Origin of the sequence: Acinetobacter haemolyticus CIP 64.3 = MTCC 9819, assembly GCF_000369065.1 — a bacterium.
Lineage (GTDB): Bacteria > Pseudomonadota > Gammaproteobacteria > Pseudomonadales > Moraxellaceae > Acinetobacter > Acinetobacter haemolyticus.
Genome location: NZ_KB849800.1, coordinates 303,973 through 361,643, shown reverse-complemented (window position 1 = coordinate 361,643; position 57,671 = coordinate 303,973). Strand labels below are relative to the sequence as shown.

The following is a 57,671-nucleotide window of genomic DNA, read 5'->3' as shown; positions in this document are numbered from 1 at the left end:
CAAATAACATAACATTGCTCAAGAGTGCTCGACATTGTCTAAGTCAAATAAACGTAGACTCAATAAAGACAACCCATAAAAATAAAAAGGATGGTGCACCATCCTCTTGTTCACTGGATATTTACTCTTCCATATGCTCAATAATGGCTCGACCAAACTCTGAGCAGCGTAATAAGGTTGCATTTGGCATTAGACGCTCAAAATCATAAGTTACGGTTTTTGCCGCAATTGCTCCTGAAACACCTTTGATAATTAAATCAGCGGCTTCGGTCCAGCCCATATCTCGTAACATCATTTCAGCAGAAAGAATAATCGAACCCGGATTGACTTTATCTTGTCCAGCATACTTTGGCGCAGTTCCATGTGTTGCTTCATAAACTGCAATCGCGCCACCAATATTTGCACCGGGCGCTATACCTATCCCGCCAACTTCTGCCGCCAGAGCATCAGAAATATAGTCACCATTCAGGTTTAATGTGGCAATGACTGAATAATCCGCTGGACGCATCAGGATTTGTTGTAAGAATGCATCAGCAATCACGTCTTTAATAATAATGTCTTTGCCCGTTTTAGGGTTTTTAATTTTAACCCAAGGACCACCATCCAGCAGTTCACCGCCAAAACGCTCGATTGCAAGCTCATAGCCCCACTCTTTAAACGCACCTTCGGTATACTTCATGATGTTGCCTTTATGCACCAAAGTCACAGAAGGCTTATCATTATCGATCGCAAACTGAATTGCTTTTCGAACCAAGCGTTGCGTCCCCTCTTTTGAGACAGGTTTGATACCAATACCACAACCCTCAGGGAAACGAATTTTGGTCACACCCATTTCTTCTTTGAGAAACTTAATCACTTTCTTCGCTTCAGGAGAGTCGGCTTTCCATTCAATCCCAGCATAAATATCTTCCGAGTTTTCACGGAAAATCACCATATCTGTTAATTCAGGATGCTGTACTGGTGAAGGAACGCCCTCAAACCAGCGTACAGGTCGCACACATACATACAAATCTAGTTCTTGACGCAAGGCAACATTTAAAGAGCGAATGCCACCACCAACAGGTGTCGTTAAAGGACCTTTGATCGAAACAATGAATTCACGTAGTGCATCAAATGTCTCTTCTGGCATATAATTACCGTAAATCTTATCGGCCTTTTCACCACAATAGACTTCCATCCATTCAATCGAACGTTTGCCACCGTACGCTTTTAGAACAGCAGCATCTACAACTGCTTTCATTGCTGGTGTAATATCTACACCAATACCGTCGCCTTCGATGAAAGGAATGATTGGATGATTTGGAACATTCAGTGACAGGTCTGCATTTACGGTAATTTTATCGCCATCTGCAGGAACCACGATCTTCTGATAACCCATTGTATAGGCTCTCCCTCATGTAACTTGCGAGTAAATGTATACCTTCTTATGGCATACTTTATTTTTTATACTGTGAATTAGTTTAATCCAATCCAATATGTTTTTTGATTTATATGAGAAATAACCGCATTTCCCGATAAAATAAAAGCATATATTCACCAAATACCCCATAATCCAAAAGTAGTATTTCTCTATGAAAATAGTTGTCTTCAACAAACCTTATGATGTCTTGTCACAGTTTCGGGAAGATGAAGCACATCTAACGGTTTCAAGTTTTATCAAAGATCCTGAGTTGCGAATTGCAGGTCGTTTAGATTTAGATTCTGAAGGTTTGATGTTTCTGACCGATCATGGAGGTTTAAATCAGTTCATCACTCATCCAAGCAATAAAAAATATAAAACTTATTTAGCCCAAGTTGATGGCGATGTTACCGAAGAAGCTTTGGAGCAACTTCGTAATGGTGTCGAACTTGCGGATGGTATGACCTTACCTGCTAAAGCGATGAAAGTTGATGAACCAGAATGGTTATGGGATCGTGATCCTCCTGTCCGCTATCGCGCAAGCATTCCGACGAGCTGGATAGAACTGCAAATTTGTGAAGGTCGTAATCGTCAAGTTCGCCGTATGACTGCCGCTGTTGGGTTCCCTACCTTACGTCTTATCCGTACTCAAATTGGTTCAATCAATTTGATCCGTCTAGGTTTACAACCGGGCGAACAAACTGAAATCGAGCCGTTGCTTTTCCCTGATTTTAAAGACCTGCCTGAGGACAAGCCTTACCGTTCTCGCTCTTATGTGAAGAAACCAGGCGGGACTGGCGGCAAGCCTATGCATCAAAAGAAAAAAGAAGGCGACAAGAAAGACCCGAATAAGAAAAAATCAGGCACCAAGCGTATTTGGCAAATGGATGAAAGTGAAAAGCCACGTCGCAAGACCAATGGTACAACTCGACCAAATACTAAAGCACCGCGTGGACGTAGTCGTAATAGCCGTTAATCTCTAATTAAGTTAAAGCCCATGAATGTGGGCTTTAAAACATCTAATAAACAACTAAAGATTCATAATACAAAAGAATAAATATCAAAAATGCATTTTATGAAATAACCAAACATAAGTAAGGGAGAACCATAAATTATCAAGTAATCATATTTATATTTATTTACCTGTCTTTCTTGAAAAATTTTATACCAATAAATCAGGATCGAAAAATTTACAGAGAGTGGTTTTGTTGCACAAAGATTTGAAATGCAAAGCGCCCCTAATTGAGCCAAATTTAAGGCGTAACTTGGGTAAGTGGTCGACCTAATTCCGTAAACCTGTTGAGGACTGCTACACGTGCATGAATTTCATTCACCTGACTAGGAAAGCTTCTTGCCATTAATTTATCGCCTAATAATTTAATGCAATGCATCTTGGTTTCCACCAAACTTCGTCGATGATAGCCTGACCATTTTTTCCATAGTCTCCTGCCTAAACGTTTAACTGTTCGAAGTAATTCATTTCGTTCTAGCGAGCTGATCTTTGTATCTTTCCATGGTTTCGCATTTTTTCTAGGTGGAATCACCGCATGCGCTTGCCGATCTGCAATGACCTGACGGCATTGCTTGGTGTCATAAGCTCCATCGGTATAAACAGAGTCAATCTGCTCATCTTGTGGAATCTGATCGAGTAAATCACCAAGCACTTGTGAATCACTGACATTATTTGTAGTGAGTTGAATAGCGCGTATTTGAAGGGTTTCAGCATCTATACCAATATGTAGTTTACGCCATTGGCGACGATATTCAGGTCCATGTTTCTTGCGTTTCCATTCGCCCTCACCTAGAAACTTCATGCCTGTAGAGTCTATGAGTAGATGCAGCCCATCGCTACTTTTTTGGTAGCTGATTGCAATATCAATATGCTTTTGTCTTCTACAAAGCGTACTGTAATCTGGTGCGGTCCAATTTAATCCACAAAGTTTAATCAGACTTTGCACAAAGCCAGTGACCATACGTAAAGATAGACGGAATAAGGATTTAATCATTAAGCAGCATTGGATAGCTGCGTCGGAGTAGGTTTGATTTCGCCCTTGTTTGCCTTTTGATGGAGCATACCATTGCGTAGCAGGATCAAACCAAATGGCAATATTTCCGCGACTCATGAGTGCTCGGTTATATGCGGGCCAATTGGTTGTGCGGTAGATTTTGTGTGTAGGCTTCTTCATTTGAAAATTATATCGCTGAAAAAGCTTTTACAGATAGGTTTGTGCAACAAAGCCTTCCGAAACCATAAAATAGGCTAGATGGAGCAAGAAAAAAGCAGCTATCAAAGCATAGAAATGTGCATCAGCCCGAGTTTGTTCCATCTTTTACTTTAAAACCTAAACAATCTAAAAATTTGATCCATCTTAATAAAAAACCGATACTTTCGTATCGGTTTTTCAACTTCACCAACAAATTTGTCAGTTCTGTAGTCTGTCTTAAACTATTTCAAGCGTAGCATTAAGTGTTGCACTTGGACGCATTACAGCACTTACTTTCGCTGGATCAACTGCATAGTAACCACCGATATCAGCAGCTTTACCCTGCACTTCACTTAATTCAGCAAGAATTTTTTGTTCATTTTCAGCGAGTGCTTTTGCTAGAGGAGCAAACTTCGCTTTTAACTCAGCATCTTCATCTTGAGCAGCTAATGCTTCTGACCAATACAACGCTAAATAGAAATGACTACCACGGTTATCAAGTTCACCTGTACGACGTGATGGAGACTTGTCGTTATCCAACAATTTTCCTGTCGCTTGATCAAGTGTCTTGGCAAGCAATTTTGCACGGTTATTGTCTTCTTTGATACCAAGTTCTTCTAAAGACACAGCCAATGCAAGGAACTCACCAAGGGAATCCCAACGTAAGTGGTTTTCTTCAACTAACTGCTGTACATGTTTCGGTGCTGAACCACCCGCACCTGTTTCATACATGCCACCACCCGCCATTAACGGCACGATAGACAACATTTTCGCAGAAGTACCCAATTCCATGATTGGGAATAAATCAGTTAAGTAATCACGAAGAATATTACCCGTCACAGAAATCGTATCCAAACCACGCGCTACACGCTCAAGCGTATAACGCATTGCACGTACTTGCGACATGATTTGAATATCTAAACCTTCAGTGTCATGATCTTTCAAGTATTTTTCAACTTTCTTGATCAGTTCATTTTCGTGTGGGCGGTATGGGTCAAGCCAGAAAATCGCAGGCATACCAGAGTTACGTGCACGTGTTACTGCAAGTTTCACCCAATCACGAATTGGTGCGTCTTTCACCTGACACATGCGCCAGATATCACCTTCCTCAACATTTTGAGACATCAACACTTCACCTGTTTCAAGATCAGTGATGTTGGCAACACCCGCTTCTGCAATTTCAAACGTTTTATCGTGTGAACCGTATTCTTCTGCCTTTTGCGCCATCAAACCGACGTTTGGCACAGTACCCATCGTACGTGGATCAAAGTTACCATTCCACTTACAGAAATTGATCATTTCTTGGTAGATACGTGCGAACGTTGACTCAGGCATTACTGCTTTACAATCGTACGGTTTACCATCAGCACCCCACATTTTACCGCCACCACGAATCATTGCAGGCATAGATGCATCCACAATCACATCATTTGGTGAATGGAAATTGGTAATACCTTTTGCAGAATCAACCATTGCAAGTGCAGGACGGTGCTCTTGGCAAGCATGTAAGTCTTCGATGATTTCTTCACGCAAAGAAGTCGGCAATGTCTCAATCTTTTCATAAAGACCAGCCATACCGTTATTCACGTTAATGCCTAACTCATCGAATAATTTGCCGTGCTTTTCAAACGCATCTTTGTAGTAAATTTTCACGCAGTGACCAAATACGATTGGGTGTGACACCTTCATCATGGTCGCTTTTACGTGTAAAGAGAACAAAATGCCCGCTTCACGACAATCTTCAAGTTCTTTTTCATAAAAGTCGCAAAGCGCCTTTTTGCTCATGAACATTGAATCAATGATTTCACCATCTTGTAACGCAACTTTTGGCTTAAGCACGATGGTTTCACCACTTTTGGTGATGAGTTCCATTTTTACATTACGTGCACGGTCAAGTGTCATCGACTTTTCACCGTGGTAAAAGTCGCCTTCATCCATATGAGAAACGTGAGTTTGTGACCATTGCTTCCACTCGCTCATTGAGTGCGGGTGTTTTTTCGCATAGTTTTTAACAGCCGCAGGCGCACGACGATCAGAGTTACCTTCGCGTAAAACTGGATTTACCGCTGAACCAAGACATTTACCATAACGCGCCTTGATTTCCTTTTCTTCCTCAGTTGTTGGATTTTCAGGATAATCAGGAATTGCATAGCCCTTAGACTGCAGCTCTTTTATGCATGAGGTTAACTGCGCTACAGAAGCACTGATATTTGGAAGTTTGATAATATTTGTATCAGGATCCTGAGTACGACGACCAAGTTCTGCAAGATTATTCGTTACCTTCTGTTCGTCATTTAGGTAATCCGAAAACTCTGCAAGTACCCGTGCAGCAACAGAGATATCACTTTTAACGATCTCGATGCCTGCAGGCTTAGTAAAAGTCTCAATGATTGGCAGTAGCGAATAGGTCGCCAACAGTGGCGCCTCATCAGTCAGTGTGTAAATGATTGTTGACTTCCCACTAGCCATATATAGCCCCTTGTGTTGGATTGAGTTTTGAGGGTCGAACTTGTGGCCCAACCCCTAAGAACCGATGTGCTTAAATAAAACCCTGAGAGTATCAGCCCTGATCGCATCTCAGTCAACGCAATATCCAGTGATAACGACATTTCGCTACGAAATAGTAGTAGCAAGTTGGAGTTTTATCTCCTGCAAATCGGTTAGCTTAAGTAAAACATGAGAGTATGAACCGTACCGGGTTTGTCGGAGACCAAGCTTTCTGAGAGAATGTCCCGATGAAAAAAGTAAAATATACCCCTGAAATCAGAGAAAGAGCGGTTCAATTATTGATTGAATCCGAGAAAGATTATCCATCGAATTGGGCTGCGATCACCGCTATTGCTCCCAAGATAGGTTGTACTCCTGAAACTCTACGTGTTTGGTATCAAAAATATTTAGATAAACAAAACCCAATTAAAGTACAGCAACTTTCAGATCAAGAACGTATTAAACAACTCGAACGTGAAAATAAAGAACTGCAACGTGCTAACGAAATTCTACGTAAAGCAGCCGCTTTTTTCGCCCAGGCGGAGCTCGACCGCCCACACAAATAATGGTAGATTTCATCCATAACAATAAGGCGTTATATGGTGTTGAGGCGATTTGCAGGATTTTACCGATCGCGGCTTCTACCTATTATCGAACACTAGATTTCGTTGAAAACCCAGAACATCGAGCAAAGCGAGATCTACATGACTTGCATCATGCTGAACAAATTAAACGAATTTGGAAGGAAAGTTCAGGTCGATATGGTGTGCGTAAAGTTTGGCAAAAATTGAAACGTGAAGGCTATGTTATTGCTCGCTGTACAGTTGCTCGATTGATGCAAAAACTAGGTATACAAGGTGTTTGGCGTGGTAAGAATAAACAAACTACCCGTAGCCGAGAGGATCAAAAACGAGCAGATGACTTGGTGAAACGCAATTTTAGTGCTGATCATCCTGACCAGCTATGGGTCGCTGACTTCACGTATATTCAAACAAATTCAGGCTGGGTTTATACTGCATTTATTATTGATGTCTTCTCACGAGCAATTGTTGGATGGAAAGTATCGACACGGATGAATACAGATATGGTGCTCGATGCACTTGAGCAAGCGTTACATGCTCGAGACATGCCAAAGAATGTGATTCACCATAGTGACAGAGGGGTTCAATATCTTTCCATTCGCTATACCAATCGTTTAGAAGCAGCAAATTTACGAGCATCAGTCGGTACGACCGGTGATTCATACGATAATGCTTTGGCTGAAACAGTGAATGGCTTATACAAAACAGAGGTGATTGAATATTTAAAAGCAGATTGGCAAGGTTTAGCGGATGTACAACTTGCGACATTAAATTGGGTAGATTGGTTCAATAAAGAGCGTGTACATAGTGCACTAGGTTATGTGCCACCTTTTGATTTTGAAGCAATGTACTATGATAAAATTAATCCGTTAGGTCAGGTGGCCTAACTTAAATAAAAAGTCTCCGACAAACCCGGTACGGTTCAGTATCAGTACTGATCACTTCTCAGTCAATGCAATATATCGAGATAACGACATTTCAATACGAAATACTACAAAACGAATATTATTTGTTCGGGTTCAAGACTTAGATTGATGAGAGTTTCAGCTCAACATTTTATTTAGAACGACTTCCGATCATAAGTGATCGAAATCAATCTGAATATTCGACTCTAGTTTTATTTACACTTTTTAAACTTATTTTTTACCAAATGATTAAAATTAGTTTTTTTTATTTCAGGATAGATCAAATGATGAAAGTTTTCGTTCCATTAGTCGCTATGACTCTTTCTTCTTTTAGCTTTGCTCAAAATCCACTAAGTGTACATGTGCTCAACTTAGAAAATGGGCTCCCTTCTGCTGGGGTTAAGGTTATTCTGGAAAAACAAGAAAATAATCAATGGAAAGTGCTCAATAACAATATAACTAATCAGCAAGGACGTATTACGGATTTATATCCCAAAGACTCACCACTTCAAAAAGGGATTTATAAAGTCACGTTCAAAACAGGAGAATGGTTTGAACAGCACAAGCAGAGTTCATTTTTTCCAGAAGTGCCAGTCATTTTCTCTATAGATGGAAAACTTGAACATTACCATATTCCACTTTTAATTAGCCCTTATGGTTATTCAACTTATCGTGGTAATTAACCTCATCCTAATCTATATATATTTGCGAAGATTGAATCATAGAAAAGCAGCCTTCAAATTAGACGATGTATCTAACCTGAAGGCTGTAATCTAGATTTTTCCTGAAATAATAGAATTACGAATACTTCATCGGAAGTTGTGTCTACGATCCTTTGATCAAGATGCTAACCAAGTATCAAGTTTGGCTTGGTCTTCAACATTTAAATCAACTGTAGTCAATGGATTTTCCCCACCATTCAACTCAAATGTTAATAGCTCATCTCGGCGGAAAGCATAAACCGTATATGTACCTTGCTGTTTTGCATATTTCGCCAGAAGCTTTTCCGAAGCCTTAACACCATCAATCGCAATAATGACATCATTTGCTGATAAACCAGCTTGAGCTGCCACACCTTCACGACGTACTTGTTGCACAACAACACCTTCAGTTTTATCGAGCAATTTCAAACCAAAAGGCAAGGCTTTTTCGTTTTTAAGCACGTAACTTAAACCAAACTCAGGTAATAATTGGTCTAATGGCAGTTCGTCAGTGGTATTGATCAAGTGATTAATCTGCTCAATCCAATCATCGCCTGTCAGCGCTTTGCACAAATCAAAGATTGTATGCTCATTGACTTGAATACCCTGCTGAGTATTTTCGTACAAACGGCGCATTAACGCATCCAAGCTAGAACCACGTAAACGAAGCCCAAAGTCTAAACACAGCGCAACTAGACTACCTTTATTGTAGTAACTAGTACCTGCATTATTAGAATTTTCATCTTGGCGGTAAAATTTAATCCAAGCATCAAAACTTGACTCAGAAACCGTTTGAATGAAACGTCCTGGATTTTGCAAATAACGATCAATTTGCCCTTTCAATAAATCTAAATACGATTTCTGAGAAATCACACCACTACGTAATAAAATCAAATCATCATAATAAGAAGTGAAACCTTCAAAGATCCACAATAGGCTAGTGTAACCTTCTTTGTGTAAATCATAATTGGCAAAGTTATCTGGTCGAATAAACTTCACTAACCATGAGTGAAAATATTCATGGCTGCATAGACCTAAGAAACGTTGATAGTCCTTTGAAGGTTCTTCAGCTTCGTCAAGCTTAGGCAAATCATCTCGTGGTGTAATCAAACTGGTGCTATTGCAATGTTCCAAACCACCATAGCTATTGCCTGTCGCCATCGTCATAAAGGTATAGTTTTGAAATGGCGCAGAACCAAACATCTCTATTTCAGTTCGACAGATTTTTTCAATATCTGCTTGCATACGCTCTAAATTGGTATTGTGTTTTCCAGAAATCACAAACTCATGTGGAATGCCATGACTTTCAAAACTAAAACGACTTTGTTCTGCTAGCTCAAAAGGACTGTCAATCAATTGATCATAATTATCCGCTTTTAAGGTAAAACGTCCTTTGACTAAACTTTTAGAAGTTAAGCCCGTAGCAATCTGAAAATGCTTCAACTCATCTGGCAAGAACAGCTCAACTTCACATGGGGCTTGCTCCTGATCCTGAAGTCCCAAACAAACACAGGCTGGATTGACATAGAGTCGTGTTTGATCAACATAAGCACCACGTACAGATAGATCATAAGCATAGACATCATATTCAACCGTAATCAACTCATGGTCGGTATTGAATAAACGCCAACGATTCTTCTCTGTTTTTTTAATACTGAGCAAACGTCCGGCTTCATCAGATGCTTTCACAGATTCAATATGCTTAGAGAACTCTCGAATTAAATAACTGCCCGGAATCCACGTCGGTAGCCAAAGCTCTTGATTTGGATTTGCAAGAAAACGAAGCGTGACATGAATAAGGTGTTGGCGATAATCGTCGAATTCAATTTGATAATGCAGCATAGTTCAAACTAAAAAATAAAAAATTTCCCACAGCTTAGCATTTTTTTACAAACTCATGCGTAGATGTCTTAAATGTCAGCAAAAGTTGCTAGATTCTTCTACGAAAAAGTCATAGCATGCTTTTTTCGCATTCCATGCCCATGGATTGGCTGCACAAGGTGTTCTCGTGAAATTTTTCCTATCGCTCTTTACCTTATTAAGTTTATTTTGTGCAAATCTTGCACATGCGACTTTACTTAATATCTCCCCTGAAACTGTCGAAGCTCAAGCATGGTCTATTGTCGATGCACAATCAGGACAAATCATCGCCGAGCATAATAGCCATGTGCAACGTGCTCCAGCATCTTTGACAAAAATGATGGTGGCATATGTGGCATTGAAGGAAATTAAAGCTGGAAAATTACGTAAAGAGGATGTGCTCACAGCAACGCCTGTAGTAAATACAGTAATGTGGGACGAATCACAAATGTATTTAAAAGAAGGTGAACAGATTTCTGTTGATCAACTTTTAGCAGGTTTAATTGTCATGTCTGCCAATGATGCCGCATTGACGCTTGCTGAGAAAATTTCGGGTAGCGTGCCTCAGTTCATCATACGTATGAACCAAGAAGCTCAAGCCTTAGGCATGAAAGATACTCATTTTAGCAATCCTGCGGGTATCACGATGCCAGATCATTACTCAACAGCAGCAGATTTGGGCTTATTAGCACAAGCGATTGTAACCAAAACACCTGAATATCTTTATTATTCAAAAATGCCAAGTTTTAGTTACAACCAACGTTTCCATCGCGCAACGAATCTTGCTCTAAAAATGGACCCAACAGCAGATGGTCTAAAAACAGGTTTTACCAAAGCTGCTGGTTATAACTTGGCTCTAACAGCAGAACGCCCAACCTTAAATCCACATATCGATAAACGCCGCTTAATCGTCATCGTACTTGGCACACCAAATGCCATCAAACGTGCAGAGGTCGCGAACAAGTTAATGAACTTGGCTTATGCTTATACCCGTGACGAAGAAGTGATCCCAAAACATCAACTGATCGCGGAGTTGCCAGTCATTCGTTCAACCCTCAAAATCTTCAAAGTTGAGACACAGCAACCGACAATTGTGACGACTTCACTATATGACCAAGCCACACCAATCGATTTAAATCAGTTTGATGCACTGACCCAACGTCTTCAAGTTGTGGATGAAAATGGTGTAAAAATCATTGAGCCACTCCAAAACACGCATACGCGGGTTAATATTGAACTCAATGAGCAACGCTTAACGGCACCACTCACCCAAGCAATGAATTTAGCGACTGTATCTATTTATCAAAATAATCAATTACTTCGTAGTCTACAGATTGAAAATGAAGTACAGATTGAAGAAGCAAATATTTTCCAGAAAATTATGTTGTGGTTTTCTAACTTATTTTCATTCTTCTCAACAAATGATACAAAAGCTGCCAAACTTTATCCTTTAAATCAAGGGTAAAAAACCAACTATTTTTCTCAAGATTAACCATACAAGATTGAAAAAAGGATGGCATAATCCAACCATCCTTTCACAAAAACAATTAGGTTAATCATGAGCAAAACCTTACATCATATCGTGATTGTGGGTGGTGGCGCAGGTGGTTTAGAACTTGCGACACAACTAGGCGAACGTTTTGGTAAACATAAAAAAGCCAAAATCACCTTAGTCGATCAGAACCTCACCCACATTTGGAAACCTCTCCTACACGAAATTGCCGCAGGCTCACTTAACCCCCACGAAGAACAAACCAATTATTTCGCCCACGCAGAAAAGCATCATTTTGAGTTCGTCCTCGGTACCCTGATTGCTGTCAATAAAGATCAAAAACAAATTACACTTTCTCCTCCACAGCTTTCTAAAGAACACACCCCTGCTATTCAAAGTTTAAACTATGACACATTGGTGATCGCAGTTGGCTCTGTATCAAATGACTTTGGTACAGAAGGTGTACGCGAACATTGTCATTTCCTAGACAGTCGTCAACAAGCTGATATTTTCCAACAAGATTTATTTCATCTTTATATTGAGGCACAAAATCAATCGACTGAACGTGCTTTAAATATCGGGATTGTTGGTGCTGGTGCAACAGGTGTTGAACTTGCAGCAGAGTTGATTGAAACTACCAAGAATTTTTATCGCTATGGGTTAAAGAAAATCAATCCGAAACAAGTCAAAATTACCCTCATTGAAGCTTCTGATCGCATCTTACCAGCACTCAATGAGAAAACAGCAGCACATAGTGCCAAGCAATTGCAAAAAATGGGAATTGAAATTCTAACCCAGCACAAAGTGCAAAAAGTTGATGATTCCAATGTCTATTTTAGTAACGGCAATGTCATCCATTCTGATATTACAGTTTGGGCAGCAGGCGTTAAAGCACCTAAGATATTAGAAGCTTTAAATGATTTTAAACGCGATAAAATCAATCGTTTAATGGTATATGCGACCTTACAAACTTATTCGGATCCGAATGTTTTTGCATTTGGAGATTGCGCCCATTGCCAACTGGATGCACGTCAACCACCTCTCGGACCTCGTGCACAAGTTGCCAGCCAGCAAGCGAGTTTTTTAGTTGATGCGATGGCAGCACGTTTAAACCACTCACCACAACCGATGTTTGTCTTTAATGATAAAGGCTCATTGGTTTCATTAAGCCGAAATCAGGCTGTAGGTGAGTTATTGGGTGACGTGAGTGTGCAAGGTTTTATTGCCAAAACGATGTATGTATCTTTGTATCGACTGCATCAAGCCAACATTCATGGTTATACACAGGCAGGAATGTTAACCATGAAAGATTTGCTTACCCGTCGTGTTCGCCCAAAAATTAAACTGTACTGAGTTGAAAACATAAATTTCGTTCCCATTTATAACGAAATCGTTTCAAAAAGTGGAAAATAGTCAACAAAATCGACTTTTCACTTTATGATGTACACCTGAACTCTTTGAATGGATTAACAACATGACTGCTATTGCAAATAACCACGTGGTTTCATTCCACTACACTTTAACAAACGCTGAGGGTGAAACACTTGATAAATCTCAAGGTGAACCACTTGCATATTTGCACGGCGCAGGGAACATCATTCCTGGTTTAGAAAACGCACTTACAGGTAAAACTGTAGGTGAGAAATTCACTGTAAATGTTCCTGCAGCAGAAGGTTACGGTGAATACAACCCTGAACTTGTTCAAGAAGTTCCAGCTCAAATGTTCCAAGGTGTAGACAACATTCAACCTGGTATGCAATTCCAAGCGCAAACTGATGATGGTGTACAAATCGTAACTGTTAAAGCAATCGAAGGCGACAACGTTGTTGTTGATGCAAACTTCCCACTTGCTGGTCAAGATCTTACTTTTGAAGTAGAAATCGTTGAAATTCGTGATGCTTCTCAAGAAGAGTTAGATCACGGTCACGTACACGGTGCAGGTGGTCACCACCACTAATTCTTTTAGAATTAGCACAACTAAAAAGCAAAGCTTCGGCTTTGCTTTTTCTTCACATTCACTTTTATAAAATAAGAAAGATACCTTACTTCGAATAAATTGAGTGGTTCTTACTTTATGCAAAGCGATTATCAACTGATTTGGTTTCGCCAAGATCTCAGAATCCATGACCATGCCGCCCTTTGGCATGCAACACAAACAGGGCCTACAGTTGCGCTAGTGATCTTGTCACCTGAACAATGGCAACTACATGATGATGCACCCATAAAAATCGACTTCTATCTTCGTCAACTACAACAATTACAAATTGCGTTGCAATCTCTCAATATTCCTTTAATTGTTCAGCATTTACCACTTTGGAAAGATATAACACAGCTCTTTGCAGATTTAATGCAAAATATCCCAATTCAGCAGGTATATGCCAATATTGAACTAGGGGTTAATGAACTAAAACGAGATAACGAGGTACAAAAATTATTAAACCAACAAAACAAAGAACTGGTACTTTTTCATGACCGTACACTTTTTCCAGTAGCGTCGATTCGTAATCAGAGCCATCAGCCCTATCAAGTTTTTAGTGCTTTTAAAAAAGTCTGTTATCAACGCTTGCAACAAAGCTTACCCCAATGCTATCCAGTACCTGAAGGGCAGCAGCCGATCAACATCGATCCGTACCCCTCACTTGAAGATTTCAAAGAGCTACAACTTAAATATACTCAGCAACTTAATCATCTAACACAACAATGGCCAGTAGGCGAATCCTATGCATTAACATTACTCGATCAATTTATCCATGACAGATTGGACGATTATAAAAATGCCCGCGACTTCCCTGCACAAGCAGGCACCAGCCAACTATCTGCTTATTTAAATATTGGCATTCTCTCTATCCGTCAATGTCTACAGGCACTATTCCGTAAACAACATGGCGATTTTGTGATTGAGTCTGAAGGCCAGCAAACATGGCTGGATGAACTACTCTGGCGAGAATTTTATCAGCATATTTTGTTCGACTACCCACGTGTTTCAAAACACTTACCATTTCAGCTTTCAACCCAAAAAATCAACTGGTGTGATGATCCAGTTGCGCTGCAACAATGGCAACAGGGTCATACCGGTATTCCAATCGTCGATGCAGGTATGCGACAACTCCTTGCAACAGGTTGGATGCACAATCGAGTACGTATGATTTGCGCCATGTTTCTGAGTAAAAATCTTTTGATTGATTGGCGAAAAGGGGAACAATGGTTTATGCAGCACCTTATAGATGGTGATCTAGCTGCAAACAATGGTGGCTGGCAATGGTGTGCTTCAACAGGTACCGATGCTGCACCGTATTTCCGTATATTTAATCCAATTAGCCAATCACAAAAATTTGATCCAAATGGCGACTATTTACGACAATGGATTCCCGAACTTGCTCATTTAGATGCTAAATCCATCCATGAGCCTTACGCTTACAAAATGAATTCTAGTCTTAACTATCCAATACCAATCGTTGATTTAAAAAGTAGCCGAGCACGGGCTATCGCCGCTTTTAAAGAATAGATTTGGATTATTTATCAACCGACTCAGTAACATATAGACAACACTACATGTTACTGACTATAAATTACTTGACAAAGTCAACAACATAAAACTATCGCAATCACTATAAAATAGTGCTACTTTTATCACAAAAGACAATATTAAAACGTAAGCATCCGGCTAACACAGCCTTACCAAGCGATCCTATAAGCCTTAATTTAGTTCCCACCTAAAAACAAGTGGGGACTTAATCCATGAACATGGATATATATTCAGCAACACCTCCTGTTGCTAAAAAACGCCGAAAATACAGCAAAGAATTCAAACTCAGTATTGTCAATGCCTGCAAAAATCCTAATACCTCGATCGCTTCGGTCGCACTGCAACATAGTATTAATGCCAACCTTGTCAGTCGTTGGATCAGGATCTTCAGCCATCATGAGGGTGCCGTGCAGGATCCTACTCATGTGAATCCAGCATTTATTGCTTTGCCTTACACTGCTGCAATCAGCCAACCTATTGATGAGAGGATCACGTTGTGTATCACCGTGCCTCATACGAATAATGATATTCAGCTAAAATGGCAGACATCAGAAATACCTGCCTTGGCAGAATTACTCAAGGCACTTGCAACATGATCCGCATTGATGAAATCTGGTTGTCTACTCAGCCCATGGACATGCGTGCAGGTATGGATACGACCATGGCTCAGGTGGTGAGAGCCTTTGGCTACATCAAACCGCATTGTGCTTACCTGTTCTGTAATAAACGTGGCCATCGCATGAAAGTGCTGGTACATGATGGATTGGGCATCTGGCTGTGTGCCCGGCGGCTGGAACAGGGCAAATTTCACTGGGCTCAAGTTCACCAAGGTGAAACCGTGGCCCTCAGCCCGGAACAGTTACATTAAAACTAAAATTACTATGCAAAAAAATCCTGCTCCCGCACTCGTCTTATGGATCATTTCGGCTCATATCTTCATGGGTGTAGTGGCTTATGAATGGCTGCCAGCAACTTATCGAGGCAGTTGGATTTTCTTGCTATTGTTGGTCATCGCAGGTGCATACTTAAATATTGGTATGGCATTAATACTCGGTTTGGTGGCATTTGTCGGTATTGCGTTCTATTTCTTTCTTGATCTCGCCAATCAAACTTATATCGAGCGTCAACTGCTCCTATTATTTGTAGCGCCGCTCGCGCCAGTTTTTCTTAGTGCGATCCGTCACAATATTAAAAATGCCTTGGCCTCTTATCGAGCTATTCAAAGTTATGACAGAAATTATCAACATGATATTTTACCGCTTACTGCACTCAAGCACTTTCAGGACCAGCTAAAAAAACTATTACAGTTGACTCATAAAAATCATTATGAAGTGATCAGTATTCAAATTACCAACACCGTGCTCATTCGAGAAATGCTTGGTGAAGATATTTGGAAAGAAACTCAAAATAAGATTATGACGATCTTATCCACTGAGGGTGATAGTATTATCTATCATTTCATCAATGAAGAGTTGAGTGAAATAAAAAGTATCGTAATTCATGAAAATCAAATGGATGAGCAACACCCTACGTCACATTTCCTACAACAACTACAAGAGCTGAATGTTTTAAAACTTAAAGTCGAACAACATACAGAATACCTGTCACAAGTAGACCGAGAGGTGCACTGATGTCAGTACTTCTTAATATTTGTGGTCTGCTGGTTGCAACCGAACATTACCCAGACATGACTTTACAACAACTTTATCAGCAGTATTATCACTGCTCAATTCAACCAGCAAAATCAGAGTCAAGTCCACATATTCAATCTTCTGAAATGGTTTCAGAGATCTTTTCTCAGCCTGCAACATGGTGGCCCGTTTTTACAGCAGATCAACTCCAATCGAATAGTTTTAAAGAGCTTATTGATAAAGGTGTAAAACCAGGCGTTATTTTACCAGATGAGTATTTTAGTTTTTTAACCTACTATCGGATAAAAAAAGCTGTCAATGACGGCGCAATTCCTATCGCGCTCTTTCACATGGAACATTCGAAGTACTTTTCTGCCAAAGCCACTTTTTCTACCGCAATTGGTCTGAGACCATTAGCGACATTGATTGAAACAGGCTGGGATGAAAACCTCATCTCACAACCTGCGGGTAGCTATATCATTCAATCGGATAATAAACAAAACCTACCAATACCCGCACGTAAGATCCAACATCATCAGCACTTCTTTTATCAAGCCAATCATAACTATGCTCAAAACTCTGGCTATCAAATTTTAATTAATCCTCCAGCACACTTGCCTGTGAACAGCATAGAATATCCCCAATTGGGAATATCATGGCGTTTTGGTCGTGTTGATTACACCAGTACCCCTGACGGAGTTGAAACCAATCTATTTGGTTATTTCTTAATTGCAATCAGTACTGTTGTGATTCCATTTGACTATCTTTTTTCAACCCATTTTCCTAGTTTATTAAGTAGTTTTGGTAGTTCAGTTTCTTGGATTTCGCTGTTGCTTGGTGGGTCATTACTTTTGATTTTAATCATCTCTATCATTCGTAGGAGAAGACTCAATGCCCGCGATTGATATTCTATTTTTGTTTGGTTTTCTTGGTATTTGGATTCCACAAGCTTTTTGGGCGTGGTTAAGTTATCAGGCATGGAAATACTCGAAAAATGCAGCCAAAGAGTTAGAAAATTTGCCTGTGCCCGCTGAGTGGCCAATGCTCAGTGTCTTGATCCCAGCCTATAACGAAGGTGTAGTGATTGAAGATACGCTCCATGCCATTGCGCAACAAGACTACCCTGCACATGCCTATGAAGTGTTATTAATCAATGACGGCTCTAAAGACAATACTCTTGAGATCGCTGAACGCATGGCGGAGATTTATCCGTGCATTAAAATTGTGAATGTCCCGAAAGGTATGGGAGGTAAAGGTAAATCTCGGACCTTAAACAATGGTCTACCTCATGCCAAAGGTGAGTTAATTATTGTCTATGATGCCGATAGTACGCCCGAACCAGACTGCGTTCGACTATTGGCTCAAACCTTATTGGCAGATAAAAAACTGGTTGCCGTCAATGGCAAAGTCCGCACCCGAAATTGGCGCGATAGTATTTTGACTCGCTTTATTGCCATCGAGTTTATTTTCTTTCAATGGATCTTCCAAGGAGGCCGATGGCAACGTTTTGAATTATCGACCTTGATGGGAACCAACTATGTCATATGGCGGGATGCACTAGAAACATTGGGAGGATTTGATGAAAAATCATTGGTTGATGACACTGAAATGAGCTTCAGAATCTTTCTAGGGCAAAAGCGAATCAAATGGGTACCTTATGCCGTAGGTTGGCAACAAGACCCGCCATCACTGAGTGTTTTTGTCAAACAACGATCACGTTGGACTCAAGGTAATTTCTATGTGACCAGTAAATATCTACCGATTGCATTAAGAAAACCTTTTCCAATTGGTATCGAAATTTTCAACAACATAATGTGTTATGTCCTATTCGTACCTGCGCTGATTTGGAGTCATATCACTCTAACACTTGGCTTACTTGGCATAGCGGGGATCACCTTACCCGGACCATTTACAGTGTTATGGGCATTATCATTTTGTTTATATGTCGCACAAATGTGGTTCACCCTATCGCTTGAAAGAGTTAAACCCCAACTTTATTTCTTTTCAGTTTTATCTTACATCACATATTCACAGATCTTTTTATTCATCGTATTTAAAGCAGCCTACGACATGTTGAAAAATAAGATACAAGGGAATTCACTACAGTGGTACAAAACTGAACGTAGCAAAGAGAGAAAATAAATGAAAAAAAATCGACTCAACCATCCTGTTTTCAAAATTCTGTTAGCAAGTGCGACTCTCTCGTAAGCATCCGGCTAACACAGCCTTACCAAGCGATCCTATAAGCCTTAATTTAGTTCCCACCTAAAAACAAGTGGGGACTTAATCCATGAACATGGATATATATTCAGCAACACCTCCTGTTGCTAAAAAACGCCGAAAATACAGCAAAGAATTCAAACTCAGTATTGTCAATGCCTGCAAAAATCCTAATACCTCGATCGCTTCGGTCGCACTGCAACATAGTATTAATGCCAACCTTGTCAGTCGTTGGATCAGGATCTTCAGCCATCATGAGGGTGCCGTGCAGGATCCTACTCATGTGAATCCAGCATTTATTGCTTTGCCTTACACTGCTGCAATCAGCCAACCTATTGATGAGAGGATCACGTTGTGTATCACCGTGCCTCATACGAATAATGATATTCAGCTAAAATGGCAGACATCAGAAATACCTGCCTTGGCAGAATTACTCAAGGCACTTGCAACATGATCCGCATTGATGAAATCTGGTTGTCTACTCAGCCCATGGACATGCGTGCAGGTATGGATACGACCATGGCTCAGGTGGTGAGAGCCTTTGGCTACATCAAACCGCATTGTGCTTACCTGTTCTGTAATAAACGTGGCCATCGCATGAAAGTGCTGGTACATGATGGATTGGGCATCTGGCTGTGTGCCCGGCGGCTGGAACAGGGCAAATTTCACTGGGCTCAAGTTCACCAAGGTGAAACCGTGGCCCTCAGCCCGGAACAGTTACAGGCACTGATCCAAGGTTTGCCCTGGCAGCGCATTGGACGACAGCAGGTGGTGACGATGCTTTAAACCAGGCTCGACCATTCTGCTATTCTCCAAACGTTCTATTTCATTCTTCTCATGACCTCAGGCATACTGCGGTCATGAATACGCTGCCTGACTTAAGCCAACTGACCCATGAACAACTGCTGGAATTCACCAGGCAGTTGGCGCTGCAGCATCAGTCTCTAGCACAATCAAACCAACAATTGGATGCCAAAGTTCAACATCTTTCTATTCTCAATCAAAAATACGAGCATGAACTGGCGCTGTTTAAAAAGCACAAATTCGCCCAAAAGAATGAACACTTAACGGCAAAACAAATCCATCTGTGGGATGAAGCGGTTGAAGAAGATATTGCCGCGGTTGATCTAGAACTGGAACGGCTAAATGCAGATAAAACCAATGCAGCGACACAGAAAGCCAAAACCAATAAACCTAAACGTCGACCACTGCCAGATCATCTACACACCATCCGTATTGAGCATGAACCTGCATCAACCCAATGTGCTTGTGGCTGCCAACTCCGTCGTATCGGCGAAGATGTCAGTGAAAAACTGCATTTCAGACCGGCACAGTTCTATAAGGAACAGCATGTGCGTGGTAAATGGGTCTGTGATCAGTGTGACACTCTAACTCAGCAAGCGATGCCCGCCTATGTGATTGATAAAGGCATTGCTTCACCTGAATTGCTCAGCCATGTGCTGGTATCGAAGTATGCCGATCATTTGCCGCTGTACCGTCAGCGCCTGATCTATCAGCGGGCTGGCATTGATCTGTCCAGATCCACTTTATCTGACTGGATAGGTCGCTGCGGTGTAGAACTGGAACCTCTGGCCAATGCCTTAAAAGAGGTGGTGCTGCAACAGCGGGTGCTGCATGCAGATGAAACACCGGTCACCATCATGCGGATGGGTGAGAATAATAAAAAACCGAAGAAAGGTTATGTCTGGGCCTATGCCACCACACAGTATAATCCAGTTCAGGCGGTGATCTATGACTTTCAGGATAGTCGTTCAGGCCAGCATGCTGAAGAGTTCTTGAAAGGCTGGCAGGGCTATCTAGTCTGTGATGATTACAGTGGTTATAAAGCACGTTTTAAATCAGGCCAGGTGATTGAGGTGGGGTGCATGGCCCATGCACGTCGTAAATTCCATGAACTGCATGTAACTGGGAAAAGTCAGGTTGCTGAACAGGCCTTAGTGCTGATTCAGAAACTGTATGCGATAGAAGCAGAACTCAGGAAAAAGACCGATGGTACAGCGGAAGACCGCCGCGAATACCGACAACAGCATAGTCAACCAGTGATGCAACAACTATATGAATGGCTCAACCAACATCATCTGACAGTGCCATCGAGTTCTCCCACCGCCAAGGCTATCAATTACACTCTGAAGCGTTGGCCAGCCTTAAGCCGCTATCTGGATGATGGCAATCTACCGATATGCAACAATTGGGTAGAGAATCAGATGCGTCCCTGGGCGTTGGGACGCAAGAACTGGCTGTTTGCAGGTTCGCTGCGCAGTGGTCAGCGAGCGGCAAACATCATGACTTTAATCCAGTCAGCAAAGCTGAATGGCTTGGATCCGTATGCCTATTTAAGTGATGTGCTGAAAAGGTTACCGACACACAAAGTGACCCAAATTGAAGAATTGCTGCCGCACTGCTGGAAACCTAAATCGAATTAAAAAATAGGTATGGGATTCAGCGGACGCTTACACTCTCTCTTTGCCCGTATTTGCTCTAGCAGATTCTTGGAATACATGGAAATTTGATAATATTAATACGTCAAACAAATACACGATCGAGCCACACTACTTCTATGTAGGTAAGGGTTCTGAGTGGCAAAGTATTCGTTTTAGCAGCGATTATTCGACTGAACATTTCACTACTTTACTGGTGAAATATGATGATAAGTTGATTTATAACACTGTGTTAAACGGTGATGGTAAACTGGAATTTAATATTCCCGCTGCTGATAGTGGTTTTCATCGCTTAGACTTTATTTTACAGCAATATTCACCCCGAACCTCGCCAGCTGCTGATCGTACAACCTTCTGTAGCGAAGATATTGATCAAGTCACGTATTTAAGTAACTCAAAAATTGACTATGCACGACATCGACCAGTCTATCGTTTAAAAGATCTGCCCGATGCCTTATTTAATCCACAAATTGTCAGACCTACACCATTCGTAGGCGTACTCAAATTCAACCCTGCCAATGTCAATGAAGCATCGATGCTCGGTCGTCTCATGAACGCATGGGGATCTGTTACCCCTGTCCAATGGTATGAACAAAATCCACCAACTGGCCAAGCCGCCGATTTCTTAATTGAAATTTCAAAATCGCCTACACCGCTATCTCAAGGTACTTTAGTTCAGATTAGTTCTGAAAATAATGTGCCAACTTTGCAAATTAAATATGATCACCCTCAAAAACTAGTCTCAGCAATTAACGGATTACTCAATCCAAATTACTTAGAGCAACTCAATACTTCTGCCACGTTTCTACCCGATAAACTTGCAGCACCAACATGGGCAAAAATCAAACAGATTAAAACATTGGCGGATTTAGGCATCAGTGATTTTCGACTCAACCAAGCTGAAAGAAACCTGTTCCTCAACTTCCCTGCTGTTTGGCAACCTACAGATATTTTGCAAGGACAAATTGCGTTACGCGTCCAGAGTGGCTTATTAGAAGGCTCTAATATCACCACTTGGATTGATGGTGGATTGGCAGGTAGTCTGAAAACTGCAGAATTAGATTCTGACCCTGTAAATCGTCAATTTAACTATTTCGCAAAAACCATTTCAAATAGCACATCATTTCACTTAAAACTCGAAAATTCTGTGATCGTAAACTCACAATGTTTACCTACAGCAAAAGGCTCTTTATGGATTGATACTGAGAAATCCACGGTCAAATTACCACATAAACTCAAAAATGGTGTGGCATCACTATCGATGGCATTTGCCACACATCCAACCATTGCGATTGATGGCGAACCTGGTAGTTTAGAAATTGCGCTAATTTTGAGTCAAACAGCAAAACGAATGCTACTGACCAATGATCCATTGCCATTGAATTTCGTCAAATTTGACCCAGCAAAGCCCGAATTAATTAATGTTCAAGTCAATCCTAATATTTATCGCCAGCAAGTCTCTATGCATCGAGATACTGTTTATGCACCTGCTGCGGCTAAGGGTTTTTTAGTGCGTTTTCATGAACAACGTTTTGATGTTTTGACGGACTCCATTGATGGCGCTCAAAACTTCACGAAGTTTTGGGAGAAAATTCAACAAAATATTCCCAATAACGCCAGTAAAATCTTGGTGACACAGAACGGTCAAGTCTTTACTTTACAAAAAATTATTGTCGGTAATCAAAAAGCACCTCTGGTTCAGCAGTCATCTTTCTTTATCTTGGTGCTTATCATTTCTGCTATTATGATTTTGGCAATCTTGCTTTGGTACTGGCGAAAAAAACCGAATGCTAAAAATAAGGCAGAATAATTTCAAACTCATTATTATTTTCTTTTTTTCAACCATAATTTTTTTGGGCGGCTGCATACATTTTTCTCAATCTGAAATGCAGCCTGCTCATATTGAAGGAATTTTTTGGCAACCAGATTTAGCTACCACCCCACCCAAAGGCAACTGGAACCTACTCGGGGTTTCTACATTTGTTCCACAATGGTCAATTGTTCAATCCAAATCTTGGTTTGATCATGATACTGGCTTTGTAAAGTGGGATAAAAATATAAATCTTCAACAGCTAAACCAAAATGCGTGGGCATCGGAGATTATTCTAGGTTTAGCAGGCGAATATGATGAAAAGCTGGCGCGCTCTCAAGTCATGTTGCTTGCTCAAAACTCTAAACAACTGATTGCACATACTCAATCGATCCCACTCAAAGGATATTATTTTCCAGTTGAGGCCGATCCAACTTGGTTAGGTGTAGGAATATTAGGTCAAGCTTTAACGCAACTTCCAAAACCTTTATGGGTGAGCATTTATAGCGCAGATGAAATGCCAACACATTACGATGTATGGTTAAAAAGTTGGTTGCCTGAGCAGACCAATGTTTTTTTTCAAGATGGCGTTGGTGTTGGCACTCGTTCACCTGAACAAGCAAGGATCATATTAGATGAGCTGCAACATGAATTTGGTAAAGATAAAATTACTATTGTTTTAGAAGCATTTCGAGCAACCAAAAATGGACACTTTCGAGCTGCATATCCTTGGGAAATTATCCAACAATTGAAAGCGTACGAGGGACAAAAAGTTTATATCTTTGATGGCCCCCACTATATGAGCCGTATCAATGTCTATATGATTGCCTTATGGTATAAGCTTAAATATCGCTCATAAAACAAGGCTGTTTCTTCACTAAGACAGCCTAGATCTTAGAAACTCTTATAAAATACCAGTTCCGTTCGAGTGTTGTTATAACGATCTTGTCCATTCGCCAATGCATCTTTGAAATAGTGGCCATATAAACGCTCTACACGTACTTTTACAGGCACATAATTAAACGGTTGCCACGCAACACCAGCACCGTATTCAAATAAATTATTATAATTCTCACCTTCAGAATCTGCCAAAGCATGTAATTTGGCATAGGCTTGTACAGTTCCCGTTTCACCTCGGTAAACATTAAAACCTGAGCGTAATCTTAAATCTGCAATGACGTTATAATCTTCACGTGAATAACTAGCCACGTTACCATACAGGTCGGTGAAATAATCATTCCAAACCGTGCGATTTTCTACACTCGGATTTGCGTACCATTCTTGATAACCTGTTACACCGCCAACAACACTCTCACGGAACTTATCTCGATTACGATCAATTAAGTCATAACTACCACCTAATTCTAAATAGGCTCTAACCGGTATACTTAGCCAAGGCTGATAATTTGCCCCTACACCAACCGTCACCGCATTCTCATCAATGATTTCAGGTCGAACGCCACCACGTGATTTAGTATCACGATTTAGATTCATAAAGCCATAAACCTGTGCACGACCATTGTCCAAATTACGTCCATAACGCATTTTTAACGGAAAAATAAAATCGTCGTAACGCGACTCATAAGACGGTGCAAAATAAATATCTTTGAATACAGGTTTGACTGTCCCACCACTTAAATTCTGTACTGCTTGCTGCGCTTTAGTTGCGATTTCTACATCATTTGACTGAGCCAGCATTTTGAATATTGGTAAAGCTTCTCTATCTCTCTTCAGTTGATTCAACAAATATGCTTCTTGTAGCTTAAGTTGATCATCCTGAGGTGCAAGTTGCGATGCTTTACGAACGCTGTGTAAAGCCTGATCTTGTTTATTCAAACGAATTTGTAAATAAGTCAGACTTTTCCACACTTTAATATCTTGTGGGGTAAGTGCTGCAAGTTCGAGCAGAATTTTTTCCGCCTGCTCTGGCTGCTGTTGTTCTAATTTATAAAACTGATCCCATCGATCATAAATTGGATTGCCAGGTTTATAAGCTGCATCACCTTCTTTTACGAAATCAGCTTCAGCACTCATAACCGCTTGTAATGGAAACAAAAGGCTTAACGTAAACAAGGTATGACTGAGTAATTGTTTTTTTGATTTTTTCATCACATATCTCAAGTAAATATTGCCAGTTATAAGTGGATATAATCGTCAGCTTAAATCAATTTAAAATGTTAATTTATTCACACATTATAACTAAATCATTGTTATCATGTCGTTAAAATACGTTATTTTATAAATCGATTCAGCATATGAATCATAGATAAAAATAGTATGCCGCATAAGAAAACAAACACTTTTTAACTTTTCATCAAAGAGCACAACTATGTCATTTTCACATCATACAGAACCTCATGTGATTCAACGATCAGGTTGGTTAAGAGCTGCCGTCTTGGGTGCAAATGATGGCATTATTTCCGTCACCAGTTTAGTTATGGGAATGGCAGCGAGTGGTGCACATAACCAGACATTATTAGTCACTTGCATAGCAGGCTTAATTGCTGGTGCAACATCAATGGCTGCTGGCGAATATGTTTCTGTAAAATCTCAAGAGGATATTGAAAAGGCTGATTTAAAGTTTGAAGCAAGAGAACTCAAGAAAAACCCACAAGCTGAATTAAATGAACTGACCCAAATTTATATTGCTAGAGGATTAGACACACAGTTAGCATTACAAGTTGCAACTCAACTCACTGCACATGATGCACTTGCTGCACACGCAAGAGATGAAATCGGTATTCATGAAAATACTGCTGCAAATCCTATTCAGGCTGCACTGTCTTCTGCCGCTGCCTTTTCGTGTGGTGCAGCATTACCGATGCTCGCTATTTTACTCAGCGCTGAAAATTATGTCTCGCAAACCGTTATGTTCACAGGTATTTTGTCTTTAGCATTGTTAGGTGCACTTTCAGGTTATGTTGCAAGAACATCGATGTTGAAAAGCAGCTTAAGGATTACCATCTGGGGGATTTTAGCCATGCTGTTCTCAAGTTGGATCGGTTCACTATTTAATGTTCATCCACTTTGATTACGCACTTAGATCACTTTTCTGTTCAAACACTTATTAGATAACGTTAATTATTTGACATAAAAATATAAAAGCAAAATATTCCTCACAGTCTAAAGCTTTTTTTATCATTTGGATGTATGATCAAAGAGAACTTACACTCATAAACCAAGCTCAAAAGCCAATTTATGAACAGGGTCAGTAAATATCCAATGTAGAGAGCGGTTTTGATACATCGACTTGGGATATGGTTTGCTTTTGCAACCATCACACTACAACTTGCTGTTTTTCTGCAGCCTCTTTTGCCAGAGAAGTTTCAAATTTCTCCAGCTTGTGAGACTGTTGTGCATCTGTCATCCCAATCTCGACATCATCACGGTACACAAAACTCATCCATCGTTTCTCGATCTCATTCTGAGCATCATCATGCCAGCACAGTTGATCATGTCACATCTGATGCCATCGATCATACCCATCAGCATGATATTAACCATCAATGCCCATTCTGTTTTTTCTATGGACAATTGGTTGTACCGCCGACATTAGGTATTCAAGAAGTCTTTGTCCGTATACAAGTGCGTTATGTTCACTTGCAACAGCTTTTCCTTAGCTTCTTTTTTGATTTACAACGTCTTTTCCTTCTGCCCCAAGGTCGAGCTCCACCACTCTATTTTTCAATTAATTAGCGTTTAGAACTATTTATTGAAAAGTGAGTAATCCATGTTTTTTCAAACTTGTTTTGTTGTTTGGCAGCAAAAACTGGCGATTTTTATCGCAAATAAATCTCTGTATCTCAATGTTCTTCAACAACCGTTTCGATCGGTATCGGAGGCTTCGTGATGGATTTAGGTTTAACCGCATTAGAATTGGCACGTATCCAATTCGCATTTACTGTTTCATTCCATATTATTTTTCCAGCGACATCGATTGGACTGGCATGTTTTCTTGCCGTTTTAGAATGGAAATGGCTAAAAAGCCATGATCCGATTTATCAAGATCTCTATAAATATTGGCTCAAAATCTTTGCTGTGACCTTCGGGATGGGGGTTGTTTCAGGTGTAGTGATGAGCTATCAGTTCGGTACAAACTGGAGTGAATTTTCACGCATTGCAGGAAGTGTCACTGGTCCCCTGCTGACCTATGAAGTGCTGTCTGCCTTTTTCTTGGAAGCTGGGTTTCTAGGTATCATGCTATTTGGCTGGGGGCGTGTAAGCGAAAGAGCCCATTTCTTTGCCACCTTAATGGTCGCAATCGGTACCTGTATTTCCATGTTTTGGATTTTATCATCCAATAGTTGGATGCAGACTCCTCAAGGCTTTGCAATAGAAAATGGCATTATTGTCCCTAAAGACTGGTTTGCCATCGTATTTAATCCGTCATTCCCTTATCGCTTTGCACACATGGCTGTCGCTGCATTTTTAGTTTCTGCTTTAGTCGTTGCCGCAACAGCAGCATGGCATTTATTACGTGGTCGTCGAGACGCATTGGTTAAGAAATCATTTTCCATGGCAATGTGGATGATCTTATTCGCTGCACCAGCCCAAGTCATCATAGGCGATCATCACGGTTTGAACACTTTAAAATATCAGCCTGCCAAACTAGCCGCAATGGAAGGACATTGGGAAACCAATGTTAACGAACCTATGCCGCTTTATCTATTTGGTATTCCCGATATGCAAGCTGAAACCACCAAATATGCAGTAGGTATTCCATATCTTGGAAGCTTGATCCTTACCCATAGTCTTGATGGCGAAGTTAAAGGATTGAAAGAGTTTGCACCCAAAGATCGTCCAAATTCAACGCTGGTATTTTGGAGTTTTCGCATCATGGTGGGTCTAGGCACACTCATGGTTTTACTTGCCGTGATCGGGTTAATCCTCCGCAAGAAAGATCAAATTTATGAGAAAAAATGGTTCCATAAATTTGCCCTTATCATGGGACCGACAGGTTATATCGCCTTACTCGCAGGTTGGTTTACAACTGAATTAGGTCGTCAACCTTGGGTGGTCTATGGTGTATTACGCACAGAAGATGCATTATCAAGTGTTTCTGCAAGTCAAGTTGGCCTTACCCTAATCATCTTCGTGGTGGTATACACCATCGTATTTGGTACTGGGATTTATTACATTCTCAAGCTCATGTACAAAGGTCCGCAATTCATTCATACCCCAGTCCAAGATTCTGGCGGCGTTGGTCATTTTAAAACGCCAATGCGTCCGCTGAGTGCTGTTGATGAAAGCCTCGATAACAACGACCAGAAGAAAGGAGAATAACATGTTCGATATTCCTCTTATTTGGGCAATGATTATTGCCTTAGGCGTATTAATTTATGTCGTACTTGATGGTTTTGATCTCGGCATCGGGATTCTATTTCCCTTCATCAAAGGTCAGCAAGAGCGTGATGTGATGATGAATACCGTTGCACCCGTATGGGATGGCAATGAAACATGGATGGTGCTTGGCGGCGCTGGTTTGTTTGCTGCCTTCCCAATCGTCTACGCAACCGTATTATCTGCTCTCTATATGCCGATTACCCTAATGGTGATTGCCCTCATTTTTAGGGGTGTTGCTTTTGAGTTCCGCTTTAAAGCGAATCGCTCCAAAGCACTTTGGGATATGGCTTTTATTTGGGGGTCAACACTTGCCAGCTTCCTGCAAGGCGTGATTTTAGGTGCCTATATTCAAGGTTTAAAAACTGAAAATGGTATCTATGTTGGGGGAAGTTTGGACTGGTTGACACCTTTTGCTCTATTTACTGGTCTAGGTGTGGTCGTGATGTATGCAGCGTTGGGATGTGGCTGGTTAATTCTAAAAACTGACCAAGCACTACAAAACAGAATGTATGATCTGATGCCAAAACTGATCTTCACACTATTGGCAATTTTCATTGCAGTGAGCTTGTATACCCCATATAGTCAACCTGCCATTGCAGAGAAATGGTTTACTGTGCCACAACTAATCTACTTTAGCCCTGTTCCAATTTTAGTATTGATTTTTAGCTATTTGGCATGGCGCGCTTGTGTAAATAGAAGTGAATATAAACCTTTTATTTATACTTTAATGCTGATGTTTCTTGCCTACTCTGGCTTTGTCATTAGCTTATGGCCATACATTATTCCACCATCTGTCACGATTTGGGATGCCGCTGCGCCAAAAGAAAGCCAAATCTTTGCTTTAGTCGGTGCTGCAATCATGATCCCAATCATTTTGGTCTACACCTTCTGGGGATACTGGATCTTTAGAGATAAAGTACGTATCGGTGACGAAGGCTATCATTGAGGTGAAATCCAATGAAAAAATCACAAATCAAATGGTTTATCGGATTATGGTTAGTTGGTTTTTTAGGTTTGGCAATTATCGCAGGTCTCTTTAAGGCTTTGCTCATGTTGGCTTATCAATAACCTCTAAGCTCTTTTGGGTGTTTGACTAGTCATGAGTCAAACACCTTTTTACATCATTCCTTAATAGTTCATTCCTCAAGTAAATAACCACTATTATTTGCTATTTTTTTTAAATCTAAGCTATGTTGGATGAAAAGAGATGAGGTACTAATACATGTCAATTTTAGAATTACTAGAAATAAAACATCCTATTTTTCTAGCACCTATGGCAGGTGTGTCTACTCCTGAACTTGCAGCTGAAGTTTCCAATCAAGGTGCACTCGGTTCTTTGGGTCTTGGTGCCAATACACCAGAATCAGCAAAAGAACTCATCTTAAAAACTCAACAGCTCAGTGACCATCCATTTCAGGTCAATTTCTTTTGTCATCAACCAGAACCATTAAATCCACAACATGAACAACAGTGGATTGAATATTTAACCCCAGCATTCAAAAAATTTGATGCTCAGCCACCAACTGAACTCAAGTGTATTTACCCCAGCTTTCTAGAAAATGACGATTTTTTAAATGTGGTATTAGAGACCAAACCTAAAGCTGTCAGTTTTCATTTTGGGATTCCTCATGCTCATAAAATTAAAGCGCTCAAAAATGCAGGTATTATTACGATGGTGTCTGCAACAAATTTGATAGAAGCCCAAGCCATAGAAGCTGCTGGTATTGATTTAATCATTGCGCAAGGCATTGAAGCTGGTGGACATCGTGGTATTTTTAATCAACATTTTGATGCGGCAATCAAAACCAGTGATTTGGTCGAATTACTCACTCAACACTGTTCACGACCAATCATTGCTGCTGGCGGCATCATGAATGGTGATCAGGCAAAAAATATGTTAAAACATGGCGCAAGTGCAGTACAACTGGGGACAGCATTTGTACAATGTAAAAGTTCAAGTGCCAATGCTGCCTACCGTAAAGCGCTGTTTAGCCAAAGTATTACACAAATAAGTGCAAGTTTATCTGGTCGCCCAGCACGTGGTTTATTGGGCACATGGCATACGCAAATCGATGCACCGAATCGACCAACGGTCCCTGCTTATCCATATACTTATGATTTGGCGAAACAATTAATGAGCATCGCAAGTCAGCATCAAGATTATAGTTATGGTGCATTTTGGGCAGGCAGTAATGTGTCACAGATTCGCGAATTAGAAGCAGCCGATTTAGTCAATCAACTGATTGTAGAAATGACTACACGCTAAATTTTCGAAAAAAAATCGACCTAATTAGGCCGATTTTTTTAACTCAATCATTTAATCGCTTCTAATAACTTCTGCTGTGCATTATGAGGAGTTTCTCCTTCAGCAAGCTGGGCACGTACCCAAACACCATCACCTTGTAGCAACCATGCTTGTTGATTGTCTTTAAGATAATTTAACAGACCCAGTTGATAAATCGACTTTTTCAACGCAGGATCTTCAATCGGGAAGCAAGCTTCAACACGATTAAACAGATTACGATCCATCCAGTCTGCGCTTGAGCAATAAATACCCGGATTGCCATTATTGCTGAAATAATAAACACGAGTATGTTCTAAGAAACGACCGACGATCGAACGCACACGAATGTTTTCTGACAGATTTGGTAAACCTGGACGTAAGCAGCAGATAGAACGAATAATTAAATCAATTTGTACACCCGCCTGAGAAGCTTCATACAGTTTGTTGATCAACTGTACTTCCGTCAATGCATTTACTTTAATGATAATTTGGGCCGCTTTTCCCGCTTTTACATTTGCAATTTCATCATCAATAAAGTTGATCAACTGCGCGTGCAAAGTAAATGGTGCATGCAAAAGCTTTTTCGGTTTTGCCATTTTGCCCATTCCAGTGAGCTCTTGGAAAATCCGATGCACATCTTCACAAATATCTTTGTCAGTGGTCATCAAACCATAATCAGTATAAATACGTGCATTGCCTGCATGGTAATTACCCGTACCTAAATGAACATAACGAATCAGTTTATTATTTTCACGGCGCACAACCAGAATCATTTTGGCGTGAGTCTTATAACCAACGATACCGTATACAACTACCGCCCCCGCTTCTTGTAAAACGTTTGCCACTTCGATATTTGACTCTTCATCAAATCGTGCACGAAGCTCAATCACAGCCGTCACTTCTTTACCATTGCGTGCCGCTTCAGCAAGCACTTGCACGATTTCTGAGTCAGCGCCACTACGATAAAGGGTTTGTTTGATCGCCAAAACTTGAGGATCACGTGCCGCTTCGCGTAATAATTGAATCACTGGTGCAAATGACTCAAAAGGATGGTGTAGGAGAATGTCCTGCTTTTGCATCGCCGCAAAAATATTCTCAGACTTTTTAAACGCTCTAGGCAAGATAGGCGTATGTGAGTCATAACGTAGATGAGGACGTTTAAAATTAGAAAGTAGACGCGCTAAATTTACCGGTCCATCCACACGGTAAAGCTGCTCTTCATTTAGATCAAATTCATCTAACAAATATTTATAGATATGCTGTGGACAGTTATGTGTGACTTCTAAACGCACCGCTCGACCAAAACGACGTGAACTCAACTCACCTTTCAAAGCTTTCGCTAAATCTTCAACGTCCTCATTCAGTGCCAAGTCAGCATTTCGCGTGACGCGGAACTGATAACATCCTGTCGCAGTCATGCCAGGGAACAAATCTGATACGTGCTCATGGATGATGGCAGATAACATCACATGATGTTCCTTACCATCTGTTAATTCATCAGGTAATCGAACAACACGAGGTAATGAACGTGGAGCAGGCACAACCGCTAGATCAATTTGACGACCAAACGCATCCTTACCTTCTAAAGTCACGATAAAGTTTAAACTTTTATTCACTAAGCGTGGAAATGGATGAGCAGGATCAAGGCTAATAGGTGTCAGTACAGGTGCAACTTGTTCTTGGAAATATTTCTTAATCCATGCCGATTGGGCTGGTGTTAATTCACCACGACGTAAAAAGCAAATATCTTCTTCGCGTAACTTCGGCAAAATTTCTTGGTTAAGAATACGATACTGGCGCTCGATCGCAGCATGTGCTGTTTTGGAAATTTGTTCCAACACTTGCTTTGGGGTTAAGCCATCAGGAGTACGGCTTTCATTACCTAATGTTAGTTGCTCCATAACCCCTGCGACACGAATTTCAAAAAACTCATCGAGGTTACGTGAAAAGATCAGCAAAAAGTTCATCCGCTCTAACAAGGGATGAAGTGGATCAACTGCTTGTTCCAATACACGAAGATGGAAATCAAGAATTGAAAGTTCACGATTAATATAACGATCGTTGTAACTGTATTCTATTGGCGCTGTTGTCGTCACTGCAGTATTCATACCGAACCTTGTCGCATTATCATTTATCAAGTGATGATTTAAGTATGCTGCAAAATTATGTCAATTTGGTAAAAAAGCCCAAAAATATTGAGCTTTTCTTTTATAAAATAATTCCAATCTGCGGAGTTCTTATTCATCAACTACCAAATGAACATTTAAGGTTTTTGCGTCCCGTTCATATATTTCAAAATAACACGCTTACGGTATTGCAACTTTCGATCATTACGGTTGTTTTGATAATATTTAGGGTTTGGTAGCAATGCAGCGAGAAAGGCGGCCTGTTCGCGCGTTAAGCTTTTCGCACTTTTGCCATAATAAAATTGCGCAGCAGCTTCTACACCGTAAATATTTTGTCCGAACTCAACAGAGTTCATATACACTTCTAAAATTCTACGTTTTGACCACATACGCTCCATCATCCATGTCGCGATGGCTTCTTGTCCTTTGCGCACAAATGAACGTTTATTGTAGAGAAATAAATTTTTCGCTAATTGTTGTGAAATCGTCGAACCACCCGCCACAACTTCACCTTTTTTATTATTACGCTCTAAAGCATGCTGAATCCCAGCCCAGTCGAAACCATGATGATGAATAAATTTAGCATCCTCACCTGCCAGAACTGCATGTTTGAAATTATCACTAATTTCATCATAGTCACGCCAATGATGTTGAATCGGTTTTAGATCAGACCAGTAGTCCAAACGCATAAACATGGTGGTATTGACGGGATGAGTGCGCCACCAAACGAGACTACTAAAAATCCACAACTGAATCAGTAAGATCACGCCGATGATCAGCATCACTATACGCGCGAATAAGGCTTTCATTTAAATGCATCACTCCTAGGTGCAAAAAGTCTGCGTCGTATCTACAAACCTTCGATTCATGCTAAGCTATTTTTCATTGCAGCAACTCATTTAAGTACATGACTGAAACAACACCACCACAAATTACTCAAAAATTACACGTACATACTTGGTGGTTTACTGCAGCTTTGATTGCTATCAACGTGAGCCTATTTGGCTGGCAAATCCTCACAGGCGTCGATATTACCGACCCTTCCCCTGTTGATGCAATTGCTTGGGGTGCAGATTTCACACCACTGACCTTTTTAGGTCAGCCAGAACGGCTTTTCAGCAGCATGTTTTTCCATTTCGGAATGATCCATCTCATGCTGAATATGTGGGCATTATACATTTTTGGCAGTATCGCTGAGCAACTGTTTGGCCGTCGCTACTATATTGCACTTTATTTCCTTGCTGGGTTGATGGGGAGTGTTCTATCAAGCTATCTCAGTATCCTAGATGGCTATCAATTGCTACAGCATTTTGATCCAAAATACTTACCTAAAATCAGTGCTGGTGCTTCTGGTGCAGTGATGGGATTAGGTGCAGCCCTTACCATTATTTCCGTCTTACCGATGTTGCCACGACAACGTTTCCTCTTAGATAAGAAGTCTTTGCTATTGATTATGGCAATTAACCTCATATTCGGCTTTACAGTTTCAGGGATTAATAATGCTGCCCATATCGGTGGGATGCTCATGGGGGCTGTTTTAGCAACCGCATGGTATCTCAGCCAAAAAACTGGGAAAAAAATAATGTTCCAACTTGGAGCTGTTCTGATTGCAACACTATTGCTATATGGATTTTACGTTTACTGCACAGCATTAGGTCAAACACTACATCCGTTATGGTATGAGATTTTGATTCAAAATAAACTCAATTAAAATCGCTTAAACAATTAAATTGGGCGATCATCTCAAACAAATCACCGCCCAATTTAATCCATTCATGCGCATACTATCCTTTCAATATTGACTAAAATCCATCCATTTATTATGCTTTTTTTGTCAAAAACAGATTAGGTTTGGGACGGTTGGCCCATTCCCTCGTTGATACGAGTTCTTCCGTTATTCGACTAACGGCCCATGACGAATAATGTACTCACTTCATGTAGGTACATCTATGACATCAAGAGGGGCACAAAGATGAAACCACATATTTCCATTTTAACGCTTGGCGTTACCGATCTAGAACAATCGCTTATTTTCTACCGTGATGGTCTTGGGCTACAAACAGAAGGTATTGTAGGTCAGGAGTTTGAACATGGCGCTGTTGCTTTCTTTGATCTTCAACGCGGACTAAAACTCGCAATCTTTGCTCAAGAAGATCTCGCGATTGATGCAGGATTAATTCAGCAACCCATTAGTTCAACCGCCATGTCGATTGGACATAATGTCAGCAATAAAAATGAAGTTGATGAAATTATGGAAACTGCGAAAAAAGCAGGTGCTGTCATCGTGAAACAAGCCCAGAATACTTTTTATGGCGGTTACGCAGGATACTTTCTTGATCCGAATGGCCATCTTTGGGAAATCGTCTGGAATCCACAAATTATGCCACCCTCGGATTGTTGATCAAACGAAGTTTTTTAAAGCATAGTAGGATTTAGATGCAAAATAACAGAATATCTTGCATCTAAATCATTACATGATTTTTAAGATTGGTTGATTTCCCTCAAGCTCTGCAAGGGTGGAATATCACATAAATAGCTTAGGCGATAACGTCCAATCAAGGTACAAACCAACAGCATACTCAACGGCAGAATTAACCAAATCTCAGGGTGCCATTGGATTGCCATTTGCATTTTATAACTGGCAATCGCACTAATCACCTCAGCAAAAAGACAGGCTACCACACCAGCCAATGCACCAATAAAACCGATCTCTAAACTGAGCATCCGTTTCAATTTATTTTTAGCAATTCCAAATGAGCGCATTAACGCGACTTCTTTACGTCGTTCATCCATCAATACATTTAGACAGGCAATCAATACCAGTAAACCAGATAGTCCAACCAGCATTGCCAATACTGTGACGATTTGCACCAGTACATTCATAAGTCTTTTCACTTCATCCAAAACACGTCCCACATCAATAAACACGGTATTTGAAAACTGTTGAATTAAGGACACCATTTTGGCTTGATCCGTAGGAGGAACGTAAAAACTCCCCAGATAACTACCTGCATTTTCATCCATGCTATTTGGCGAAAAAATAAAGAAGAAATTTGGGCTAAAGCTCTCCCACTCAACCGATCTGAGGTTGATTACTGTGGCTTGCAACGTTCCTTCAGGCAAATTAAAACTGAGTTCATCGCCGATCTGGATACCTAATTCAGCAGCTAGCTTTTCTTCGACAGAAACTTGATGTGTTTTCGTAAAAACATGCTCACCACTTGTAATGACATTGTCATCCGGAAAATCTGTCGTTTGAGTTAAATTGAGTTCACGGCGTAATGAGTTATTTTGCTCAACCAATTCCGGAGAAAATGCCTCACCATTTTTTGCGATCAATCGTCCCCGAATATTTGGATAAAGTGGTGTGGATTGCCAACCATTTTGTTCAATTTGCTGTTTTAGCAGAGGCATATCAAAAGGTGGTAAACCATAAACAAACTGATTGGGTGTACCTTCAGGCAATTGCTGTTGCCATCGTTGTAATAAATCGGTTCTTAAAACACTGAGCACTGTTATTAAACTTAACCCCAAGGCCAAAGCTGTAATTTGCAAAGCGGTTTGATGAGGAATCCGTACATAGGCAGAGATTGGATGTTTAAGCTGTTTGATCGCTTTTAATAACAGCCAAATCAGTACATAAAGTACAGCACACAAGAACAAGATTGCAGCTAACACTAACATACTGAGTGACAGGTTATCGCTCAATACCAGACTGAAAACCATTAAACTCGTCACCCCCACTGCAAACATTGCAACATAAGATTTACGCGAACGTTCTTGCTGTCGAATCACTCGAATTGGAGGTGTGTTTAGCAATTCCCAAATACTTGGCAAAATAAAACCAATCAGCACCATTACACTGGTAAAAATAGCGACCGGTAAGGCATAAAACAAATCACCTATAGCAAAACTCAATTGTAATTGCGGTATCAACTGCAACATTAACTGCAACAAACCATAGCCTAAACCGATACCAATCAGACTTCCGACCATAATCGATAAGGCACTGACCACTGCGAGTAACACACAATAAGCCACAATGATTTGTTTCTTACTTGCACCCATACAACGTAACAATGCAATATGATCTTGGTTTTGTTGTACATAACGTTGACTGGTTAAGGCAATGGCAATGCCGCACAATAAAATCGTCAACAAATTGGCAAGCTGCAAGAAGGTATCCAAATTTTCAATTGGTTTCATCAATCGTGTATTGGATTGACTCGCATCTCGCAATTTTAGAGAACTCGTCTCTTGGTTCGACATGCTAAGATCATCTGTTTGAACCTCAGGATGATCTTGCTTGTTTTGCAGTTCAAACTGTTGTTGAAATGTGTTGACCTGTGTCGGTGTTCCAGCCATAAGCAAACGATATTCTATGCGGCTTCCCACTTGAACAGCATTGGTTTTAGCAATATCAGTTTGATGAATGATCACAGTCGGTGAAAAACCAGAAAAACCAAGTTCTTGATTCGAATCGTGTTCAATCTGCCCTGTGACCTTAAACTGGCCATCTGCAATCGCAACCTGATCCCCGATCTTTACCTGTAATAAGTCCATTGCTCGAGGACTTAACCACACTTGTCCCGACTGAATCGTCTGTGCCACTGGTGAAATCTCTAATTTCCCTCGTAAAGGAAAATTTTCATCGACGGCTTTAACATTCACCATCACAAACTGATCATCCGTATGTGCCATAGAACCAAAAACCATTACAGCAGACTGCTTCAGATCTAGTTTTTCAGCCTGCTGATGCCAATCAGCTTGGATAGGTTCATGGTCAGATAACACCAAATCAGCGCCAAGCATTTCTGCTGCTTGTAGAGTGACTGCATTTTGTACTTGTGTATTGCTAAATTTTAATGCAGTCGTAGCGCTGATCGCGAGAGATAAAGCAATGATCAACAGATACAATCCACCTGTACGAAAGCTCTGTAGAAGTAAGGGTTTTACAATTGAATTCATACCCCTTCCCCAACTTTGATCACATCCTGAACTTGTCCATCGACGAGTCGTACATGTCGTTGACACATTGCGGCTAGATTTTGATCATGTGTGACTAAAACTAAAGTCGTTCCAAGCGCCTTATTCAAATCAAACAAAAGCTGCTCAATCTCTTCCGCAGTTTGACCATCAAGATTGCCTGTTGGTTCATCGGCAAAAATAATCTTCGGTTCTGCGATCAAAGCACGAGCAATCGCAACTCGTTGTTGTTCGCCACCCGATAACACTTTCGGTGTTTGTTGAGCTTGACGCACGAGCCCAACACGCTCTAACCATGCCAAAGCTTTTTGTTCTGCTTGCTTAAAATTAAAGTTTGGCTGTAAACGTAACGGCAACATCACATTTTCTAAAGCGCTCAACTGGGGCAATAATTGAAAGGACTGAAATACAAAACCAATATTCTCTAATCGTACCTGCGCACGTTGCTCTTCGGTCAGCGTATGAACGGCTTGTCCACATACCCATAACTCACCACTACTTGGTCGATCCAGTGTTGCTAAAATACCTAACAGTGTGGACTTACCCGAACCTGATCGCCCCGTAATCGCAATTTGCTCACCTTGATAAATCTCAAGATCAATCTCTCTTAAGATCGTTAAACTTTGCTGATTAATTTGAATATTTTGTGTAACTTTTTGAGCAGAAATAATCGGTTGTGGCATGATGTCACGTATCCTGTTGAGCAAATTAATTACGGTTATGCAAATTTCTAGAGTGATTTTGTCGATATCGAAACCATTGATAATTATCGGCGTTTTTCTATCTCCGACGCTGGCTTCTGCAAAGACGATTTTAATATTGGGCGACAGTCTGAGCGCAGGTTATGGTATTGAAACCAAACAAGGTTGGGTTCACTTACTACAACAACGTTTAGACCAACACTATCCGAAACAGCATAAGGTGGTCAATGCAAGCGTAAGTGGAGAAACTACCAGTGGTGCGCTCGCACGGCTACCCAAACTTTTGCAAACCTATCAACCTGAAGTTGTCGTCATTGAGCTGGGTGGAAATGATGGGTTACGTGGGCAACCACCACAATTGATTCAAAAAAATTTAGCTCAATTGGTGCAACTGAGTCAGAAACAAAAGGCCACTGTTTTACTGTTTGGTATGAAAATACCACCAAATTATGGTACAGCCTATAGCCGTGCTTTTGAAAATAATTATAAAGTTGTAAGTCAACAATACCGTATTAAACTACTACCGTTTTTTCTTGAAGGTGTAGCGGGCAATAAAAGTTTGATGCAGAACGATCAAATTCATCCAAATGCCAAAGCACAACCAATCATGCTTAACTTGGCTTATCCTTATATTCGAGGGGCGTTGTAAATAACTGCATCTCAAGTTGGATTAATCTATTTTTTTACTAAAATAAACGACTTTTTCAGTTTCTTGAAAACCTAATGAACGATGCATAGCATGACTAATTACATTGTCCAATGCAGCATCAGATGCAAATTCAGTGCAAGAAAATTGTTTTGCCCACACTTCGGCCTGTCGAATAAGCATCGTTGCAACGCCCGAGCGACGATGTGCCGGAAGTACGTAAATACCTTCCAAAAAACCCACAGGAGAAGTCTCAGTCCCATTCACATATTCAAACCGAATTGAGGCTTCTAACATCGCAATAGCTTGGTGATCGGAATAGGCCAATAATTGTAGGGCATATTTTTCGGCTAATAATTGATGCATCTCTTGTAAATGAGAAGCTTCCGAATCACTCCACAATTTATTTCTTAATTCTAACCAATCTTTGAGTGAAGCTTCTGATGCAGGTTTAATATTCATGAGATAACCACCACTATGCTCATCAACATCCTGAAAATAACAGCTGAAATATGGCTAACTTAAAAAGTTAGCCATGGATATGATTTAAAAATCAAAGAATGTGACTTCACCTGTTTCTAGTGAGTATTCAGCACCCACAACAATCATTTTACCTTTTTCAATTAGGCTCTCTAATACAGCAGAACCATGTCGTAACTGGTTTACAGACGCGAAAACATTTGAACGAACAGCATGAGCACACAGTTTTTTCAAATCGTCCTTTAACTCAGTTTGCATCAAAATTTCTACCGAAGGACGCACACGATTCACAATTGACATCAGGTTTGATGATGGCGGTTGATCTGGATTCTTTAGAGTATCAATAGTTGCTTGGATTGCACCACAATGGCTATGCCCCAAAACCACAACCACGGCGCAATCATATCGTTCAGCGGCAAACTCAACACTGCCGACTTGCGACGGTGCAACAATATTACCCGCAACACGTATCACAAATAAATCACCTAAGCCTTGGTCAAACACCATTTCAGCAGGCACGCGTGAATCTGAACAACCCAAAATAATCGCAAAAGGATTTTGTTCACTTGCCATCTCGGCACGCTCTTGATGAGTGAGCAATTTTTGTTGGGTTGCTTCCCCTTTCACAAAACGAGCATTACCAGCTTTTAAACGTTCTAGAGTTTCTTTGGCAGTGAGCATGTGGATATCCATCTATGGTAAACATGAGAAATAGGGGCTGAAAATCAACAGCCCCTTAAGTTTAATCTGCGCTAAGTTGAATGTCACTGACAAAAATAGAAACTACATCGACTAAGGAACATACCTTTGATCATAAAAATAGCTTAAAAATACTGATTTCATTGGCAAGAATTTCCATACACCTGTAGATTATGCAAATGACTCACTGAGCAACATCCTCAATAATCAATTGGTTTAAAATAGATCAAGGACTGAGCAAAGATGAATATCCCATTTTCGTTACCCATAGCTAAGACATTCACTGCCGCACTATTGGCACTTAGTTTAACAGCAACCATAAATACAACACATGCTGCTGAAATTGAAATGAGTTTCCAAAACCTACTCCAACAAGAACGCTCATGGGCTGGTCTACAAACCAAAACCCTAAAAGTAGGTGATATCACTTGGTCATACAGTGAAGGTGGACAAAGTGATAAACCAATTATTGTTTTAATTCATGGTTTGGCAGGTAGTCGTGATAACTGGAATCGTGTTGCTCATGCATTAACCGCAAACTATCATGTCATCATTCCTGACTTACCAGCCAGCGGTGAAACACAAGTTCCCAAAGATTTTGACTATTCTGTTCCGAACGTAACAGAAAAGTTACGTCGTTTTATTGAGGCAGCCAACCTAACTGGGCCAGCACATATTGCGGGTCACTCACTCGGTGGATCAGTCGCCATGCTCTATGCAGGTCAATATCCTTTTGAAACTAAGAGCTTGTTTCTCGTCAATGCCGCGGGCGTTTATCGTTCAGCAAACACGCCTTATCTAAAAGATCCAAATCAACTGAGAAATATGGTGGTGAGTAAAAAAGGAGATTTTAATTTCCTGATGCAGCAAGCGATGTATGCCCCACCTTTTATTCCAAAAGAAATTGCACAAGCTCAAGAACGCATGATGATCGGCCAAGTTGAACAAACCAAAAGAATGGTCGATCAAGTGATTGCGCTAAATAAATTATACACGCCTGACTCTTTTGCTTTGCTCGCACGCGCTATCGATGCTCCAACGCTTATTTTATGGGGCAAACAAGATAAAATTATCAATGTTGAAGTTGCACCAGAATTAAAGTCATTATTGAAAAATGCGCAAGCGCCTGTGATTTTAGAAAATGTGGGGCACATGCCAATTCTTGAAGCCGATCAATTGGTTGTTCAACAGTATCTACCATTTTTGAGCAAAATTCAGGCGCAAAAGCCTGCAGCCGCTTCATCACCATAAACTCAGAGGTGTAATTTAAACCCTATGCAAAAACATCCAATGATAGAACAATTGATTGATGCACAACTTGATTTTCTCGACCATGAGTTTGCTCAAACAGAAACTGTTCAACATGAGTTTAAACAGTTCTATCATTGGTTACGCTTACAGCAGTTACAGCACATTTGGTCATTTGAACAAATCTTTGATTTAATCGAAAAACAGATCTTAGCCACACCTGCAAGTTCATTTTTAATTGAGCAGATTGCAGAGCATATCCGTTTTGCACTAATTCATCCGATCAATGATGAAACTCCAATTGAGGATGTTATCCCGGTTTTAACCATTGATTCCATCGCACAATACATCGCAAGTAAAAGCGGACACCGCCAACGATTAATCAAAACTGTTGTGAATAATCCAGCGTTTTCTGCACTGATTACACAACTCATCCAACACTCTATTCAAGATTATTTAGACAACTCAGTGATGTCTAAACGTGTCCCTGGTGTGGGGCAGTTTATGAAAATGGGAAAATCTGTTTTGGAAACCGTGACCGATTCAAACCTCAACAACACCATTGGGCACTACTTACAGAAGAATATTTTAAAAATCAGTCAAATGAGCGAGAAAGTGTTAAATCAACACTTCAACGATGACAAGCTCTATCACTTTCAAGCGAATATTTGGCATAAAATCAAAGTAATGCCATTGTCGGTTTTACGCAACTATATTGAAGTACAAGATTTACCTCGTACTGTGGCTATGGGACATGAGATTTGGGATCATATTCGTCAAAGCGACTATTTGAAACAACAAGTCCATGATGGCGTTTATGCATGGTATGCACGAAATCAAGAACGAACTTTTGATCTGCTACTTCGTGATCTCAATATTGATGAAGATTTGATTCAGAATGAATTAAATGATTTGTTAGTGCCTGTTTTAGAACAAGTGATCCAGACAGGCTATTTAAGACAACGTGCGCGCACTTATCTAGAAAAGTTTTATTATTCAGAGCAAGTTTCTGAGATTTTTAAATTACAAGGATAAGGCACTACAACAGCCCTATCCTTGAATTTATATCTTAGAAACTATAAGTCACACCTAGATTATAACGACGTCCATCTAATACATAATTATAAGTTGCTGTATCAATCTCTTTGTCTAATAAGTTATAGATTCCTGCTGCAACAGCGATGTTCTGTGTTGGTTTGTAGTTCAATCCAATATCAACCATCGTATAGGCTGGTTTACCTTTTGCCATCGCTGTACGACTCAAATAATCCGAGGTTTTACTACGATAATTAACACGCCCCCAACTTGAGAACTGATCATTAATCTCCCAGTCTGCGGTGGTATTAAACATATGTTTTGGCATTTCATTTAACGGTTTACCTTTATTGATACCGCTTTTTTGTTCGGTATCCGTAAAAGTATAGTTAGCACTTAAGTTTACATTGGGTAAAACTTTCCAGCCAAACGTTGCTTCCGCACCACGCATATTGGCTTTATCAACATTTTCTCGCAGGCTAACAAAGTCAAACTTTTCCCCTAACCAATCACAGCCTCTGGTACCAGAATCGCTTTGACATGTTCTAATCTCAGTAATTTTATCCTTAAATTCACTATTAAAAAGTGTTAGTCCAGCAGTAAGATCATCTAAATTGTCCCAATTAAATGAAACTTCATAGTTCACACTTTTTTCGGGTTTCAGGTTAGGATTCCCAACAATCACACCACTACTTTGGCTTCCCCCTGTCGCTTGTCCCCATTCTGCAACCGTTGCACGAAGTGCTGGGGTTTTATAGCCTGTTGACACACCACCTTTGATTACCCAATTATCATTTACTCCCCAAACACCATAGACTTTTGGACTCCAGTGATCGCCAAACTTCTCATCTTTATCTAGGCGAAGCGAACTAGTCAAAGTGAAATCATCCACAATGTTCCATGCATTTTCGGCAAATAATGCCCAACTATAACGATCTAGATGTGAAACTGGTTTAGCACCACCCACACTCAATTGATTACCTTGATCATCTAACTCTTCTTTTAAGTACATCCCACCAAAGCTCAAACTATGTTGGTCAAAATTAATTTTATTGATGGTATTAAAAGTCGTATTAATTGCTTCCATATTACGTGAAGGATTTTCGTTCTCCTCACGTTGAATATATGAATGTGTCTCTACAGCACCAAGCTGACCACGATGCGTTAAACTGTACTCTGTACGATAATAATCAACTAACGAATTTACTGGAGGGTTTCGACCTGTTTGTACAGGAGAAATACTTTTCCCAACCGTCGCATTACGAGCTTGAATAGAGCGCTGATATTCCAAATCAATTGTATGATCATCATTTGGTGTCAAACTAAATGCAGCACCTCCCGCACGAATTTTTTGTTTGCTGTAACCGCCATAGATATCATCTTCATCACGCTGAGAATATAGTCCATTGGCTTTAAACGATAAGAGATTAGCAATTAAAGGGCCTGCTATATAAGCGTTAGTTTGATAAAGATTACCTGAATCAGAATTTTCTTGTAATGTCGTATCTAATTTGATAGATCCAGTCCATTCAGTCGTATTTTTTTTAGTAATGATATTAATTACACCCCCCATAGCATCTGAACCGTATAAACCTGACATTGGTCCTCGAATCACTTCGATACGTTCAATCGCTCCAATATTAGGTAGCCATCCTTGTTCAATTCCTGAATTATCGCTATTTGGTCGTACTGAACGCGTATTTACTTTTTTACCATCGACCATGATAACGGTATAGGCACTGCCCATTCCCCGAATACTAATATCACTTGAGCTACCACCACCCGTGACCACGACTCCTGGAACATCTTTCAATGCATCTGTCACATCACGATAAGCTTTTTTATTAATTTCTTCTTGTGTGAGAACGGAAATAGATGCCGCAGCTTTTTTAATGTCTTGTTCAAATCCACTCGCAGTAACAACAATCTTATCTAATTGGGTCACATTTTTATTGTAATTTTCACCTTTACTACGTGCATTTCCCTCAATCTCATTTGCTGAAGCATTACCGATTGAAGACATACAGACAAGAACTGATAAAGATAGCAGTGAGAGAGTTGATTGTTTATACATACAAATTCCAATAAATTAACATGTGATTTAAAAGTGGATATTTCACACATCATGGTAACAATATTGGATATAATTGTAAATATTAATGATAATTACTATCATTAATTGGATTGTAATTTACAAAAAAATAGCCTCAAGATATGAAGCTATTTCAAATTTTCTACATGCTAGGCTTACTTAAAATAAGCACCTTCTGCTTGTGTATGGTCTGTTTGGTCAACCACACGTTGTAACTCAGGAATATGTTGACGCAGCGTTGTCTCTACACCTTGTTTCAAGGTTACATCAATCGCAGAACAACCTTGGCAACCACCACCAAACTTCAATACAGCAGTAAGCCCATGCTCAGCATCTTCTTGAACTTCGACGAGGCTACAGTTACCGCCGTGCCCTGCTAGACCTGGGTTAATCTCAGATTGCAAGATATAAGTAATGCGCTCTTCAATAGAAGCATCTGGCCCTACACGAGGCACCTTGGAGTTTGGTGCACGGAACGTTAATTGACCACCAAAACGATCTTTATTGTAATCAATCACCGCATCAACCAAATATGGAATCGATGGTGCATCTACATAAGCAGGGAAATCAGGATAGTCCTGTTTATAATCCGTTGGTATAACTTCTTCTGGTGCACTATATGCCATACAACATTCAGCACGTGGAGTACCCGGATTTTCTACAAAAACACGAACGCCAATCCCTGGAGTATTTTGTTTTGCTAATAAATCACTTAAATACTCTTGTGCAGAGGGAGTAATCAAAAGGTTTGGAATTTCTTCTGCGACAGCAGTGTTGGTGTTCTCAGTCGACATAACAATAATCCTCAAGCTGATGTCGTTATATTAACTGAAGATGGAGGGTAATGAAAAAAAATCAACCATTTTTGTAGGAATTCTATGCAAGATCATTGTTTATTAAGTTTTTAATGGCATTATTGCTTAGACACTGATCAATTTGAAACGTTTATGTTACATCTACCCTTTAATCATACTGTGACCCTGATTTTGATCACAGTCGCGATTTCTTTACTCGCATTCTCCAATCAACGTGTAATGAACAGACTTATTTTCTGGCCACCAGCAATGCAACGTGGTCAATATGATCGTTTTATTACACATGGTTTTGTTCATGCTGATGGTATGCATTTACTATTCAATATGATCACCCTTTTCTTCTTTGGCAATATCATTGAAAGTTTTTATCGCCAGTTTTTCTATGACATGGGGTTTGTCTTATTTTATTTGGGTGGTCTCATTGTTGCAATTTTACCAAGCTATCTAAAACATCGACATGATGCACGTTGGGCAAGCCTAGGAGCATCTGGTGCTGTTTCAGCAGTACTCTTTGCTTATATCTTGTTCCAACCTTGGAACTTGATTTTCGTCTTCTTTATCCCTGTTCCTGCCATTATTTTTGCCATTTTATATGTGGCATATAGTGTATGGTCTGGCAAACGTGGCAATAGTAACATTAATCACAGCGCCCACCTTTGGGGAGCTGCCTATGGTATTGTAGTGACGATCATCTTAGAGCCTAGAGTGGTTTCGCATTTCCTCAATCAACTGACCAAATTGCCATTTTAAACAATAAAAAAGCAAGCCTCCAAATGAGGCTTGTTTTTCAAATATACACATCAAATTTGATCTGACCTTCTTATTATCATTACTTTGATCGATTTCACTCCTATCATCATCAGCCAAATTTAACCAAAGCATGTTATTGTATAAAAAATCAACTCGTAAAAAAGATGAGATAAGCTTAAAATTTAATCAGATCAAATACAAAGGATGTATAAATATGAAAATAATTTTATTGAGCTTAAGTATTTTATTCTGTCTCAGCCTATCTGCATGTGCAGTACACACCCCACGTGGCAGCGTGGTGATTGACCCAGATGGCTATGACCACAGATACCATCGTCAAGGCGGTAAGGGAGATTTCTGCCCACCAGGACTAGCAAAACAAGGGCGTTGCTAATCATTTAAAAGCGTCTAAATGATGTGCATCTAGGCGCTTTTAAGTTCAAGCGATCTCTGCTGGAAAGGCGATGACTTTATCAATATTCATTTGATTCATCGCCACCATCAATAAACGATCAATACCTAATGCAATCCCAGAACATTCAGGCATATTGGGAAGTGCTGCCAATAAATACTGATCAGTTGGAATCACAGGCAAACCTTGTTCAGCACGTTGCCTATTATCTGCTTCAAAACGTGAAGCTAACACATCCGCATCCAACAATTCATCATAGGCATTTGCCAGCTCTAAGCCCTCTATATAGACCTCAAAGCGTGCTGCAACTAACTCACCATCTTCATCCTGTTTGACTTTTGCTAGTGAAGCCATTTCAGGCGGGAAATCCGTCAAAAATACAGGCTTATCAAATCCCAAACTCGGCTCTACAAAATGAGAGAATAATAAATCCATGTACGCTAAACGGTCATCACCCAAATCTAAATTAAGCCCAACACGATGAGCCGTTTCTTTGAGCTGCTTGAGTGATGCTTGCAATGGATTGATATCTAAGCGGTCTTGAAATGCATGCTTATAACTCAAAACAATGGGACGAATATCACCAAAACGATGTGCCAAACAGCTTTCTAACAGATCGGCTGTCTCATGCATCAAGGCTGTTAAATCCATTGCAGGTCTATACCACTCCAACATGGTAAATTCACTATTGTGCTTACGCCCATGTTCATCATCACGAAATACTTTACAGATTTGGTAGATTGGCCCACTTCCACTTGCCAACAGACGCTTCATTGGAAATTCAGGAGAAGTCTGTAAATATTGGGTATTTAATTTTCCATGAATATGGCGCTGTACTTGTACCGATGCCAAATGTACATCAGTGACCCCTGCTTGGGACAAAATAGGTGTTTCGACTTCTAAAACATTCCGTTCTGCAAAAAACTGGCGAATTTTTTTATACATCTCGGCACGCGCTTTTAGAGCTTCGATAGAACACGTCGGTTGATAGCTTTTCATTTCATCTTGACTCATGCCTTTGGTCCACCATGTGCAGCCCATTCACGGCGTAATGGATAATTTTTTCTCAGTAAATCAAAGGCCTGCTGATCAACTTTACCATGTTTCACACAAGCTCTTAATTGTCGGTCATCTTCGCTAATATTATAAATTTGGGGAAGACGTTGCTTTAATACTTCTTTCAAGTCGTGTTGTTCAAAATATTGTTCAACGCTTGGTAACTGACTTTCAAAGCGCTTCGATGCGGTATAACCAAACTTCTGGCAAAAAGCATCATAAATCATCTGTGTACCTCGTGCCTTCCCTTCTAAACTATAGCCAGCAATATGAGGCGTTGCTAAAGCCAATAGATCTAATAAATCTTGAGGAATCTCAGGTTCAAACTCAAATACATCCAGCACGACTTGACGTTTGGTTTTCATCATATCTGCCATCAATGCCGATTGCTGAATCACAGGACCACGCGCGCTGTTGATTAGAATGGCTGAGGGTTTCATTGCTGCTAAAGTCGCTTGATTGAACAAGTGCTGCGTTGGATATTCACCAGTTAAAGTTAAAGGGACATGAATTGAAATCGCATCTGCACGCGCTAACAACGTATCAAAAGAAACATTTTCAATGTCATTAAGTTGCACATAAGGATCGTAACCGATCACATTCCACCCCAGCAGTTGTGCCATCACCGCCAGTCGACTACCCACATTACCTAAACCAACAATCCCTAAAGTAAAATCGGCATCTTTTTCTAATAATTCAATATCTAAGTGCAATAAGGCGGTAATGACATATTCTGCAACAGCCTGAGCATTACAACCAGCAGCATTGCTCCATGAGATATTTTGATTTTCTAAAGTTTGAATATCTAGATGGTCTGTTCCAATCGTGGCACTACCCACAAATTGAATTTTAGTTTGATCAATTAAAGCATGATTGACCTTCGTCACTGAGCGAACCAATAAAGCGTCCGCATCCCGAACATCTGCATGCGTTAACGTACGTCCTGCTCGATGCTGTATTTCTGCAAATTCCGCAAAGAAATAATCGGTAAATGCCAAGTTTTCATCTGCGATAATTTTCATGCAGTCAATTCCATAATTTTCTCTGGGCTCATTATCCTAAGCATCAAAGAAATTAACAAATCAAATCTGAATGTTTGAGTAAAATTGGTGCGAAAGACAACGATTTTGAAATGCTCATGCAACTTCTTGCCAATTCTAGATCGTTTTTTTACTTTTATAATGTCAGCATATTATTTTCTGTAAGTTCAATTATGACGCCTTATTCTCCCTATAAAGGCAAAAATGGTATCAAACGCATCCTAAATGCCACAGGCTATTCGCTTGCTGGTTTTAAAGCTGCATTTAACCATGAAGCTGCTTTTAGACAAATTATTTTGCTTAATTTAATTTTGATTCCTGCCAGCTTTTTTATCCATGTATCTGCCTTGGAGCAGGCACTTATGGTTGCTGTCTGTTTGTTGGCAATTATTGTCGAATTATTTAATTCAGCCATTGAAGCGGTTGTTGACCGTATTTCACTTGAAAAACATGAATTGTCTAAGAATGCAAAAGATATGGGAAGCGCAGCCCAGTTCGTTTCTTTAGCTATTATCTTTTTTACTTGGATGATTATTTTACTTAAATAATGATTTAAAGAAGAAACAACAAAGCGCTTGTTTCTTCTATTTTCTATATTATTTTTTAAAAACCAAACCCAACTCCAAGTATTGGCCCTTGTTGTACGGTATCCCATTTAAAACTGCTATTTTTATAATCTTGTGACACATAACGATATCCGACTCTAAAGTTCACGGGAGCCGTTAATATTTTTTGACGATATCCTAAATAGGCCTGTGCAACTTGAGTTTGTTCTGTGCCATATGTATATTGCGCTGCTAAATTCCAAGGCGAGTCGCTATTGTAACGAACACGAGCGCCACCGAAATATTCAGACCAATGCTTTTCAACTGTAAGATGTTTACCCAACGCTTCTAGAGTTCCTTCTAGGTCAGTATAATTCACCCCTAGAGTTGGTTCGATCACCAGACCTTTGCCTTGAGGAAATTGCTCATAGGCGCGATAGTAAATTCCCAAATTGCTCAGATTTACTTTGGTTGATAGAGCGACGGGAAAAGAATGAACTTCTTTTTTGTCGGCAGTTTTTACATATTGAATATCTGAGAAAGCACCCCATTTCCCTTTACTAATTTCAATATGCCCCATAACTGCCTTATCTAAAGATTCCAGCGTATCTTTGAATGGTTGATCTACCTGATAATTCAAACCTTGATAACCAATTACACCATCGATATCAGCCGCAAATCCATAAATATTTAAAAATACTTTGGTTTCCCCTGCAAAGGAATCTTTGATACTTTCAGCATAAGTTTGAAAACTCAACAAAGTACAACTCAATATTAAACAATATGATTTATACATAAGTGACTCCAATAATTACTGTTCTAATAGATTTTTAATTTAATAAAAATGAATAGAATGATTAATAACGCTTTTTTTTCACTTTTACTATTCAACAAACGTAAAAAAACCCTGCATAAGCAGGGTTTTTTTGATCTAGACGTAGATGTAATTACATCATGCCGCCCATACCACCCATTCCGCCCATATCTGGAGCAGCAGGTTTGTCTTCTGGGATATCAGTGATCATGCACTCAGTGGTCAACATTAAACCAGCAACAGAAGCTGCGTGTTCAAGTGCAGAACGCGTTACTTTAGCTGGGTCAAGGATACCCATTTCTAACATATCACCATATTCGCCAGTTGCAGCGTTATAACCAAAGTTACCTTCGCCAGCTTTAACTGCATTGATCACAACTGAAGGCTCATCACCAGCATTTGAAACGATTTGACGAAGTGGAGCTTCAATCGCACGACGTAAGATATTGATACCCGCTGTTTGATCTTCGTTAGCACCTTTCAAGCCGTCTAATACATTTACGGCACGTACAAGTGCAACACCACCACCAGCAACAACACCTTCTTCAACTGCTGCACGAGTCGCATGAAGCGCATCATCTACACGGTCTTTCTTCTCTTTCATTTCAACTTCAGTTGCAGCACCGATTTTAATCACTGCAACACCGCCTGCTAATTTAGCAACGCGTTCTTGAAGTTTTTCTTTGTCATATTCAGAAGTAGATTCTTCGATTTGAGCACGGATCTGTTGAACACGCTCAGCGATTTGAGCTGCATTACCAGCACCATCAACAATCACAGTATTTTCTTTAGATACTGTTACTTTGTGTGCTGTACCTAAGTGCTCAAGAGTTGTTTGATCAAGCGCCATGCCGATTTCTTCTGAAATCACAGTACCGCCAGTTAAGATCGCGATATCTTGAAGCATTGCTTTACGACGGTCACCAAAGCCAGGTGCTTTTACTGCACATACTTTGATAATACCGCGCATGTTGTTTACAACAAGTGTCGCAAGCGCTTCACCTTCAACATCTTCAGCAATAATTAAAAGCGGTTTACCAGTTTTAGCAACTGCTTCTAATACTGTGATTAATTCACGAATATTACCGATTTTTTTGTCAACAAGAAGGATGAACGGGTTTTCAAGTTCAGCAGTTAACGTATCTTGCTTATTCGCGAAATATGGAGAGATATAACCGCGGTCAAACTGCATACCTTCAACAACGTCTAAAGCGTCTTCGAAGCCAGAACCTTCTTCAACAGTGATTACACCTTCTTTACCTACTTTTTCCATTGCTTGTGCAATTAACTTACCTACAGTGGTATCAGAGTTCGCAGAGATCGAACCGACTTGTTCAATTGCTTTGAAGTCATCAGCAGGTTTTGCATTGGCACGGATATTTTCAACTACAGTTTTCACTGCGATATCAATACCACGTTTTAAATCCATTGGGTTCATACCAGCCGTTACTGATTTGATCCCTTCATTTAAGATTGCTTGAGCAAGTACAGTTGCAGTTGTTGTACCGTCACCTGCGATGTCATTCGTTTTGCTTGAAACTTCGCGAACAAGTTGAGCACCCATGTTTTCAAACTTGTCTTTTAAAGAAATTTCTTTGGCAACGGTTACACCATCTTTAGTGATGTGTGGCGCACCGAAAGAACGATCGATAACGACATTACGACCTTTAGGGCCTAAAGTTACTTTTACTGCATCTGCAAGTACGTTTACACCTGCGATCATTTTTGAGCGAGCTGAATCACCAAATTTTACGTCTTTAGCTGACATGTTAAACTCCAAATCTTTTTAAATACTGTATCTGATAATGTGTGAGTTATAGGTCGATTAGCCTTCAAGCACAGCTAAGATATCCGACTCTTTCATGATTAAAAGTTCTTCACCACTTACTTTCACAGTTGTCCCTGCATAAGTACCGAACAATACCTTGTCTCCAACTTTAACGTCTAAAGCACGAACGCCATTGTCAGTGATCTGACCATTACCTACTGCAATCACCTCACCTTGAGATGGTTTTTCAGCAGCAGAGCCTGGAAGTAAAATACCACCAGCCGTTTTGGTTTCTTCTTCTACGCGACGAATCACTACGCGATCATGTAATGGACGAATGTTGCTCATATTTAACTCCATCAGACTTAGTCTTTTTGATTAATTTGCATTGCTACTCCAGTAGCAATCAACAAAATTTTGATATGCCACTTTTGTGGGGTTAAAAAAAAAGGCTTCAAGGGGAAAATTAAAAAAAAATTCGACTTTTTGTTCTTTTTTCAAACATCACGAACACGAATCTTAAATTCAGTCTATTTACGCTACTTTTCAAACTGTTTTTTATCTTCATTAAAATAATAATGCTCAATCACACCATTGCTCAAAATCACATTAAAACTATTCGGCAATCCAAAACGTACACGATTGGATATCGCTGTACCTGCATGAATATCGAGAATCGGATGATCAAATCCTAAATCGAAAATTTGATTTAGATCATGCACTGCAACTTTGTGTAAATGCCCATGCAACAAACCAAATAATCCAGTTTCACCCCATTTCTGTAATGCAATTTTCCCTAAAACAGGACAATCCTTACCACCATGATCATCTGGAAAAGTATAAAAAGGTTGATGAAAAACCCCTAACTTAATCTTGCCTGATGGTGCATTTTTTAACTTTTCATAGGTTTCATTGATCTGGTCAACCGAAATGTGTCCTCGCGTATGATATCGCCTACGAATACTATTCATTCCAACAATATAGAAGTGCTCTGTCTCTAAAGTCGTCTCCAAACTGCCAAAAAACATTTGATAACGTAAAAATGGAGAAAAAAAACGATTCCAGACGTGGTATAGCGGAATATCATGATTCCCAGGTACCACCAAATAAGGAATAGATAGCGAATTTAAAAACTGCACACATGCATAAAACTGTTGATAACGTGCTCGCTGGGTTAAATCACCACTTACCACCACCACTTCAGGGCGATATTGCTGACAAAATTGGTGAATTGCCTCAATACACACCTCTCGCTCTGTTCCAAAATGCAGATCAGATAGATGTAGTAACATTTGGAACCATCACTTTCAATGCGGACTTTTCTACTGAGAATTTTAAGGGGCTTTGCATTTCTACCAGTTCCCCATCGATGGCAACCGTTAACTGCATTTTTTTACACCCCACCTCGATTTTCTCAGCACAAAATGAATAGACGTCAGAAGCCTGATCAATTTTACCTTGAATCAATTTCCATAACATTTTTAATAAACTGAGACGGTCGCTTTTCGCAACAACAACACCAGCAAGTTTTCCATTTGCTGCGCACTCAGCAATTCTTAATTTCATATCACTGAGCTGAAGCTGATTATTACCGAAGAAAATTAGTGGTGTAGTCACTGGATATTTCTGACCATCTACAGTAACTGAAAGCTTGAGTGACTTGTGCTCACGCAGGAGCACATCCAATCCTGATGTGTAGGCATGTAAAGGAATACGACCTAAACGTTGATTATATAATTCACGTTTTTTAATAAATAAAGGATATAACCCCAAACTCGCATTATTTAAATAAATATGATCATTGATTTTGGCAACATGTACTTCATGTACCTTCCCAGTTGCAATGACTTCCGCCGCTTGAACGACATCAATCGGGATATGCAAAGCACGAGCAACATAATTAAATGTCCCTAGTGGCATAATACCCATCGGAATATCCGTATGCATTAATCGCTGAGCAACAGCATTCAATGTTCCATCACCACCTGCTGCGACCACTACACCGCGAAAATCAGTTTGTTGATGTCTCACTAAAATCTCCGACATCATGTCATCAAAACTGGCGTGTTGACTTAACTCAAACACTTGAATTTCAAAACCATGTTGCGTCCAATAAGTCAGCAGTTGTTCGTACTCTTCACTTTGTTGTGCAGCGTGGAATCCTGACTTCTGATTATAAATGATCGAAAGAGGTCGTAATTTTAAGCTCATGGAGATCAAACTTAGGGCGATTAATAGCCCTATTTTTGTTTACTAAATCAACAAATAAAAGCTTGTTTATGTAATTTTTGAATGAACATCATTCATTTAATCAATAATAATTCTCAAGTATTACGAATAACACAACCTATTGTTTATTAATATAATTTTTGATAAAAATAACACATATAAAAAATTCAAATAAAGATAAATAAAAATATCACAGCCAATAAAAACAAATACTTAGATACAAACAACTCGTTTAGAGTCAATACACTACAACATTCATTGCACTTATTTTTTTTTGGATTTTATGCTTTAATACAGCCACTTTTTTTACTTCATCTATTTTACTGTCACCCAGTAGATAGAATTTGTACGTCGTACACACTTTAAAAAGGCATCACCATGACCCAAGTGAACGCACCAGAATTCGTTCGTCACCCTAAGCTAATTGCATGGGTGGAAGAAATTGCAAAATTAACCAAACCAGCAAAAATCGAATGGTGTGACGGAAGCGAAGAAGAATATCAACGTCTTATCGACTTGATGATCGCTAACGGCACCATGCAAAAACTTAACCAAGAAAAACATCCTGGTTCTTATCTTGCAAATTCTGATCCTTCTGACGTTGCTCGTGTTGAAGACCGTACTTATATCTGTTCACAAAACCAAGAAGATGCTGGTGCAACCAATAACTGGGTTGAACCTGCTGAAATGCGTGCAAAATTAAATGGCTTATTTGATGGCGCAATGGAAGGCCGTACCATGTACGTGGTTCCATTCTCAATGGGTCCTTTAGGTAGCCATATCGCGCACATCGGTATCGAATTAACTGATTCTCCATATGTTGCGGTTAGCATGACCAAAATGGCACGTATGGGCAAAGCAGTTTATGACGTTCTAGGCACTGATGGCGAATTCATTCCTTGCGTACATACAGTTGCAGCGCCGTTAAAAGACGGTCAAAAAGATGTTGCTTGGCCTTGCAACAGCGAAAAATATATCGTGCATTACCCAGAAACTCGTGAAATCTGGTCTTACGGTTCTGGTTATGGTGGTAACGCTTTACTTGGTAAAAAATGCTTAGCTTTACGTATTGCATCTGCAATGGGTCGTGAACAAGGCTGGTTAGCTGAGCACATGCTGATTTTGGGTGTAACAAACCCACAAGGTGAAAAACACTATATCGCAGCGGCATTCCCTTCTGCATGTGGTAAAACCAACTTTGCAATGTTGATTCCACCAGCAGGTTACGAAGGTTGGAAGATTGAAACTGTAGGTGACGATATTGCTTGGATCAAACCAGGTGAAGATGGTCGTTTATATGCAATCAACCCAGAAGCTGGTTTCTTCGGTGTTGCGCCTGGTACAAATACCAAGACTAATCCGAACTGTATGGCAACACTTCACAAAGATGTGATCTATACCAACGTTGCTGTAACTGATAACGGCGAGGTATGGTGGGAAGGTCTTTCTAAAGAAGTTCCAGCGAACCTTACCAACTGGAAAGGTCAACCGCATACTGGTGAAGACAAAGCTGCTCATCCAAATGCGCGTTTCACAGTTTCAGCAGGTCAATGCCCTTCTATCGACGCTGACTGGGAAAATCCAGCAGGTGTGCCGATCTCTGCATTTATCTTCGGTGGTCGCCGTGCAGATACAGTGCCTTTAGTTTCTGAAGCTTTTGACTGGGTTGATGGCGTTTATAAAGCTGCAACTATGGGCTCTGAGACAACTGCTGCTGCTGTTGGTCAACAAGGTATCGTTCGTCGTGATCCTTTTGCGATGCTTCCTTTCGCAGGTTATAACATGGCTGATTACTTCGGTCACTGGTTACAACTTGGTCAAGAAGTTGGCGCTAAAGCAGAAGCTGCTGGTAATAAATTACCAAAAATCTTCAATGTAAACTGGTTCCGTCGTGATGCTGAAGGTAACTTTGTATGGCCTGGTTTCGGTCAAAACATGCGTGTTCTTGAGTGGATCATTGATCGTTGTGAAGGTCGTGCTGAAGCGACTGAAACTCCAATCGGCCTTGTTCCAACTTACGAACAATTGAACTGGACAGGTATCGACTTCTCTAAAGAGCAATTCGAAACTGTTACAGCACAAGACAAAGACCAATGGATCAAAGAGCTTGAAAGCCACACTGAGTTATTTACTAAACTCGGTGATCGTTTACCTCAAGCACTTAAAGATCGTCAAAATGAGTTATTAAATGCGGTTAAATCTGCTTAATAATTAAATGATATAAAAAGGTCGCTTCGGCGACCTTTTTTGTTTAAATTACTTTAGTGTTTAAGCCCACCATTCATATAATTATTCAAACCATCAAAAACTTAAAACATTGAGTTTATTCAATTACATTTTTTAGATATTCAGGATTAAACTTAATTTTATTTACATCCGACCTTCTGAGCCTTTTTCCAGGAACATCAACCCTATCAAACCCTGTAAACCATAATGATTTAGTCACGTTAACACTACTTCCATCCATTATGACAGATCTACCCGTAACAGGATCAACAACATGTTCTCGCCATGAGGGGATAATGGCTAAAGTATTACGAAATTCCCCTTGCTCTAACTTAGCAACAATACGTGGAGCATAATATCCCACGGGGTCATAAACCTCGTAAACCCTAAAAATACTTAATCTTGTAAAACGAGGAATGTCACCTATCTCTTGGTAACCTATCGTATCGATCGTAAAGGGTGGATGCCAATTTTTGGTTGTTCGTAAGCTATAATTCGTTGTACCGTAATCTTTAAATTTTTTTCTAGACAATACCATATCTTGTTGTGTAATCAGGCATAATCCATCTATATCATGCGATAAGATTCTAGGTGTAGCACAAGCGGTAAGAGTTGAAAGAGCTAATAAAAGCCCAAAACATCTTATCAAGTTTTTAATATTCATGTATTACTCATTACACTCAGGAGAATTTAATTCCATTCAGAATTGATAACCAACTTTAAAAACTTGGATTTTCACTCAATCACACTTTTTTAGATATTCAGGATTAAACTTAATTTTATTTACATCTGATCTACTAAACACCTTTCTTGGAATATCAATAGTATCAAACCCTGTAAACCATAATGATTTAGTCATAATAGCACTAGTTCCATCCATTGTGGCCGATCTACCCGTAACTGGATTAACAACATGTTCTCGCCATGAAGGGATAATGGCTAAAATATTACGGAATTCTCCTTGCTCTAATTTAGCAACAATACGTGGAGCATAATATCCCAAAGAGTCATAAACCTCGTAAACCCTAAAAATACTTAATCTTGTAAAACGAGGAATGTCACCTATCTCTTGGTAACCTATCGTATCGATCGTAAAGGGTG

The 57,671-nt window shown here is 40.0% G+C and carries 51 protein-coding genes, 3 pseudogenes and 1 other annotated feature; of the genes and pseudogenes, 31 read left to right on the top strand and 23 right to left on the bottom strand.

Annotated features, from left to right (window positions below; translation table 11 throughout):
* Positions 1-121: 121 nt before the first annotated feature.
* The gene (gene icd, locus F927_RS04430; protein WP_005081826.1) at positions 122-1,378 is read right to left on the bottom strand and encodes an NADP-dependent isocitrate dehydrogenase; all 1,257 of its coding nucleotides are present in this window, start codon (positions 1,376-1,378) and stop codon (positions 122-124) included.
* A gap of 193 nt (positions 1,379-1,571) precedes the next feature.
* On the opposite strand from icd, the gene F927_RS04425 reads away from it, so the two are divergent.
* Positions 1,572-2,375: an rRNA large subunit pseudouridine synthase E gene (locus F927_RS04425; protein ID WP_004638354.1), complete on the top strand. Its 804-nt coding sequence runs from the start codon at positions 1,572-1,574 to the stop codon at positions 2,373-2,375.
* Between the two features lie 277 nt (positions 2,376-2,652).
* Here F927_RS04425 and F927_RS04420 read toward each other — a convergent pair whose 3' ends face one another.
* Together F927_RS04420 and F927_RS04415 are read right to left on the bottom strand one after the other, a co-directional pair.
* On the bottom strand, positions 2,653-3,585 hold the full coding sequence (locus tag F927_RS04420; RefSeq protein WP_020846310.1) for an IS5-like element IS17 family transposase: 933 nt from the start codon (positions 3,583-3,585) through the stop codon (positions 2,653-2,655).
* 255 nt (positions 3,586-3,840) lie between these two features.
* Entirely contained in the window at positions 3,841-6,072 is a 2,232-nt protein-coding gene (locus tag F927_RS04415; RefSeq protein WP_005081824.1) for an NADP-dependent isocitrate dehydrogenase, read from the bottom strand.
* 266 nt (positions 6,073-6,338) lie between these two features.
* Here F927_RS04415 and F927_RS04405 point away from each other — a divergent pair.
* Both F927_RS04405 and uraH read left to right on the top strand, forming a co-directional pair.
* Positions 6,339-7,558 (top strand): IS3 family transposase gene (locus tag F927_RS04405; RefSeq protein ID WP_111841931.1). Its coding sequence is split into 2 segments (ribosomal slippage): positions 6,339-6,615 and positions 6,615-7,558, totalling 1,221 coding nucleotides; the frame shifts between segments, so codons are not numbered across the junction.
* Positions 6,614-6,730, top strand: a sequence feature (AL1L pseudoknot). Its footprint overlaps the gene before it by 117 nt.
* 302 nt (positions 7,559-7,860) lie before the next feature.
* Positions 7,861-8,259, top strand: a complete 399-nt coding sequence (gene uraH, locus F927_RS04400) for a hydroxyisourate hydrolase (protein WP_004638351.1) — start codon at positions 7,861-7,863, stop codon at positions 8,257-8,259.
* Between the two features lie 156 nt (positions 8,260-8,415).
* On the opposite strand, the gene F927_RS04395 is transcribed toward uraH, so the two are convergent.
* The gene (locus F927_RS04395; RefSeq protein ID WP_005081821.1) at positions 8,416-10,119 is read right to left on the bottom strand and encodes a M61 family metallopeptidase; all 1,704 of its coding nucleotides are present in this window, start codon (positions 10,117-10,119) and stop codon (positions 8,416-8,418) included.
* Positions 10,120-10,285: 166 nt separating this feature from the next.
* Here F927_RS04395 and F927_RS04390 point away from each other — a divergent pair, with 166 nt between their 5' ends.
* From F927_RS04390 to F927_RS04325, 14 genes are all read left to right on the top strand, one after another.
* A complete protein-coding gene (locus F927_RS04390; RefSeq protein ID WP_005081819.1) occupies positions 10,286-11,602 on the top strand; it encodes a D-alanyl-D-alanine carboxypeptidase PBP6B in 1,317 nt (438 codons plus the stop codon).
* A gap of 93 nt (positions 11,603-11,695) precedes the next feature.
* Positions 11,696-12,982: an NAD(P)/FAD-dependent oxidoreductase gene (locus tag F927_RS04385; protein ID WP_005081817.1), complete on the top strand. Its 1,287-nt coding sequence runs from the start codon at positions 11,696-11,698 to the stop codon at positions 12,980-12,982.
* A 121-nt stretch (positions 12,983-13,103) separates the two neighbouring features.
* Entirely contained in the window at positions 13,104-13,586 is a 483-nt protein-coding gene (locus tag F927_RS04380) for an FKBP-type peptidyl-prolyl cis-trans isomerase (RefSeq protein ID WP_004638347.1), read from the top strand.
* 117 nt (positions 13,587-13,703) lie between these two features.
* On the top strand, positions 13,704-15,134 hold the full coding sequence (phrB, locus tag F927_RS04375; protein ID WP_005081808.1) for a deoxyribodipyrimidine photo-lyase: 1,431 nt from the start codon (positions 13,704-13,706) through the stop codon (positions 15,132-15,134).
* Between the two features lie 233 nt (positions 15,135-15,367).
* A complete protein-coding gene (locus tag F927_RS04370; RefSeq protein WP_001055585.1) occupies positions 15,368-15,751 on the top strand; it encodes a transposase in 384 nt (127 codons plus the stop codon).
* The gene (gene tnpB, locus F927_RS04365) at positions 15,748-16,023 is read left to right on the top strand and encodes an IS66 family insertion sequence element accessory protein TnpB (protein WP_005081806.1); all 276 of its coding nucleotides are present in this window, start codon (positions 15,748-15,750) and stop codon (positions 16,021-16,023) included. Before F927_RS04370 ends, tnpB (F927_RS04365) begins: the two co-directional genes overlap by 4 nt.
* Positions 16,024-16,036: 13 nt before the next feature.
* Positions 16,037-16,786, top strand: a complete 750-nt coding sequence (locus tag F927_RS04360) for a hypothetical protein (RefSeq protein WP_005081805.1) — start codon at positions 16,037-16,039, stop codon at positions 16,784-16,786.
* Complete coding sequence (locus F927_RS04355) at positions 16,786-17,691, top strand: hypothetical protein (RefSeq protein WP_005081802.1); 906 nt, start codon at positions 16,786-16,788, stop codon at positions 17,689-17,691. The genes F927_RS04360 and F927_RS04355 overlap by 1 nt, the downstream gene beginning before the upstream one ends.
* On the top strand, positions 17,678-18,928 hold the full coding sequence (locus F927_RS04350) for a glycosyltransferase family 2 protein (protein WP_004638342.1): 1,251 nt from the start codon (positions 17,678-17,680) through the stop codon (positions 18,926-18,928). The genes F927_RS04355 and F927_RS04350 overlap by 14 nt, the downstream gene beginning before the upstream one ends.
* A gap of 148 nt (positions 18,929-19,076) precedes the next feature.
* Positions 19,077-19,460: a transposase gene (locus F927_RS04345; protein ID WP_001055585.1), complete on the top strand. Its 384-nt coding sequence runs from the start codon at positions 19,077-19,079 to the stop codon at positions 19,458-19,460.
* The gene (gene tnpB, locus F927_RS04340) at positions 19,457-19,792 is read left to right on the top strand and encodes an IS66 family insertion sequence element accessory protein TnpB (RefSeq protein WP_000618091.1); all 336 of its coding nucleotides are present in this window, start codon (positions 19,457-19,459) and stop codon (positions 19,790-19,792) included. The genes F927_RS04345 and tnpB (F927_RS04340) overlap by 4 nt, the downstream gene beginning before the upstream one ends.
* Positions 19,793-19,866: 74 nt before the next feature.
* The gene (locus F927_RS04335) at positions 19,867-21,450 is read left to right on the top strand and encodes an IS66-like element ISAba25 family transposase (RefSeq protein WP_005080957.1); all 1,584 of its coding nucleotides are present in this window, start codon (positions 19,867-19,869) and stop codon (positions 21,448-21,450) included.
* A gap of 40 nt (positions 21,451-21,490) precedes the next feature.
* Positions 21,491-23,275 (top strand): hypothetical protein, encoded by a 1,785-nt coding sequence (locus F927_RS04330; RefSeq protein WP_005081799.1) that lies wholly within the window; start codon positions 21,491-21,493, stop codon positions 23,273-23,275.
* On the top strand, positions 23,253-24,134 hold the full coding sequence (locus F927_RS04325) for an alpha-amylase family protein (protein ID WP_171057135.1): 882 nt from the start codon (positions 23,253-23,255) through the stop codon (positions 24,132-24,134). Before F927_RS04330 ends, F927_RS04325 begins: the two co-directional genes overlap by 23 nt.
* Before the next feature lie 35 nt (positions 24,135-24,169).
* On the opposite strand, the gene F927_RS04320 is transcribed toward F927_RS04325, so the two are convergent.
* Complete coding sequence (locus F927_RS04320) at positions 24,170-25,384, bottom strand: tetratricopeptide repeat protein (RefSeq protein ID WP_005081794.1); 1,215 nt, start codon at positions 25,382-25,384, stop codon at positions 24,170-24,172.
* Between the two features lie 220 nt (positions 25,385-25,604).
* On the opposite strand from F927_RS04320, the gene F927_RS04315 reads away from it, so the two are divergent.
* From F927_RS04315 to F927_RS04300, 5 genes are all read left to right on the top strand, one after another.
* On the top strand, positions 25,605-26,306 hold the full coding sequence (locus tag F927_RS04315; protein WP_004638338.1) for a VIT1/CCC1 transporter family protein: 702 nt from the start codon (positions 25,605-25,607) through the stop codon (positions 26,304-26,306).
* Positions 26,307-26,512: 206 nt separating this feature from the next.
* Positions 26,513-26,971, top strand: coding sequence for a DUF2946 domain-containing protein (locus F927_RS17170; protein WP_035369668.1), 459 nt, complete (start codon positions 26,513-26,515; stop codon positions 26,969-26,971).
* Positions 26,972-27,124: 153 nt separating this feature from the next.
* Positions 27,125-28,558, top strand: coding sequence for a cytochrome ubiquinol oxidase subunit I (locus tag F927_RS04310; RefSeq protein WP_005081790.1), 1,434 nt, complete (start codon positions 27,125-27,127; stop codon positions 28,556-28,558).
* 1 nt (position 28,559) lies between these two features.
* Positions 28,560-29,564, top strand: coding sequence for a cytochrome d ubiquinol oxidase subunit II (cydB, locus tag F927_RS04305; RefSeq protein ID WP_005081788.1), 1,005 nt, complete (start codon positions 28,560-28,562; stop codon positions 29,562-29,564).
* Positions 29,565-29,840: 276 nt separating this feature from the next.
* Complete coding sequence (locus F927_RS04300; RefSeq protein ID WP_005081782.1) at positions 29,841-30,884, top strand: NAD(P)H-dependent flavin oxidoreductase; 1,044 nt, start codon at positions 29,841-29,843, stop codon at positions 30,882-30,884.
* 47 nt (positions 30,885-30,931) lie between these two features.
* Here F927_RS04300 and ppk1 read toward each other — a convergent pair whose 3' ends face one another.
* Entirely contained in the window at positions 30,932-33,010 is a 2,079-nt protein-coding gene (gene ppk1 / locus F927_RS04295) for a polyphosphate kinase 1 (protein ID WP_005081780.1), read from the bottom strand.
* Positions 33,011-33,165: 155 nt separating this feature from the next.
* A complete protein-coding gene (mtgA, locus tag F927_RS04290; protein WP_004638331.1) occupies positions 33,166-33,837 on the bottom strand; it encodes a monofunctional biosynthetic peptidoglycan transglycosylase in 672 nt (223 codons plus the stop codon).
* Positions 33,838-33,935: 98 nt separating this feature from the next.
* Here mtgA and F927_RS04285 point away from each other — a divergent pair, with 98 nt between their 5' ends.
* On the top strand, positions 33,936-34,739 hold the full coding sequence (locus tag F927_RS04285) for a rhomboid family intramembrane serine protease (RefSeq protein WP_005081776.1): 804 nt from the start codon (positions 33,936-33,938) through the stop codon (positions 34,737-34,739).
* A 261-nt stretch (positions 34,740-35,000) separates the two neighbouring features.
* The gene (locus F927_RS04280) at positions 35,001-35,429 is read left to right on the top strand and encodes a VOC family protein (RefSeq protein ID WP_005081774.1); all 429 of its coding nucleotides are present in this window, start codon (positions 35,001-35,003) and stop codon (positions 35,427-35,429) included.
* Positions 35,430-35,509: 80 nt separating this feature from the next.
* On the opposite strand, the pseudogene F927_RS04275 reads toward F927_RS04280, so the two are convergent.
* From F927_RS04275 to F927_RS04270, 3 genes and pseudogenes are all read right to left on the bottom strand, one after another.
* A pseudogene (locus F927_RS04275) lies at positions 35,510-37,285 on the bottom strand (ABC transporter permease); the annotation flags it as partial.
* A 77-nt stretch (positions 37,286-37,362) separates the two neighbouring features.
* Positions 37,363-37,996, bottom strand: a pseudogene (locus F927_RS17435) (ABC transporter permease); the annotation flags it as partial.
* On the bottom strand, positions 37,993-38,697 hold the full coding sequence (locus tag F927_RS04270; RefSeq protein ID WP_004638327.1) for an ABC transporter ATP-binding protein: 705 nt from the start codon (positions 38,695-38,697) through the stop codon (positions 37,993-37,995). The gene F927_RS04270 and the pseudogene F927_RS17435, both read right to left, overlap by 4 nt.
* A 37-nt stretch (positions 38,698-38,734) precedes the next feature.
* Between F927_RS04270 and F927_RS04265 the strand changes: the two genes are divergently transcribed.
* On the top strand, positions 38,735-39,364 hold the full coding sequence (locus tag F927_RS04265) for an arylesterase (RefSeq protein ID WP_026057271.1): 630 nt from the start codon (positions 38,735-38,737) through the stop codon (positions 39,362-39,364).
* Between the two features lie 21 nt (positions 39,365-39,385).
* On the opposite strand, the gene F927_RS04260 is transcribed toward F927_RS04265, so the two are convergent.
* Positions 39,386-39,823, bottom strand: coding sequence for an aminoglycoside N-acetyltransferase AAC(6')-Ig (locus F927_RS04260; protein ID WP_005081764.1), 438 nt, complete (start codon positions 39,821-39,823; stop codon positions 39,386-39,388).
* Between the two features lie 84 nt (positions 39,824-39,907).
* Positions 39,908-40,522, bottom strand: a complete 615-nt coding sequence (locus F927_RS04255) for a carbonic anhydrase (protein WP_005081763.1) — start codon at positions 40,520-40,522, stop codon at positions 39,908-39,910.
* A 261-nt stretch (positions 40,523-40,783) separates the two neighbouring features.
* On the opposite strand from F927_RS04255, the gene F927_RS04250 reads away from it, so the two are divergent.
* Together F927_RS04250 and F927_RS04245 are read left to right on the top strand one after the other, a co-directional pair.
* The gene (locus tag F927_RS04250) at positions 40,784-41,791 is read left to right on the top strand and encodes an alpha/beta fold hydrolase (protein WP_005081760.1); all 1,008 of its coding nucleotides are present in this window, start codon (positions 40,784-40,786) and stop codon (positions 41,789-41,791) included.
* A 24-nt stretch (positions 41,792-41,815) separates the two neighbouring features.
* Positions 41,816-42,823 (top strand): hypothetical protein, encoded by a 1,008-nt coding sequence (locus tag F927_RS04245; RefSeq protein WP_005081757.1) that lies wholly within the window; start codon positions 41,816-41,818, stop codon positions 42,821-42,823.
* Between the two features lie 34 nt (positions 42,824-42,857).
* Here F927_RS04245 and F927_RS04240 read toward each other — a convergent pair whose 3' ends face one another.
* Positions 42,858-44,897: a ligand-gated channel protein gene (locus F927_RS04240; RefSeq protein ID WP_005081755.1), complete on the bottom strand. Its 2,040-nt coding sequence runs from the start codon at positions 44,895-44,897 to the stop codon at positions 42,858-42,860.
* A gap of 173 nt (positions 44,898-45,070) precedes the next feature.
* Complete coding sequence (gene nfuA / locus F927_RS04235; protein ID WP_004638320.1) at positions 45,071-45,709, bottom strand: Fe-S biogenesis protein NfuA; 639 nt, start codon at positions 45,707-45,709, stop codon at positions 45,071-45,073.
* Between the two features lie 153 nt (positions 45,710-45,862).
* Between nfuA and F927_RS04230 the strand changes: the two genes are divergently transcribed.
* Both F927_RS04230 and F927_RS04225 read left to right on the top strand, forming a co-directional pair.
* The gene (locus tag F927_RS04230; protein ID WP_005081753.1) at positions 45,863-46,480 is read left to right on the top strand and encodes a rhomboid family intramembrane serine protease; all 618 of its coding nucleotides are present in this window, start codon (positions 45,863-45,865) and stop codon (positions 46,478-46,480) included.
* A 214-nt stretch (positions 46,481-46,694) separates the two neighbouring features.
* Positions 46,695-46,874, top strand: coding sequence for a hypothetical protein (locus F927_RS04225; RefSeq protein WP_005081751.1), 180 nt, complete (start codon positions 46,695-46,697; stop codon positions 46,872-46,874).
* Between the two features lie 45 nt (positions 46,875-46,919).
* Here the strand turns inward: F927_RS04225 and epmA are convergent, their stop codons facing one another.
* On the bottom strand, positions 46,920-47,906 hold the full coding sequence (gene epmA / locus F927_RS04220) for an EF-P lysine aminoacylase EpmA (RefSeq protein WP_005081749.1): 987 nt from the start codon (positions 47,904-47,906) through the stop codon (positions 46,920-46,922).
* The gene (locus F927_RS04215; protein ID WP_005081747.1) at positions 47,903-48,970 is read right to left on the bottom strand and encodes a 4-phosphoerythronate dehydrogenase; all 1,068 of its coding nucleotides are present in this window, start codon (positions 48,968-48,970) and stop codon (positions 47,903-47,905) included. The genes epmA and F927_RS04215 overlap by 4 nt, the downstream gene beginning before the upstream one ends.
* 191 nt (positions 48,971-49,161) lie before the next feature.
* Here F927_RS04215 and F927_RS04210 point away from each other — a divergent pair, with 191 nt between their 5' ends.
* Positions 49,162-49,536 (top strand): diacylglycerol kinase, encoded by a 375-nt coding sequence (locus tag F927_RS04210; RefSeq protein WP_005081744.1) that lies wholly within the window; start codon positions 49,162-49,164, stop codon positions 49,534-49,536.
* Positions 49,537-49,591: 55 nt separating this feature from the next.
* Here the strand turns inward: F927_RS04210 and F927_RS04205 are convergent, their stop codons facing one another.
* The 5 genes from F927_RS04205 to F927_RS04185 form a co-directional block, all read right to left on the bottom strand.
* Positions 49,592-50,329, bottom strand: coding sequence for a porin family protein (locus F927_RS04205; RefSeq protein WP_005081742.1), 738 nt, complete (start codon positions 50,327-50,329; stop codon positions 49,592-49,594).
* Between the two features lie 151 nt (positions 50,330-50,480).
* Positions 50,481-52,115, bottom strand: a complete 1,635-nt coding sequence (groL, locus tag F927_RS04200; protein WP_004638311.1) for a chaperonin GroEL — start codon at positions 52,113-52,115, stop codon at positions 50,481-50,483.
* Between the two features lie 57 nt (positions 52,116-52,172).
* The gene (locus F927_RS04195) at positions 52,173-52,463 is read right to left on the bottom strand and encodes a co-chaperone GroES (RefSeq protein WP_004652030.1); all 291 of its coding nucleotides are present in this window, start codon (positions 52,461-52,463) and stop codon (positions 52,173-52,175) included.
* 191 nt (positions 52,464-52,654) lie between these two features.
* Positions 52,655-53,407 (bottom strand): metallophosphoesterase family protein, encoded by a 753-nt coding sequence (locus tag F927_RS04190; protein ID WP_005081740.1) that lies wholly within the window; start codon positions 53,405-53,407, stop codon positions 52,655-52,657.
* A complete protein-coding gene (locus F927_RS04185) occupies positions 53,388-54,326 on the bottom strand; it encodes a diacylglycerol/lipid kinase family protein (protein WP_005081739.1) in 939 nt (312 codons plus the stop codon). Before F927_RS04185 ends, F927_RS04190 begins: the two co-directional genes overlap by 20 nt.
* A gap of 396 nt (positions 54,327-54,722) precedes the next feature.
* Between F927_RS04185 and F927_RS04180 the strand changes: the two genes are divergently transcribed.
* Positions 54,723-56,552: a phosphoenolpyruvate carboxykinase (GTP) gene (locus tag F927_RS04180; RefSeq protein WP_005081738.1), complete on the top strand. Its 1,830-nt coding sequence runs from the start codon at positions 54,723-54,725 to the stop codon at positions 56,550-56,552.
* 115 nt (positions 56,553-56,667) lie between these two features.
* Here F927_RS04180 and F927_RS04175 read toward each other — a convergent pair whose 3' ends face one another.
* Together F927_RS04175 and F927_RS04170 are read right to left on the bottom strand one after the other, a co-directional pair.
* Positions 56,668-57,234: a hypothetical protein gene (locus F927_RS04175; protein ID WP_005081736.1), complete on the bottom strand. Its 567-nt coding sequence runs from the start codon at positions 57,232-57,234 to the stop codon at positions 56,668-56,670.
* Between the two features lie 75 nt (positions 57,235-57,309).
* Positions 57,310-57,671: pseudogene (locus F927_RS04170) on the bottom strand (hypothetical protein); the annotation flags it as partial.

Excerpts from the sequence above, each read along its gene's own strand:
- icd (WP_005081826.1), bottom strand. The coding sequence starts at position 1,378 with ATGGGTTATCAGAAGATCGTGGTTCCTGCAGATGGCGATAAAATTACC.
- F927_RS04425 (WP_004638354.1), top strand. The coding sequence starts at position 1,572 with ATGAAAATAGTTGTCTTCAACAAACCTTATGATGTCTTGTCACAGTTT.
- F927_RS04420 (WP_020846310.1), bottom strand. The coding sequence starts at position 3,585 with ATGAAGAAGCCTACACACAAAATCTACCGCACAACCAATTGGCCCGCA.
- F927_RS04415 (WP_005081824.1), bottom strand. The coding sequence starts at position 6,072 with ATGGCTAGTGGGAAGTCAACAATCATTTACACACTGACTGATGAGGCG.
- uraH (WP_004638351.1), top strand. The coding sequence starts at position 7,861 with ATGATGAAAGTTTTCGTTCCATTAGTCGCTATGACTCTTTCTTCTTTT.
- F927_RS04395 (WP_005081821.1), bottom strand. The coding sequence starts at position 10,119 with ATGCTGCATTATCAAATTGAATTCGACGATTATCGCCAACACCTTATT.
- F927_RS04385 (WP_005081817.1), top strand. The coding sequence starts at position 11,696 with ATGAGCAAAACCTTACATCATATCGTGATTGTGGGTGGTGGCGCAGGT.
- F927_RS04380 (WP_004638347.1), top strand. The coding sequence starts at position 13,104 with ATGACTGCTATTGCAAATAACCACGTGGTTTCATTCCACTACACTTTA.
- phrB (WP_005081808.1), top strand. The coding sequence starts at position 13,704 with ATGCAAAGCGATTATCAACTGATTTGGTTTCGCCAAGATCTCAGAATC.
- F927_RS04370 (WP_001055585.1), top strand. The coding sequence starts at position 15,368 with ATGAACATGGATATATATTCAGCAACACCTCCTGTTGCTAAAAAACGC.
- tnpB (WP_005081806.1), top strand. The coding sequence starts at position 15,748 with ATGATCCGCATTGATGAAATCTGGTTGTCTACTCAGCCCATGGACATG.
- F927_RS04360 (WP_005081805.1), top strand. The coding sequence starts at position 16,037 with ATGCAAAAAAATCCTGCTCCCGCACTCGTCTTATGGATCATTTCGGCT.
- F927_RS04355 (WP_005081802.1), top strand. The coding sequence starts at position 16,786 with ATGTCAGTACTTCTTAATATTTGTGGTCTGCTGGTTGCAACCGAACAT.
- F927_RS04350 (WP_004638342.1), top strand. The coding sequence starts at position 17,678 with ATGCCCGCGATTGATATTCTATTTTTGTTTGGTTTTCTTGGTATTTGG.
- F927_RS04345 (WP_001055585.1), top strand. The coding sequence starts at position 19,077 with ATGAACATGGATATATATTCAGCAACACCTCCTGTTGCTAAAAAACGC.
- tnpB (WP_000618091.1), top strand. The coding sequence starts at position 19,457 with ATGATCCGCATTGATGAAATCTGGTTGTCTACTCAGCCCATGGACATG.
- F927_RS04335 (WP_005080957.1), top strand. The coding sequence starts at position 19,867 with ATGAATACGCTGCCTGACTTAAGCCAACTGACCCATGAACAACTGCTG.
- F927_RS04325 (WP_171057135.1), top strand. The coding sequence starts at position 23,253 with ATGCTAAAAATAAGGCAGAATAATTTCAAACTCATTATTATTTTCTTT.
- F927_RS04320 (WP_005081794.1), bottom strand. The coding sequence starts at position 25,384 with ATGAAAAAATCAAAAAAACAATTACTCAGTCATACCTTGTTTACGTTA.
- F927_RS04315 (WP_004638338.1), top strand. The coding sequence starts at position 25,605 with ATGTCATTTTCACATCATACAGAACCTCATGTGATTCAACGATCAGGT.
- F927_RS04310 (WP_005081790.1), top strand. The coding sequence starts at position 27,125 with ATGGATTTAGGTTTAACCGCATTAGAATTGGCACGTATCCAATTCGCA.
- cydB (WP_005081788.1), top strand. The coding sequence starts at position 28,560 with ATGTTCGATATTCCTCTTATTTGGGCAATGATTATTGCCTTAGGCGTA.
- F927_RS04300 (WP_005081782.1), top strand. The coding sequence starts at position 29,841 with ATGTCAATTTTAGAATTACTAGAAATAAAACATCCTATTTTTCTAGCA.
- ppk1 (WP_005081780.1), bottom strand. The coding sequence starts at position 33,010 with ATGAATACTGCAGTGACGACAACAGCGCCAATAGAATACAGTTACAAC.
- mtgA (WP_004638331.1), bottom strand. The coding sequence starts at position 33,837 with ATGAAAGCCTTATTCGCGCGTATAGTGATGCTGATCATCGGCGTGATC.
- F927_RS04285 (WP_005081776.1), top strand. The coding sequence starts at position 33,936 with ATGACTGAAACAACACCACCACAAATTACTCAAAAATTACACGTACAT.
- F927_RS04280 (WP_005081774.1), top strand. The coding sequence starts at position 35,001 with ATGAAACCACATATTTCCATTTTAACGCTTGGCGTTACCGATCTAGAA.
- F927_RS04270 (WP_004638327.1), bottom strand. The coding sequence starts at position 38,697 with ATGCCACAACCGATTATTTCTGCTCAAAAAGTTACACAAAATATTCAA.
- F927_RS04265 (WP_026057271.1), top strand. The coding sequence starts at position 38,735 with ATGCAAATTTCTAGAGTGATTTTGTCGATATCGAAACCATTGATAATT.
- F927_RS04260 (WP_005081764.1), bottom strand. The coding sequence starts at position 39,823 with ATGAATATTAAACCTGCATCAGAAGCTTCACTCAAAGATTGGTTAGAA.
- F927_RS04255 (WP_005081763.1), bottom strand. The coding sequence starts at position 40,522 with ATGCTCACTGCCAAAGAAACTCTAGAACGTTTAAAAGCTGGTAATGCT.
- F927_RS04250 (WP_005081760.1), top strand. The coding sequence starts at position 40,784 with ATGAATATCCCATTTTCGTTACCCATAGCTAAGACATTCACTGCCGCA.
- F927_RS04245 (WP_005081757.1), top strand. The coding sequence starts at position 41,816 with ATGCAAAAACATCCAATGATAGAACAATTGATTGATGCACAACTTGAT.
- F927_RS04240 (WP_005081755.1), bottom strand. The coding sequence starts at position 44,897 with ATGTATAAACAATCAACTCTCTCACTGCTATCTTTATCAGTTCTTGTC.
- nfuA (WP_004638320.1), bottom strand. The coding sequence starts at position 45,709 with ATGTCGACTGAGAACACCAACACTGCTGTCGCAGAAGAAATTCCAAAC.
- F927_RS04230 (WP_005081753.1), top strand. The coding sequence starts at position 45,863 with ATGTTACATCTACCCTTTAATCATACTGTGACCCTGATTTTGATCACA.
- F927_RS04225 (WP_005081751.1), top strand. The coding sequence starts at position 46,695 with ATGAAAATAATTTTATTGAGCTTAAGTATTTTATTCTGTCTCAGCCTA.
- epmA (WP_005081749.1), bottom strand. The coding sequence starts at position 47,906 with ATGAGTCAAGATGAAATGAAAAGCTATCAACCGACGTGTTCTATCGAA.
- F927_RS04215 (WP_005081747.1), bottom strand. The coding sequence starts at position 48,970 with ATGAAAATTATCGCAGATGAAAACTTGGCATTTACCGATTATTTCTTT.
- F927_RS04210 (WP_005081744.1), top strand. The coding sequence starts at position 49,162 with ATGACGCCTTATTCTCCCTATAAAGGCAAAAATGGTATCAAACGCATC.
- F927_RS04205 (WP_005081742.1), bottom strand. The coding sequence starts at position 50,329 with ATGTATAAATCATATTGTTTAATATTGAGTTGTACTTTGTTGAGTTTT.
- groL (WP_004638311.1), bottom strand. The coding sequence starts at position 52,115 with ATGTCAGCTAAAGACGTAAAATTTGGTGATTCAGCTCGCTCAAAAATG.
- F927_RS04195 (WP_004652030.1), bottom strand. The coding sequence starts at position 52,463 with ATGAGCAACATTCGTCCATTACATGATCGCGTAGTGATTCGTCGCGTA.
- F927_RS04190 (WP_005081740.1), bottom strand. The coding sequence starts at position 53,407 with ATGTTACTACATCTATCTGATCTGCATTTTGGAACAGAGCGAGAGGTG.
- F927_RS04185 (WP_005081739.1), bottom strand. The coding sequence starts at position 54,326 with ATGAGCTTAAAATTACGACCTCTTTCGATCATTTATAATCAGAAGTCA.
- F927_RS04180 (WP_005081738.1), top strand. The coding sequence starts at position 54,723 with ATGACCCAAGTGAACGCACCAGAATTCGTTCGTCACCCTAAGCTAATT.
- F927_RS04175 (WP_005081736.1), bottom strand. The coding sequence starts at position 57,234 with ATGAATATTAAAAACTTGATAAGATGTTTTGGGCTTTTATTAGCTCTT.